This is a genomic window from Enterococcus sp. OL5 (assembly GCF_006491895.1).
Taxonomy (GTDB): Bacteria; Bacillota; Bacilli; order Lactobacillales; family Enterococcaceae; genus Enterococcus_D; species Enterococcus_D innesii.
In genome coordinates this window covers 1-57,516 of the sequence record NZ_VHIL01000010.1, presented here as the reverse complement: position 1 = coordinate 57,516, position 57,516 = coordinate 1, and the positions used below count along the sequence as shown (strand labels likewise).

The following is a 57,516-nucleotide window of genomic DNA, read 5'->3' as shown; positions in this document are numbered from 1 at the left end:
AGCCTTCTTTGCCGTTTTTATCGACTTTGCCATGGAAATATACACCTGGAGAGCGGACCAACTGAGAAACGATAACCCGTTCTGCCCCGTTGATGATAAAGGTTCCTTGTTCAGTCATTAATGGGAAATCACCAAAGAATACTTCTTGGGATTTGATTTCCCCGGTTTCACGGTTCGTCAAACGCAAAGTAACATGTAATGGTGCCGAATAGTTTGCATCATGGGCACGTGCTTCTTCTACTGTATACTTTGGTTCTTTCAATTCATAATCCACAAATTCTAGGGACAAGTTACCGTTGAATCCTTCGATTGGCAAAATATCTTCAAACATTTCTCTTAGGCCCTCATCTAGGAACCATTGGTAAGAGTCGGTTTGAATTTCAATCAAATTCGGTAATTCTAATACTTCACTGATCCGTGCGAAACTTCTACGTTCGCGATGCTTTCCGTATTTTACTACGTGTCCAGCCAAGCTCTTCACCTCTTCATAAAGTCTTTCAAAAAGGCTATCCGATTATTTACAAAACTGTAACAAATATTAAATATAGGTTACAGAAAGCATTTTTTGCGGCTTTTAGGCAAAAAAAAACCAAAAATAGAACGGATGCATTGGGCATTTTCTACTTTTGTTTCCTTATTCCTAAGCCGAAACGGACAATATTTCGTTTCTGCTTTTTTCGTTCAGATAGTTTTTGCAACTCCTTATTATACAGATGAAGCATTTTCCTGTCAAGCTTTCATTGGAAGTTACAATGCTTTTCTGATGCACCCATTTCCTAAGATTTTCTAAAGAAAAAAACAGGCTGGTGGGGGCTGTTTTTCGTAAGAAACTACTTTGCTTTTTGCCGATTTCTTGCTATGCTAACGAAAACGTTACACGTGAAACATTAGGAAGGATATCCTTATGACGACAAAAGAAAAAATATTGACCTTATTACAAAAAGAAGATACTGTACTGTCTGGAGAAAAACTAGCCCAAGCTTTGTCGATCTCTCGTACAGCAGTCTGGAAAGCCATTAAAGAACTCGAGAAAGAAGGCTATCATTTCGAACACTTGGCCAACGGCTATCGCTTTGTCTCGGATGATCGCTACGATCAAGCAGCACTTGCAGCCGCCTTGCCGATGATCCCCACGATTCAAATCAAGGATGCTGTTGAGTCTACTATGAAAGAAGCCAAGATCGCCGCTTTGGACAGTGGACTGGCAACCCCCGCCCTTTTTTTGACCGAAACACAAACAGGCGGTCACGGCCGCTTCGAACGTCCGTTTTTCTCACCGAAAAAACAAGGGATCTATATGAGCTTGCTTTTAAAACCAAACCAAGCGTTTCAAGAATTGCCACAATATACCGTTTTGGCAGCGGTGGCAGTCGCCGAAGCCATCGACGCCCTTCTAATGAAGGAAACGGCCATTAAGTGGGTCAACGATCTGTACTTAGATGGAAAAAAAATCTGCGGTATTTTGTCTGAAGCAACCAGTGACTTTGAAACAGGCCGCATTACTTCGGTTGTGATCGGTATCGGTATCAGTTTTTCAATTCCACAACAGCAGTTTCCAGCAGAGATTCGGGAAAAAGCGACTTCACTCTTTCCTGGTGAGGAGTATCCAACCTTTTCTCGAGCAGTATTGATTCAAGAAATTTGGCGTCGGTTCTTCCAATTATTGGCACAACTGCCTGACATGGATTATATGGCCCGCTATCGGCAAAAATCCTTCGTTTTGGGCCGCACCGTTCAATTTACGCAACAAGGTGTGACCTATGAAGGAATTGCCAAAGACATTACCAACACCGGTGAATTGGTGGTGGAAGCAGCGACGGAGCGCAAGGTGCTTTCTTCTGGAGAAATCAGTTTGGAACGGTATTGAGGCTGCTTTCGTAGGTAACCAGTCACAGCAAGCGTAGACACAAACACTCCATAAACAGACCTGCTTATTCCGAGGGGTTAAATAAAAAGCAACCTAGGCAGCTCCCAAACAAACTTTACTGCTACGATCAATTTCGCAGAAAAAGCGAGCCTCATCTTTTCATAATAAGTATCATGCTCGTTCTTTTATCATGTCTTTTCTACAGTTTTATGTGCTATTTTATTCCCCACATAAAAAAGATCGACCTGCTCTTTCAAGAGCGGGTCGATCTTTTTTTTAAAGCAATTGCCACAACAGACAGAAAAGCAAGCCTAAGGCGTAGCTGCTGTTGAATAAAATCATGTTCTTAATCGAGTAGCCGAAACTACGTGGGTGGGGCAGGCTGGCTTGATGCTCCTTCAAGTTTTGGCGGATTTTCGGCAGTGTTAGAAACACGAGCAAAATCGGCCATTGGAAGAGACCAAACAAGAGGCCCAACAAAATAGCGGCGTAGGAAGCTAGCATCATTCCTTGAAACAGACGGATACCTGCTTCGCGACCGATGTAGTACACCAGCGTGTAGCGGTGATTTTCGATATCGGCTTCCAGATCCCGTAAGTTATTGGCTAACATGATGTCAGCAATCGTGAAAATCAATGGCAAAGATGCCAACACGATGGCACACACGGCCCAGAGGTTCCCCACTAAGCCAAAGGTTCCGTTCGCAAAATCCAGTGCCAGATAAAACACTTTTTGATCAATAGTATTGATATAGATCGTGATGGCAAAAATCCCTAATCCCATCGTTACGCCACTGAACACCTCGCCTAAAGGCATCCGCGATAACGGAATGGGGCCAAAGGTATAAAAGACTCCGATAAAACAAACCACCAACCCCATCACTAGCAGCAGCCAGCCGGTAACAAAGGTCAAGTAAAGACCGATCAGTAAGGTTCCTGCCAACATCGCAAAAATCAGATTGCGAACAGTAGCTTCTGAGATGTTTTCGCGCCCGATCACATTGTGCTGGTATTTGTAGGTTTCTGATTTGGCTTTTTTGAAATCCATATAATTGTTGATGGATGTCGTCGTCAAATCAAACAGCAGCATCCCCAGAAAAAAGATTGCGGTATTCAAAGGATGAAATTCATGAAAATACACCAACGAGAACAACACACCCATAATGAAGGGGAAGACACTGGCCACTTTGGTACGGATCTCCACTACTTCTAAAAACACTGAAAGAGACATCTTTCACTCCTCCTATTCTAAATCCGCACGATCACCCATCGTGTAGCCTGATTCCTCTGAAAGTTCAAAGGTATCTTTGATACCGTCGGTTACATACACTTTGTCTTCTTTTGTGATAAAGATCGCATCGGTACCCTTTTCGGTATGCTGTTCGATATAGGCTAAACCTTCCTTGACCCCTTTATCAAATGCCACCGTAGTTAACCCATCGCCATCGATGGATTTGTCGGTGATGACAGTCACACTTGCCACATCGCTGTCGTAAGGATAGCCAGTTTCAGAATCGAAAATATGATGGTACGTTTTGCCGTCTACTTCTAAATAGCGTTCGTAGATCCCTGAAGTAACTACTGTCTTATTGGTTTCTTTGATACTGCCGATAATCGAGCCGCGAGATTTGTTCGGGTCTTGGATTCCGACATTCCATGGCTCATCTGTGCCGCGGTTACTATGACCTAACACATAGACATTCCCGCCCAAATCGACGATCGCGGAAGTCACACCATTGTCCTTCAACACTTTGACGACTTCGTCCGTGATATAGCCTTTAGCGATCGCCCCAAGGTCAAGGATCATGTCCTTGTCTTTTAAATAAACGGTTTGATCTTCATCGTTAAACTCGACTTGTTCATAATTGATATGCTTCAATGCTTCATCGATCTCAGATTGCTCTGGCTTGCGGGCATCATCAAAGCCGATCCGCCATAATTGAGTGATGGCACCGATGGCCATATTAAAGCCGCCTTCTGATTTCACACTGTAATCGTAAGCTTCTTTTAACAAATAATAGATGTCATCCGAAACCTTTACCGGCTTGATACCAGCTTGCGCATTGATCTCATCGATCTCTGACCCTGCTTGGTTGATGGTGATTTTATCGCCTAACTCTCTGATGCGGTCAAAGGCAGGCTTCATGGCGTCCTCTTTGCCTTCATCATAAATGCGAATCCGAGTATAAGTGCCTAATAAAAATTCTTCTTGAAAATATGGTTCTTCTCGCAGCGTCGTTGCTTCCTGATCACTGCCACAAGCTGCCAACATTGTGCCTAAAAAAACAAACATCAGAAAAAACGTTACTTTCTTTTTCATGATTTTCCTCTTTTCTATTGTCTTCAACCTTCATATAATAGCCTTTTTTTGGCAGAATGAAAAGGGGCATTCCGTGATTCCACAACGTATTTTAGGAATCCTTAATCGAACTTTTTCTTCTTTGTAAAAAACAGTTCTTTTAAAAAAACCTTCCCACCAGATTGCTTCCTTTTGCACGAACTTGCTTTTGTGACCTTGCTGCCCACGAAAAAAAGACAGCACTCAAAGCGAATGCTGTCCTCTTAATGGAAAGAAGTTGTGATTATTCAGTAACGAAGTTATCCACTTCGATTGTTGTTTGGTCGCCTTTTTCAGCGGCATTCAACAATTGTTGTGCATAGATAACAAAGCTGTGGAAGCTGTGGGTTGCACCAGAAACTACATCCATGTCTGCCACAGAACCATCTTCAGCATTGACTGCAGAAACAAAAGCTTCATTGAAGTTTGGAATAAATTCTTCTGGACTTGTACCAGATTTAGCTTCCATGTTTTCGTTGTATGATGCATCATCTTTTTTCGACTCGCCGGCTTCGTTTAGGTAGTCGTAGTTTGATTCAGAGATTTTGCCATCAGCCACAGTCATTGAGAAGACTACGCGGTAACCATTTGAGTAGTTCTTTTCTTCTAATGTATAGGTTCCGTCTTTCAAGTCTGCCCCATTGTCGATTTCAATGGTTTCCGTGTTTCCTGCTTGCGCCGCTTGAATTAATTGTTGTGCATAGTTTTGGAAGGAATCAAAGGAATGAGTCGCGCCAGAAACTACTTCGATTGAAGAAGGGCTTTGTGCGGCAACTAACTCTTCATTGAATTTAGGAATAAACTCTTCTGGGCTGATACCTGCTTTTTCTTTCATCGTTTCATTGTATTCAGTGTTTTCTGTTTTTGATTCGCCATCCGCATTGACGTTGTCATATTTTGATTCAACGATTTTGCCGTCTTTGACTGTGATCTCAAAGGTAACACGGTAGTCGTTTTTGTAGTTCTTTTCTTCTAAACGATATGTCCCATCTTGCATTGGCTCGCCTGCAACAACGGTTGCTTCCGTGCTTTCTGTTGATGCTGAATCGCTTGCAGAAGTTTGTGATGTACTTTCACTAGTTGACGAAGAAGCTGTATTGTTGTTGTCCGCTCCGCAACCCCCTAACAATAATGCTGCGAATGAAAATACCGCCATACCTACAATCAATTTCTTTGCTTTCATAATTATCCACCTTTTACTTGTTTATTTTCCCCACAAAAAAGTTTGTGATACATCTAACATTGTAAAGTAAATTTACGATATGTCAACCGCTTCCTTTCCGCTTTTTCTCGAAAAAATGACTTATTTTTTGATTTTCGCAAGTTTTCACGAATTTCAGGAAATATGCGTTTTTTTCATCAGAATCGTTAGACAAATGAACCATTTGTCTATATAATAGGAACGATTGTGTAATTATTATCATAGATTATTTTTATTAAGGAGAGATTTGCAATGGCAAAGAAAAACATTGTCGTTGTCGGTGCCGGTTATGCAGGCGTTTCTGCTACGAAGTACATGGCAAAGAAATTGAAAAAAGACAATGATGTTGAGATAACATTGATCGACCGTCACTCTTATCATACGATGATGACTGAACTGCATGAAGTCGCTGGAGGACGTGTAGAACCTACCGCAATTCAATATGACTTGCAGCGCTTGTTCTCACGCAAGAAAAATGTTCGTTTAGTAACCGATACAGTAACTGGGATCGATAAAGAAAATAAAACTGTCCAAACAAAATTAGGTAGCTATTCATTTGACTACTTGATCTTAGGGATGGGTGGCGAACCGAATGACTTCGGTACACCTGGCGTTAAAGAAAACGGCTTTACTTTATGGTCATTTGACGATGCTGTCCGCATTCGCGAACACATTGAAAAAACTGTCGCAAAAGCAGCGATCGAACCAGATGCAGCATTACGCAAAGCAATGTTGACCTTTGTCGTTTGTGGTTCTGGATTTACCGGGATCGAAATGATCGGTGAACTGATCGACTGGAAAGATCGTTTAGCTTCCGATTATAAATTGGACCCAAGTGAAATCAGCTTGAAAGTCGTTGAAGCAATGCCAACGATCTTAAACATGCTTGATCGTAACGATGCAGCCAAAGCAGAGCGTTACTTGAAGAAAAACAATGTTGATCTTGTCTTGAATGCACCAATCGTTGAAGTGGCACCTGACCACATCAAACTAAAAGATGGTTCAACGATCCCAACCCACACATTGATCTGGACTGCCGGTGTCAAAGGAACTAGCGATGCTGCTGATTTCGGTTTAGAAACTGCTCGTGGGTTCCGTCTAGTTGCCAATGAGTACATGGAAGCAAAAGGCTACGAAGACAAAAACATCTATATTATTGGTGACTTGGTTTACTTCGAAGAATTCCCGAACACACCAACACCACAAATCGTGCAAGCAGCTGAACAAACAGGTCACACTGCAGCAACGAATACCGTTTCAGCCATCAAAGGTGGCGAAAAACATAAATTCAAAGGAAACTACCAAGGATTTATGGTTTCCATCGGTGCCAAATGGGGCGTGGCGAACTTATTCAATAAGATTCACCTGAGCGGTTTCTTAGCGATCATTATGAAACACATCGTTAACTTGAAATACTTCTTTGATATTCGTTCTGGTTACTACATGTTCCAATACTTGATGCATGAAATCTTCCACATCAAAGATGACCGGACAGTCGCTCGTGGTCACACGTCTCGTTACGGTAACGTCTTGTGGAGTGTTCCGCTTCGTATTTTCTATGGTCTTGTCTGGTTCGTTGAAGCCTTCAAGAAAATTTTGGGTACGAATGGGGAAGTCTTCAAACCTGGTACTTGGTTCGGTGAAGGTTCTTGGTTCCAAGGCAACAGCGTATTCCCTTGGACTTGGGAATATCAAACAGTCGCTGATGCAGCCAGTGGTGCTAGTGAAGCAGCCGATGCAGCAAGTGCCGCTAGTGGTGCCGGTGAAGCAGCCGATGCAGCGACACAAGCCGCACACTTCGGTTTGAGCTATGCTTACGGTGAACAACCAATGATCGTGATTGAAAAATCACCTGACTGGTTCACAAAAGTTATGCAATTTATTATGCCAAACAACGACGTTGCCATGTTCTTCCAAAAATTCATGGTCTTCTTTGAAATTGCTTTAGCTCTTGCATTGATGGCTGGTCTCTTCACTTGGTTAGTAAACGCAACGACTATCGTTTTGGTGTTGACTTTCTGTATGTCTGGTATGTTCTACTGGGTAAACATCTGGTTCATTCCAGTTGCATTTGCCTTGATGAACGGTTCAGGACGCGCAGTCGGTTTAGACCGTTGGGTAATCCCATGGTTGCAACGTACCCTTGGAAAATGGTGGTACGGTACCCCTCGCTCCTTATATGGCAATAAATAAGCCAGCAAAATAGAATACCTGTACGACTTCATGAGACTAAGACATTCTGATTTTCAATCAGTGTCTTGGTCTCTTTCCAAGTACAGAACTTTTTCTTGATCGTCCTTGCACAGAAATCGGTGGATTATTGAGGGTTCAGCTAGTAGAATCTTGTCTTCTTATGCTAGAATGAGACACATCACATGAAAGAACAGGAGTCTTTTTTGATGAAACTAAAAGAATTTATCCGCGATGCCCATTTAAAACCATGGGATGGCGTCATCATACTTGTTTTGATCCTCAGCTCTTTTTTACCGCTTTTTATTTTTGGCCAGACGCAAACGGCTGACAAAGAAGCCGTCTTACGGGTCGATGGGACAGAAATCAAACGTTTTGACTTAGTTGAAGGTCAAAAAGCATACACCTATCTTTATGAAGATGAAGACGGAGATACCAATTTACTGGAGATCGAAGGCGATCGGATCCGAATCAAGGAAGCTGATTGCGGCGACCAGATTTGTGTCCGCCGTGGCTGGGCCAGTAAAAATGGGGAAACCATCGTCTGTCTACCTCATAAATTGGTGATCGAAATCCAAGCCGCAGATGGGAGTGAGACCGACGATCTAATCTATTGATCGTTTGCTTATGAGTCGATTACAACGAATAATTTTCATCTCACTGCTGGTCGCCCAAGGGGTCGTGATTGGTTTAGTTGAAAATATGATCCCTTATCCATTTGCCTTTGCGCCTGGTGCGAAACTAGGTTTGGCAAATTTAATTACCATTATTGCTTTGTTCACCATGCCGAAAAAAGACAGCTTTCTCTTGATTTGGCTAAGACTGATCTTAACGACGTTACTAGGAGGAACGGTTTCGACCTTCTTATATAGTATGAGTGGTTCCTTACTGAGCTACTTTGGGATGTCTTTGGTGAAACAGTTGGGGCCTAAGCGTGTCAGTATCATCGGCATTAGTGCGGCTGGCGGTTTCTTGCACAACGTCGGACAGTTGATCACCGCCTCATGGATCGCTCAATCCTGGAGCGTGATGCTCTACTTGCCGGTCCTGTCTTTCTTTGGGATCTTGTCCGGGATCGCTATCGGGATCGCCGCCAACTACTTGCTGCGCCGTGTCGAAACACTGCGCCGTTTTCAAATTGATTATGAACGCCAGACCAAAGTCAAATGGCGCTCGGATTCAGAATAAAGGAGTTAATTATGAAACTTCATTCCATGTGGCAAGAGTATCCAGCACTGCAAGCTGACTTATCTGCCTCCTTGCAATTGATGGAAAAATCATTAAAACTAAAAAACAAAGAGGTCGAACAAGCGATCCTGGCCATGATCCATTCAGGTGGAAAACTGCTGCGTCCTGCTTATCAGCTGCTCTTTTCTGCTTATGGCAGCGACAAAGATCGCGAAAAAGCCGTCGCATTGGCGGCCTCGATCGAGATGCTCCACACTGCTTCGCTGATCCACGACGATATCGTTGATCATGCGGACATCCGCCGCAAGCTGCCGACCATTCGTTCCGAATTTGGCAACGATGTCGCTGTCTATGCTGGTGATTACCTCTTTGTCTGCTGCTTTAAATTGATGGCGGATTATGCCAGCTCCATGAAAAGCTTGCAGATGAATTCCCGTAGTATGGAAAAAATCCTGGCCGGCGAATTAGGGCAAATGAGCAAACGATACGATTTGTCCGTCACTGTCGAGGATTACTTAGAAAACATTCGCGGCAAAACCGCTGAGTTGTTTGCTTTAAGCTGCTTCATCGGGGCTTATGAAAGCGGCACTTCCTTGCGCTTTGCCAATCAAGCCCGTGAGATCGGTGAAGCCATTGGCCTTGCCTTTCAAATCATGGATGACGTCTTGGATTACAGCCAAGACGCGACTGCCTTAGGAAAACCAGTATTGGAAGATGTTCAGCAAGGCGTCTATTCTTTGCCGCTGTTGATGGCATTGAAAAATGACCGCCAACAACTGTTGCCACTGCTGGAAAAACAAGCCGCAATGACTGAGGCGGATACCCATGAAGTCTATCGGATCGTCCAAGAAAGCGCCGGGATTGACGAAGCCAAGAAACTCGCAGCCGACTACACGAAAAAAGCTTTGCAGGCGATCCAGAAATTGCCTGAGACCAAAGATGAAACCAAAACATATCTTTATCAGATCACTGCTCAGATCCTTGGGCGTCAGAACTGATCAAGGATCTAGCAAAAGCCTAGCAGCTGGAATCATACTGAAATAAGTCCCCAAGGGTAGATTTTTGATCTACCTTTGGGGGCTTTTTAGTTGATAGCTAGAATTTTATACGCAAAAAAAGCCTCAACGGACAAATCATCTGTCCGTTGAGGCTTTTTTTCTTTTAACGCATCGTCACAAATTCTTCTGACCCCGTCGGATGAATGGCAACGGTTTGATCAAAGTCTGCTTTCGTAGCACCCATTTTGATGGCTACAGCGAAGCCTTGCAGCATTTCATCGACACCGATCCCGACGCCGTGCAGACCGATGATTTTTTCTTCTTCTCCTAAGCACACCAATTTCATCTCACATTTTTGGCGATACTCATTTAAAGCAAAGTACATCGGTGTAAAGCGCGAACGATACACCTTTATCTGCTCTTGGCCGTATTTTGCCAAGGCTGCTTCTTCGGATAAACCAATCGTGGCAATCGGTGGATGCGTAAAGATGACCGTCGGTACTAAATTATAATCCAAGTACGCATCGCTTTGACCGTTGAACAAGCGTTCAGACAAGCGACGACCGGCGGCGATCGCAACCGGGGTCAAATCCAATTTTCCAATGACATCGCCCACCGCAAAAATCGAGTCAGCTGTGGTATTTTGATATTTGTCCACAATGATAAACCCTTTTTCATCCAATTGGACATCGGTGTTTTCCAGACCTAACTTGTCCGTATTCGGCACACGACCACCAGCAAAAAGGACGCAATCGCCGGTCAAAGTTTCGCCATTTTCAAAGTGAACGATATACTCGTCACCTTCTTTAATGATACGAGAGGCCACGTAGCCTGCATAAGTTTCGATTCCTGATTCTTGGTACATCTCCACGAGATTATCCGCAAGCATCTTGTCAAAGGTTCGTAATGGCCGCTCTTTGCGGTACGCCCAAGCCACTTGGCTGCCCAGCTGTTGGCTGACCCCGCTGATTTCGGCTGCGATGTAGCCTGCCCCTAAGACGACCATACGCTTTGGTGCTTCTCGCAACGCAAAAAAACCATTCGAGTCAATGGCGTACTCACCGCCGGGAATATTCATCGCGCTAGGTTTTCCACCGGTGGCGATCAAAATGTTTGCTGCATGGTAGTTTTCCCCATTGACGGTAATCGTGTGGTTATCCACAAACTGTGCATAACCGTGGATAACTTCTACATTATTGCTGTCTAAGCCTTTTTGATAGGCTGTGTGTAAAAAATCAATGTATTTTTCACGGTTATCCACAAGTTCAGTAAAATTAAATTTATCCACATGCGGATAAATGCCGTAGCTAGTTGCGTCCCGTTTGATCATTTCTAACATCTCACTGGCTTGCCACATGACTTTTTTCGGTACACAGCCGACATTGACACAGGTGCCGCCTAATTCATTGCCTTCGATCAATAATACTTTGGCGCCGTGCATCCCTGCCCGATTGGCTGAGGCGATCCCGCCGCTGCCGCCACCAATTACTATGTAGTCGTATGTTTCCATATTTGTTGTTTCCTCCTTAAGATTGTCTATGTTCTCATCGATCCTTTTTGGCTGGATTGATTCAACAAAAAAAGCCGAGAGAAACTCTCGACCTTATTTTTTCTTCCGAATCATGTCTCCGACTTCCACCGGTTCTTTGACCGGCATCGTCAGCAGCATCATAGGATTTGGTGCACGATCGATGGATTCACCGTCTTCATTATACATGACTTCGACGGTTTGGTGAAAGTGATGGAATCCGGGACCGTAAAATTCGATTTCATCGCCGACGGAAAAGTGGTTCCGTTGCCGAATCGTAGCTGTTTTCGTTGCCGGATCATACGCCATGACTTCCCCAATAAATTTGTATTGCGGAATTTTCCGACGTGGACCAAACAACTGCTCATTTTCACTTGGGGTATCGTAGTAAAAGCCTGACGCAAGCTCGCGCTGCGCAACTTTCCACAATTCATCGATCCATTCTTGTTTGCAGACATAGTTCTCTGGATCGGCCATGTAACTGTCCACGGCTGCTTTATAAACGTTCGCCACAGTTGAAACATAGTGGATCGATTTCATGCGGCCTTCGATTTTGAAACTATCAACGCCGTTTTCAATCAGATCAGGGATATGTTCGATCATCGACATATCCACGGCACTCATGGAGAATTCTTCTTCCACTGTCCCATTCTTAGTCAAACTGTTTCGTTCCGTTGCAAAGGGCATGTCGAACAGATCATATTTCCAACGGCAAGATTGCGAACAGCCACCGCGATTGGCGTCTCGCATCGACATATGATTGGACAAAGTACAACGGCCAGAATACGAAATACACATGGCGCCATGAATAAAGGCTTCGATCTCCACGCTAGTATTTTTGCGGATCTCAGCGACTTCCTCCATCGACACTTCTCGGGCGAGGACGACCCGTTCTAGGCCTTCTTCCCGCCAAAATTCCAATGTTTCATAATTCGTGGCACTAGCTTGGGTGGACAAATGGATCGGTAGACCTGGCGCTTCTGTTGCGCAGATCTGGATCAATGCGGGATCAGAAACGATCACGGCCGAAATACCGACATCTCGCAATTCCCGAAAGAATTCCCCTGCACCTTCTTGATTGCCCTCATGGGTCACCATATTGGCTGCTACATAGACTTTTGCGTTGTGGGCTTTGGCAAAAGCCACCCCTTCCGCCATTTCTTCATAGGTAAAGTTACCCGCGCGACTCCGTAGACCATAGGCATTGCCGCCGATATAGACAGCGTCAGCGCCATAGTGGATCGCTGTTTTTAATTTTTCTAACGTACCAGCTGGTGCTAACACTTCTGGTCGTTTCAATGCTTGTTTAACGGTCATTTGTTCTTGCTCCTTACTTGATATCGTCAGGATCGATGGCATAAAATCCAGTGTCTAACCCACGTTCTGCCGGATGAAGTTGGGCAACTTGTTCACTGAGCACAGCTGCTTGCTCTGCTTGCCACTTCCCACTTTCCACAAGGCTCTTGGCTTGGGCAAACAGTTTAGCAATTGCCACAAAGGCAGCCCCTCGTGTATAGATTCCGTCCAGCTTCCAGATTTGAAAGCCTGTTGCGGCTAATTCCGCCAGCTGCAGCATCAGATTGATGTCGTTATTGGCAAAAATGTGCGTGCCGTGGCTATCTTCATAAATGGAATAGTGGGTTTCTTCTTTTTTCGGTTCGGATAAAAACAACCCACGGTCGTGGTTCTTTTCTTCCGATTGTTGGGTATAGTTATAATAATTTTGTAAAAGCGGACGCTTCGATTGGTGAATGCAGGTCGCACCATAAACCAATACTTCCACAGGAATATTTAGTTGCGGGGCCATGATTTTCATTTCCTCGAAAGGAACTTCTCGCGCTAAAACGGCTGCCTTTGCTCCTTTTTGTCCCCAAAAATTGATTTGACGAGCGCTCGTTACTAAGGTTTCCCCTGCATAGATAAATGGCAAGGCACATTCTGGATTTTGCTTCATGCGGTAAATAATCCCAGGATCTCCGAGAGCAATTTGATCGGCTTGATTGGTCTTCAGAAATGCTAGGTATTCTGGAATCAGCTTCATTTTTTCTGGATGCATGATGCCATTGACTGCGATCGTCACTTTCTTTCCAGCTTCGTGGGCCATGTCGATCAGTCTGATTTGCTCTTCACGAGAAAAAGAGGCCGGTAGGCGCAGCCCGAATGTCTCTTCTCCAAAAAACAATGTATCAACATAAGGGATGAGCTGCTGTGCTTGCTCGATCGATTCCACCGTGGCGATAATCTCAACCATAATACTCCTCCTTTTTTCAACTCATTCATAGTATCACACAGCAGGGTTCTTTCCAAGAGGTCTCGTTACTCTTTTTTTCACGAATAACGCTTTACTCATTAATCAACCGTTGTCATAAAGCTGTTTATAAGGATATTTTTTTGTGAATCACCAATCATAATCAATGGAGAGTTCTTGATCACTACAAGACATAGCAAGACAAAAAAAGCGGCGTTCCTATGGATGCCGATTGCTCGACCATAGAAACGCCGCTGCCGTTATTGGCTCGACTTAAACTTGTTGCAAGACCCGTGCTTGTCCCTCTTTGACATTGAGGGTGATCGATCCTTTGGAAGCACCGATCGTCACTTTGTCACCTAAATGAATTTGTCCTGATAGGAGTGCTTCACTTAAACGGTCTTCGACTTCTTTTTGCAAGGCCCGACGAATCGGCCGTGCCCCATATTCTGGATCAAAACCAGCTTTACCGATCACATCAATGGCAGATGGCGTGATCTTCAATTGGATGTCTTGGTTGCCTAATCGTTTGATAATCGCTTTGCTCATGATCTTCACGATCTCGTGGATCTCCCCTTCACCTAAGGATTGGAAGACTACTGTTTCATCCACACGGTTCAAGAACTCTGGACGGAAGGCTTTTTTCAGCTCTTCTAAGATCCGTTTTTGCATCGCTTGGTGATCTTTCGTTAAATCAGTGACATTAAAACCAACGCTTTTTTCTTCGCGGATTTGTTGGGCACCGATATTAGAGGTCATGATCAAAATCGTGTTACGGAAATCGACTTTCCGACCTTTGGCATCCGTCAAATGGCCATCATCCAGCACTTGCAAGAGGATATTGAAGACATCGGGATGGGCTTTTTCCACCTCGTCCAATAAGATGACGGAGTAAGGTTTTGAACGGATTTTTTCCGTCAATTGCCCACCTTCATCATAGCCGACATAGCCTGGCGGTGAACCGATCAAACGGCTCGTGCTGTATTTTTCCATAAATTCGGACATATCGACACGAACCAAGGCATCTTCACTACCAAACATCGCTTCTGCTAAGGCTTTGGCAAGCTCGGTTTTCCCGACACCAGTCGGACCTAAGAACATGAAGGAACCGATTGGGCGATTCGGATCTTTCAACCCACTGCGGGCGCGGCGGATCGAACGAGCGACTGCTTTGACCGCTTCTTCTTGGCCAACTACCCGTTGATGCAAGATCTTTTCAAGATCCAACAAGCGTTCGCTTTCTTTTTTCTCCATCTGTTGCAAAGGTACGCCGGTCCATTGGGAAACGACCGTGGCAACATCTTCTGCAGTAACACTATCGGCATAGCCTGAGGCTTCTTTGACTTCCATAAACGCTACTTCCGTCAGCTGTTGGGTCAATTTCTTTTCCTTGATCCGTAGACGAGCTGCTGCTTCAAAATCTTGCTGACGAATAGCGGCTTCTTTTTCTTCAATCAAGTTAGCGATCTCGTTTTGCAGATCTGCCAATTCTGAACTTTCATCGGTTTTGTCTAAACGCACTTTGGCAGCTGATTCATCCATCAAATCAATGGCTTTATCTGGTAATTGACGCGAATTGATGTAACGTACGGACAATTGCACAGCGGCGTGTAACGCATCATCAGAAATTTCCACCCCATGATGTTCTTCATAACGAGGACGCAACCCCCGTAAAATTTCTTCCGCTTCTTCTGGTGTTGGTTCGTCGACTTGCACCCGTGCAAAACGGCGTTCTAACGCAGAATCTTTTTCAATGTATTTTTGGTACTCATCTAGCGTTGTGGCACCGATGGTTTGCAATTCTCCACGGGCTAGGGCTGGTTTCAGAATATTCGAGGCATCAATCGCCCCTTCGGCTCCGCCGGCCCCAATCAGTGTATGCAATTCATCAATGAATAAGATGATTTGACCATCTTGATAGATCTCATCGATGATTTTTTTCATTCGGTCCTCAAACTCGCCCCGGTATTTCGTTCCGGCAACTAAAGCCCCCATGTCCAGCATCATCAAGCGTTTGTTTTGCATGTCTTCTGGGACTTCCCCATTGATGATTTTTTGGGCTAAGCCTTCGGCGATCGCGGTTTTCCCAACACCAGGTTCCCCCACGAGAACAGGGTTGTTTTTCGTCCGACGGCTAAGGATCTGGATCAGGCGTTTGACTTCTTTGGCACGCCCGACAACAGGATCTAGGCGTTTTTCACGGGCTAATTTGGTCAAATCACGGGCTAAGGAATCCAAGGTCGGTGTTCCTTGCTGCGCTTTGGCTTGGGCTGGACGACGACGACCAGCACTTCCGTTGGTTTTGCTTTCATTGAAGCCCATTTTTTTCTTCAAAAGCTGACGCATTTTCGCGAGACTCAAGCCGAGATTCAGCATGATTCGTGAAGCCAATATGTCTTCGTCTCTTAATAAGCCCAATAATAGATGTTCGGTACCGATTTGTGGTGCCCCTAAACGCTTGGCTTCATCCCCTGCATAAGCAAATGTATGTTTTGCTCGTGGTGAATATGCGAGATAGGCATTTTCTGGATATTGACGAACGGTGCCGTACCCTGTTAAATGTTCGATTTCTTCACGAATATCATTTTCTGTGATATTCATTTCCCGCAAGGTTTTGCCGGCAATCCCGTTTTGTTCAATGACCAATGCCAATAGAATGTGTTCAGAACCTACTGCTTGGTGCTTAAAGTATTTTGCTTCTTCTTGGGCGATAGCCAAAACGGCTTTCGCGCGTTGGGTGAATAATTCATCCATCTCTTTCACTTCCTGTCTTCGTAACTTAATCGTTCTAGAATTGCATGGAGCAAATCAGCTCGTGTTCTATTTTCATAAGGAGAACGTCCTAGAACTGCTTTCGCGATGACGGTCAACAATAAATTGCCTTCTCGCTTGGACAGGATTCCTTCCTCATAAAGTTTCTGGATTATTGCATATGCATCTTTTTCCGAGATGGTTTCATCGAATAATTGATTCATTTCTTTTAAGTAGTGGTGGCTGTCAGTAATTTTGACTTTCTCGATCCGAATATAGCCGCCCCCGCCGCGTTTGCTTTCAACCGCATAGCCTCTTTGAACGGTAAAGCGGGTATTGATCACGTAATTTATTTGTGAGGGCACGCAGTTGAACAAATTTGCCATTTCTGCGCGACGAATCTCAATGGTTTCACTGTCTTCAAGAATTTTCTTCAAATATGCTTCAATCAAATCGGAAGTATTGTGATGACTCAATTCATTCCCTCCCTTGACTAATTCTGACCTTCATTATACCCAATTTTTGAATCCTTGGAAAGATGTACGCTTGCACAAATGGCCGGACTAAAGGAAATTTTAAAGACACCGGCGCCTCACTATTAGGTTTAGAAACAAAAACAAGCAGCTGGACGGGGAACAAAAAGAGAATTCTTTGGTCCCCGAAGGCTGCTTGGTTAAAGTATTTGGTTTTAGCTAGTTTCTAATCACTTTCTGAGCTACTTTCACTCGTAGCGCTTGAATCAGAGGAATCATCTGAACTACTGCTTGGCGTCGATGAGGACGAATCATCTGGTTCAGGTCCTCTAGAGATCGTGACCGTTACAGTAGAGCCAACTTCGACGGAGGTTCCAGCACCTGGAGAGACACGGACAACATGTCCAGCTGGTACCGAGTCATTATAGCCGTCCTCTTCCTCAAAAGTTGAGTCCAATCCCGCTTCATTCAAGTCTGCTTCTGCATCGGCTTGGCTTTTCCCAACAATTCTTGGTACATTGACCATTTCCTGCCCACTGCTGACCGTCAAAGTGATGGTCGTTTGGGAAGTCACCACCGTTTCACCTGTTGCGGGTGCTTGGGCGATGATCGTGCCTGATGGTTGACTGCTAGATTGATAGATCACTTCGATCTGTGATCGGTCGACACCACGAGAAGTCAATGCTGCTCTTGCATCTGCCTCTGTCATGCCGTAATAATTATCCATTGCGAAGCTATCTGGTCCGGAGCTGACCTTAAAGGTGATTTCGTCTTCTGCTGGGGAAACTTCCCGCCCTGCTGCTGGTGATTGACTGATAATATCCCCTTCATCGACATCATCTGACGACTCTAGCTCTTCTTTGATTCTGTCTTCATCAAAGCCCAAATCGATCAACTCTTTTTTGACATCATCAAAGGAACGACCTTCATAGTCATCAAGGGTGATTTTCTTCGTTCCACTACTGATGTAGAGAGTCACGACGGAATTCTTTTTGACTTCATTGCCTTCTGGGGGATCGGTTTTGACGACATTGCCTGCTTCGACTTCATCATCTTCGATTTCTTCCACCTCGTCTGCGACTTTCAAACCGGCGGCTTCCAGTTCGGCCCGAGCGGCGGCTTCTGTCTGACCACTGACTTCAGGAATTGCCACATCTCCCCGACCACCGCCGAATAGGAAGTAACTGCCTATCCCTAGCAGTGCGATCACCATAATGATTGGCAGCAGTAGCCAGCGTTTGCGTTTTTTCTTTTTCGGCTGGGCCGCTTCTTCAGCTTGATCCGCTGCCGTTTCTGCCACGGGTTCTTCCACTGGCGGCGTTTCGACTTGGGCTGCTTCCACAGGGGTCAGCACTCTCGTTTCATCCATCAGGGCATGAGGTTCCCATCTCGGTTCATTGAGCCGTTCAGGAGACAACACGGTATCGAGATCTGCCCGCATTTCATCGGCGGTCTTGTAACGATCCGCCGGTTCTTTGGCGGTCGCCTTCAACACGACGTTTTCCAACGATTGCGGAACATTTTTGTCATAGATCCTAATCGACGGGATCTCATCTTGGAAGTGTTTCAAGGCGATCGTTACGGCTGATTCGCCATCAAAGGGTACTTTGCCGGTTAAAATTTCATAGAGAATGATCCCAATCGCATAAATATCTGATTGATTGGTGGCCATACTGCCTCGTGCTTGTTCTGGTGAAAGATAATGCACCGAGCCTAGCATCGAGTTGGTTTGGGTGATCGACGTTTCTGATAGAGCGATCGCGATCCCAAAATCGGTGATTTTCACCACGCCGTCTTCATTGATCAGCACATTCTGGGGCTTTAGGTCCCGGTGAATGATACGGTGCTGATGGGCCAATGCCACCGCTGATAAGATTTGTTGGATGATATCAACGATCTGCAAATAAGGTACGGGATAGTGCGTTTGGATATAGCGCTTGAGATCCATTCCTTTGACATATTCCATCACCAAAAACTGCATGCCGTCTTCTTCACCGACATCATAAACGGTTACGATGTTGGGATGAACCAGCTCAGTCGCCGCCAAGGCTTCTCGTTGAAAGCGCCGAATCGCACTTTGGTCGTTTTGGAAGTCAAAACGAAGCACTTTGATTGCCACTTCACGGTCTAAGATCAAGTCATGCGCCAAAAACACATTTGCCATTCCGCCGCTGCCGATATTGCCGATGATTTTGTATCGGCCGTTTATCTTCTTCCCAATTTCGATCATGGGCGCTCTCCTCCAACTTTAATCAATAATACCGTGATATTGTCGACACCGCCGCGTTCGTTGGCTTGATCGATCAATGATTGCACTGCTTCTTCCAGCTCAGGGGTTTCTTGGATCGTTGCTGTGATCTCTTCATCTGAGACCATGTTGGTCAATCCATCTGAACACAGCAGCAAATAATCCCCGTCTGCAATAAAGTGGATCGCCACATCGACTTCGACTTCGCTTGGCATACCGATCGAGCGGGTCAAAACGTTTTTGCGAGGATGATTCAAGGCCATTTCTGCCGTGATTTGTCCTGACTTCACCAATTCATTGACCAGTGAATGGTCCTCTGTGATTTGGGTCAGCACTTGATTGCGTAAAAGATAGGCACGGCTGTCCCCGACATTGGCGATCGTAAACTGGTCGCCTAATAAGGCCACAGCAATGATCGTGGTGCCCATGCCGCTAAGTTCTTCTTGTTCTTGTCCTTTTTGGAAAATCACTTGGCTTTCCGCTTGGATTTTTTGGATCAGCCATTGGGCAGTTTTTTCACTATCTGTCAGTTCTGTCTGTTCCCAAGCGGTGCCGATCTCACTGACTGCTTGACGGCTAGCGACATCTCCGGCCCGGTGGCCCCCCATGCCATCGGCAAGCAAGGCCAATGTCACATTGGCTTTATTTACATAGGTTGCTGCAAAATCTTGGTTTGTGTTGCGACGTTTGCCGACATCTGTTTGAAAACGAATCTCCAATTTCTTTCACCTCGTTACTTTTTGCGTAGACAACTGATAAAAAAGCCATCTGTCATAAAATCTTGCGGATAGATCGTCAACATATCCTCTTGAACAGCTTCAGCTGCCAGCGGTCCTACCGCAAGAGGCATTTGCTCAAATTCAGGATGGTCAGCGAGAAACGCTGCCACGACTTGTTGATTTTCTTCCGCTAGAATCGTACATGTGCTGTAGACCATTATACCCGATTTTTTCAAGGTTGGGGCGGCACTTTCCAAAATCTCTCGCTGAATCTGCGGCAAGCGTTGGAAATCGGCTTCCGTCTTGCTGTATTTGATGTCTGGCTTACGGCGCATCAATCCTAGTCCAGAACAAGGGGCATCCACTAAGATGCGATCAAATTGTTCGGGTGCAAAGGTTTGAGCCGTCTCCCGCGCATCCATCACGCGGGTTTCCACAACTGCTTCTACGCCTAAACGTTGGGCATTTTGCTGAATCAGCTTAACCTTATGGGCATGGATATCCAGTGCTGTCACTTTGCCGCCCTCTGCGGCAGACAAGAAGGCAGCGATATGGGTCGTTTTGCCTCCTGGTGCGGCGCAGGCATCCAATACTTGATGGTCCCGAGCTACTTGTAAAACGGGGGCAACCAGCATCGAACTTTCATCTTGGATCGTCAGTAAGCCTTCTTTGTAGAGGGAAGAGCCCGCCATAAAGCCTTTGTCAGCCACAACCCCATAGGGGGAAAGCTCACTTGGCCGTGCGTCAATGCCTTCTTCTTGCAGCCGCTCGATCGCTGCTGCTTGCGAGATGCGCTGCAGATCGATACGACCACTGGCATGATTGGGTTCAAATAGGGCATAGCCCAGCTCACTGGTTTCTTCGATCCCAATTTGTTTGACTAGTTTCTTCGTTAGCCACAGGGGCAAACTGATTTCCGTTGCTAAACGTTCCATTGGGTCTTTGATCAATGCCAAGTCTGGCACTCCTTGTCGTTGGATCGTGCGCAGCACGCCATTGACGAATTTACCGGTTCCCGGATTGCCTTTGGCTTTCGCGATATCCACGGCTTCATGAATGATAGCATGGGCGGGTACTTTATCGAGATACAGCATCTGATACAAGGAAAGCCGCAGCAGCGTTTTGACCCACGGGTCAACTTTGCGGGCATTTTTAATAAACCGATCCAAATAATAATCCAATAAAAGCTGACGACTGATGGTGCCGTACACCAATTCAGTCAGCAAGCGACCGTCTTTGTCATTTAAACGCCCTTGATTCATCAATTCCCGTAGCAATAGATTGGAATAAGCGCCGCCTTTTTCGATTCGTAACAACGCTTCTAGGGCCACAAAACGCACTGTATATTGTATATCTCCAAGATTACGCTTCATAGGTACCTACCTGATCCCCTTTTTGAATCTGTTGTCCACTGCCGTTTAAGAATGCGGCAATGTCTTGTCGGCCTTTTCCAGCTGGCTGCAATTCATCGATAGCCAATACCGTGCCTTCACCACAAGCGATCAGCAACGTTTTTTTCGTCCGTTCAATGATCGTTCCTGGCGGGGCTGTCGTCGTTTGCTCCAACGGTGTTACTTGCCAAAGCTTCCAGCGGTTGCCGTTTTGTGTCGTAAAAGCGATTGGCCATGGCCGCATGCCTCGGACTTGGGCGTCGATTTGCACCGCCGTTTTCTGCCAGTCGATGGCTTCTTGTTCACGGCTGATATTCGGCGAGAAGGTTACTTTCGCTTCTTCTTGCGGAACTGACTGCAGCTCTCCTGACAAGATTTTCGGCACAGTTTCCAGCAGCAAGTCTTTGCCTAATAGGCTCAACTTATCAAACATCGTCCCCACATCATCTTGCGCCGTGATCGGCAAACGAGCTTGAGCAAAAATACCGCCAGCATCCATTTTTTTGATCATTTCCATGATGGTTACACCCGTTTCTTGCTCCCCTTCCATGATGGCATAATGCACAGGTGCTCCGCCTCGGTATTTCGGCAGTAGGGACGCATGAACGTTGATAGCGCCATACTTCGGTACTTCTAGTAAAGCACTAGGTAAAAATTGGCCGAAAGCTGCCGTGATCAGCAGATCGGGTGCTAAAGCTTGAATCTGCTCCATTTCTGGTGACCCACTGATTTTTTCTGGTTGTAAAACCAACAAGCCATGCTTCAACGCCGCTTCTTTGACGGGGGTCGGAGTGATAGTTTTTTTGCGACCGACGGGACGATCCGGCTGGGTCACGACTGCTGCCACTTCATAGCCGGCTTCAAGCAAGCCTTCTAAAATTGGGACGGAAAACGCCGGGGTACCCATAAAGACGATTTTAGTCATTTTCATGTTCCTCCATATACTTTTCTAAGTCTTCTTCAGAAATGCGTTCGACGAGCTTGTCGACAAACAGCACGCCATTTAAATGATCGATCTCATGCTGCATCGCCCGCGCCAAGTAACCGAATGCTTCCACTTCCATTTCTTCTCCTTCTCGATCGAAATAGCGGACAGTGATCTCGTCTGCTCGTTTGACGGTCCCGAAGGTGTGAGGAATACTCAAGCAGCCTTCCACATCAAGGGATTCACCAGAAGAAGCGATGATCTCAGGGTTGATCATTTCAAAGCGATCGTCTTCTTCGACTTCCACGATCGCCACTTGCAGGTTTTTGCCGACTTGCGGTGCGGCAATACCGATCCCATCGTGGGCAACCATCGTTTCATAAAGGTCGTCTAGTAGCTGAACGAGCTCATCGGTAATTACTTTGACGGGTTTTGCTTGCCGACGAAGACGTTCATCGGGGGTAATAATAATAGGATAACGCATATTTTCTCCTCTAAATAAAATTCAACGGCTCTTGGTCAATCGACACGTACAATCCTTTGCGCTGATCGATTTGACTTTGATCCAACAGACGGGTCAACAAAGCAGGTAGCTGCGGTTCATTTTTGTATTTAATGATCAATTGGTAGTAATAACGGTTTTTCACCCGCAAAATCGCACTTGGTGCCGGCCCCAACAAAATACTTTGCGGTGACAGCTCCTGCTGCAGATCCCGCGCGATCGCAAACATCTTCTGAGCGGCGACTTGCTCTTCGGGATGGCTGCAGGTGATTTTGACGGTGAAATAGTACGGTGGATAACCGCTTTGGTGCCGCATCCACATCTCTTTTTGATAGAAATCTTCGTAGTCTTGCGACTGCGCCAACTGGATGGCATAGTGCTCAGGGTTAAATGTTTGGATCACCACTTCGCCGGTTTTTTCTGCCCGACCTGCCCGACCACTGACCTGAGTCAACAGCTGGAACGTCCGTTCACTCGAACGAAAATCTGGCAAATTCAAGGCGGTATCGGCATTCAAGACCCCTACCAGTGTGATATCAGGAAAATCCAAGCCTTTGGCGATCATTTGAGTCCCTAACAAAATATCCGCTTTTTTCTCCCCAAACAAGGTCAAGATTTTTTCATGGGCGCCTTTTTTGCGGGTGGTATCGACATCCATCCGTAAGACCCGCGCTTCAGGAAACAGTTCCTTCAACTCTTCTTCCACTTTTTGCGTGCCCGTTCCGTAATAACGAATCTTGTCTGCATTGCAGTTGGGGCAACGATGGGGGATGTGTTCTTCATGCCCGCAATAATGACAGCGCATCGTTTTGGTATCCATATGCAGCGTCAAGGAGATGTCACAATTTGGACAAGGCAAAACATACCCGCAATCGCGGCACATCACGAAGGAAGAGTAGCCGCGCCGATTCAGCAGCAAGACGATCTGTTCTTTGCGGGCCAAACGGTCTGTGATTTTTTCCTGTAACGGACGAGAAAAGGTTTGATACTTTTTATTGGCAAATTCGGTACGCATATCCACGACTTCGATCTGCGGTAATTGCGCATTGGTTTTTGCCCGCTGATTCAATTTCAATAAGCGGTAGACTTCTTTTTGGGCCCGAGCACGAGATTCTAATGACGGCGTCGCACTGCCTAACACCACTGGACAGTGATGGTACTGGCTGCGCCAAATCGCTAAATCTCTCGCATGATAACGAGGGGCTTCCTCTTGCTTGTAGGAAGCTTCGTGCTCCTCATCGACGATGATGACCCCAATGTTTTTCAACGGAGCAAAAATCGCCGAACGGGCGCCAACCACCACCTGCGCCTCCCCACGTTCGATCTTACGCCATTCATCGTATTTTTCACCTTGGGACAAGCCGCTGTGTAAAACAGCCACTGCGTCGCCGAGACGGCTTTTAAAGCGTTCGACCATTTGCGGGGTCAACGCGATCTCCGGTACGAGCATGATCGCGGTTTTGCCTTGTTTCAGCAATTGGGCGATCGCTTGTAGATAGACTTCTGTTTTTCCACTGCCGGTGATCCCTTCCAGTAAAAAAGTCTGCGCCTCTTGGTTATCCGCACAAGCAGTGATTTGCGCTACTGCAGCTGCCTGTTCTTCATTTAATTCAAGGGGGACCGTTTTTTGAAATTGACGGTCTTTGTAAGGATCACGGTAGGCTTCAACTTCCGTAAAGGTCAGCCAGCCAGCTTCTTGCGCTTGGTTCAAAGCCGCAGTGGAAATCCCTTGTTCGGTAAAAAAGGAAACCGGCAAGCGGGCTTCCTCTGTCAAAATCTGTAAGATTTCCAGCTTGCGTTTGGCCCCTTTGCGCAGCTGTTGCTGGACGGCGGGGATTTCTGCTGGCTCGATCTTGCGTTCAATGTAACGGGTCATTTTCGCTTTGTTTTTATTTTTCACGAGATACTGCAATTCAACTACTGCGGCTTCCCGCAAAGGCTTCAACTGCGGCAGCAGCCCTGCACTTTCGGCGTCTTGCCAACTGAGGATGCCGTCTTCGGGAAAATATTCTTTGATGGGATGATTTCCTTCCAGCAAAACGATCTGCTTTTGGTACTCGGCTTTCATCACACTAGGCAGCATCGTCTGCAAGCAAGTAATCTTAAAGGCAAAGGTCGTTTCCTTCATGTAGTCGGCTAATTGGAGAAGTTCTTCATTGACGACAGGCGACAAATCCAACAAACGAACGATTGGTTTTAAGGTCTGCTGCGGTTCGGCAACTTCTGAAAGGCCGACGACGAACCCTTGGATATGGCGGTCGCCTTTGCCAAATGGCACTTCGACCCGCATTCCTGTCTCAATGGCGGCTTGTAATTCTGATGGGATCAGATAAGTAAAAGGCTGATCGGTCTGCATCGTGGGAACATCCACGATCACTTCTGCTATGTACGCCATTTCTTCTCCTCCTTTTAGGTTCTATTTTACTAAATGGGCTGGGGTTTGTCTGTACCCCTTACAAAAATTTAACCATCACCATTCAAAAGAAAAAGCCAGAACACAGGCGTGCTCTAGCTTGCTTTTGTCTATAGCTTTTGTTCGTCGCGGATACGCGCTTCTAATTCTTTTTGTTCTTGGTCTTTTTGCGCTTTGCGCTCTTCTTGTTCCATTTTCAAGCGGGCGCGCTTGATTTCTGGATGCGGATCATTAACGACTAATTCCGCTTCGATTTCTTCAAGTGCTTGACCCACACTTTTCACTGAATCAAAGTTTTCTAGTGTTGCTTGCGCACCGGCATCAAGTTCATGCGCTCGTTTGCTTGCTAAGATCACTAATGAATATTTTGAATTGACACGATCCAACAAAGAATCGATTGAAGGTTTTAACATCATATTTCTTACAGCTCCTCTAACATTTTGATATAGGTTCCGATCACTCGGTCAACGCGAAAATGTTCACTCGAAATAATTTCGCGAATTCGTTGGACTGCCTTAGGTACTTCATCATTGACAACGGCATAATCATACAAAGCCATCATTTCGATTTCTTCACGGGCGACACGCATCCGTTCATCGATCACTTCGGCAGAGTCGGTTCCTCTTCCTGTAATACGAGAGCGTAATTCTGCCAGATCAGGTGGCGTCAGAAAAATAAACACACCATCGGGAACTTTGTCTTTTACTTGTTTTGCCCCTTGCACTTCGATCTCTAAAAACACATCTTTTCCTTGATCCAATGTTTGTTGGACATAAGATAATGGGGTGCCATAATAATTGCCGACATATTCGGCGTATTCCAGCATTTCACCGGCTTCGATCAAGGCTTCAAATTCTTCACGCGTGCGGAAATAGTAATCGACCCCTTCCACTTCCCCCTCGCGTTTTTGACGAGTGGTCATTGAAACGGAATATTGAAAATCGTTGTCGTCACTCTCAAAAATTGCTTTGCGCACGGTCCCTTTCCCTACTCCGGAAGGTCCTGATAAAACTATAAGTAATCCTCGCTCTGACATAATGACGTCCTTTCACTGACATTTGCTTAACGTCTATTTTGCACTTTTTTTCAGCAACTTTCAAGAACTACTTTATTATAATGGGAATTTCATGAAATTGCTAGTCTACACTTCGGCTGCTTTCTTAAAAGCCCATGTTGCTTAAGGTATTGATGACCCCTGCTAATTCGTCTTTGGCGGTGATCGCTTTTTCGGTAGGATCCGTCACTTCTTGGCAATCGATACGCACGATGTACCGACGATTTAAAGAAACCGCTACGCCATCAACTAATAGATGAAGAAAATCCGGCTCGATGGCTACGCAGGCATCTTCCCATGCAGAGAAATTCTCTTTGTCAGAGGGTATACTGCGTTTGATGACATTTTTTCCGCTCAGTTCGTGAAAGGTGATATCGTAATATTTCATTGGTTCATTCCTCCTACTCGATGTTTTGAACTTGTTCTCTGATTTTTTCAATGATCGTCTTCATTTGGACGACACTGTTTTTGATTTGGATCGGACTTGATTTTGAGCCAATCGTATTGACTTCCCGGTTCATCTCTTGGATCAAGAAATCCAGCTCTCGACCTATCGGCGTCTCAGCTGCCAGCAGCTCCGTCATCGTCGTTAAATGGATACTTAAACGATCCAGTTCTTCGTGGATATCGCCGCGTTCCAATAAAATCGCCAACTCTGTCAGTAAACGATCGCGCTCGACTTCTTCCCCTAAATAGGCAGTCAGTTTCTTTTCAAAGCGTTCTTGGTAGTCTGCCTCATAGAGGGCCACGAATTGTTTGAGTTCTGTCAGCTTTTCCTGCAGCTGTCGCTGGTTTTCTTGCAAGATCTGCAGAATGCCTTGCCCTTCCACCCAGCGGCTTTGATCGATCGCTGCCAACGCTTGGTCTAATGCTTCCATCACGCCATCGGCTAAGGTGCTTTCTTCTGGCTCTTGATCAGAGATCGTTAGAAAAGCTTCATGGAGCAGGAATTGTTCCAGCAATGCTGCTTTAGGCAGCTCTGCTAGGTCAAAACGGTCTTTGGCTTCGGTATCGATCTCCTGCATGAAACGTTCCAGCAGGTCCCATTGGATCTCGATCTGTTTCGTATTTGCGGTTTTTTCTTTTAAAGTCACATACAATTCGATCCGTCCTCGCTGGAGGGTCTGCTTGATCGACTGCCGTAAAGCACCTTCTAGAGGATTCAATTGTTTGGGCATTCGCAGCTGCAGGTCCAAAAAGCGCTGATTGACACTTTTGATCTCAATTTCGATCTGCGCATCTGGCGTTTCTGCACTGCCTTTGCCAAAACCAGTCATACTTTTCATTTGATCACTCCTCACCCTTTTGCTTTCTTACATGGAAAGCAGGGCTTTTTTAAGTTCTGCAAATTCTTCATTGGATAAGGTGACGCCTTTGCCCATCTTCTCGTGCTCTGGACCCCAATCTCTCAGATCAAATTTTGGTGGACGCCCATTCCAGCTCACCAAATTCAATTCTTTGCGCCAGCCTCTTTGATTTTCCGAAAGCACGGCGATCTCTTCAACGATTTCATACGAAAATTTATCCATTTTCTGCTCCTTTCAAAAGATAGTGACTATACGCTGCCATCAAAGCAGTCAGCGGGTAACGCCGACGAATCTGCTGAAGGGCGGGCAGATTCAATTGCTGCGTCCGATAAAAAAAGAAAAAGCGGTTTTGCTCGGACAAGACAAAAAAACGGTCGCGATAATAACTCAGCCACTCGGTGATCGACCAGGCATCGGCTTCTTCCACTGCCTTTAGCGCAATTTTTTCAGCTAAAGCCGTTAGGATCGTTTCCTGCTCATAAATCACCGTAGGCGCCAGATACAATACTTTCGCGGTACACTCTATCAGTATACGCCCCCACTGCTCAAATGGCACATCCTGTTGATAGAATTTACGCATTTTTTTCCAAAATTCTTTTTTCTTTAGTTCCTGATAAAGCAACGGGTCTGTCTGGCGTAGCTCTTTCAAAAAGCCCCGCCATAACGGCTGAAAATCAACCGTCTTTTCAAAGGTATACCAATGGCCTTGGTATTTGCCGAACACTTTCAAGGTTTCCAAATAGCCTAAGGTCATATTATCCAGCGAACGCTGGGCATCAAAAACCAAAAAGCTGCCTAAGGACCAAGGAGACCCTAACGAAAGTTGCGCAGTTTCTTCCGTCAAAACCGTCCTTTTATTGATGCCGGGTCCTTGGACATCCACGGTGATACATTCCGTTGCCCCTTGCTGGACAGCGACATCGATGGGCAGGTTGTTGCGATAGCCGCCATCGATGTAATAGGCGTCATTAATTTTTTGCGCCTGCATCGCTGGATAAAATGAGGCGGATGCCAACAACCAATGCAGATTTTCCTCAACTGCGGATGGATCAAAGGCATAGACCGTCTCCTTGAAGTCGGGCAGACGAGTCGTACAGATCAGCAAATGACAAGCAGTTTGGCTGAATTTTTCTTGATCAAAGGTCTTTTGCAAAAGCTTTGCCAAAGGTTCGGTACTGGCGCCGTTGCTTTTGACCGCTTCGCGGACCAGCGAGTTGGCTTGATTCATCAAATCCCGCAGTGTTTGGGCTCGTACCGAAGCAAGCGGATAGTGCAATACTTGCTCGCTGGAGATATTTGCCCATAAATCGACGGCCGCTTCCACATCGTTCATTAAAATCAAGGCGCCATTCAACGCACCAACGGAAGTTCCCGTAATCCATTCAAAGGTGATGCCCCGTTCTTGCAGCGCTTGCCAAACCCCGATTTGATACGCCCCATGAGCACCGCCACCGCCTAAAACCAGCGCCGTCTGATAAGCTAGCGCTCTTTGATACCCTTGAGGGACCACCTGATATCCTTGCTGGATAAACCACTCAGCCAAGGGGGTCCGATGAGGAAGCTGCCACAAGACGGCTGCTACAAAACGACTGCGGGCAAAGCTTTCTGTCACAGCTAGCAGTTGTTTCCAAGTAAACTCGGCGGCTGCTTCCACCAGCAGATTGGTGATAGTCAGTGTCTTTTGGTCAAAATCAAACTGCCCGGCAAGGTAAAAGCGGCCATAACGGCTGTCGATCTGCCAGCCCTGCTGCGCCATGTCGGCGAGAAATGCTCGTCGCGCTTTTGAGTGCGACTCAAAGAAGGAAAAGACCAGTCGGCTTTCTTGAAACCCTGCCCTTTGTGCAAGAAAATCGATCGAAGTCAGTTTTTTCACTTTCATCAAGACGCCTCCTTAAGCAAAAAAGAATAGACGAATGACACGCCGGCTGCCGTACCACTCGAGCTATTCTTTTGATTAAAATGTTCGTTGTGCCATGTTGAATGCTGCCAACATCTCATCCGTGGCTTCATCGACTGGCGTCACAGATTCCAAATCACCTTGGATCACACGACGGGTGACACCGCCCATTTCGCCACAGGTGATCAGCGTGATCATTTTGCGGCCTTCTACTTCGTCAAGCAAATAGACATCGGTCGGATCGACCCGCACAGAAGAAGTCGCGGTATACGTGTAAATATTTTCCAGATCGGTCACATAGATAGCCGCCCCGATGGCGACATCATCCAATGGTGTAAACAAAAGCTCTGGCGATTGGGCGCGATGGCTAGCTAACGCGTAATTGCCTTCCCCCATTTTTTGGGTGGGACTTAACGTACCAGCACCATACAGCAAGGCCTCGTTGGCCAAGCCTTTAAAAATCGGCAGATTGATCCCAACACTGGGGACCGCCACGCCGCCGATCACTGGCAAAGCTTTGTTGCTCAGCTGCGCCCGTAAGACTGCTTCTGAACTTGCCGGCTCCACGGCATCAAAATCAAAGGTCGCTTCCGCTTCCATGTTTTTTTCCACATCACTACGATCAATGGTTCCGACTGCGTATGCTTCACCTGTTTGTTTAATAAAATAATTTTTGATTTGATTATTAAAAATCAATGCTAAACCAATCAATAACAGCAAAAGCAAAAAGAGATTGCTCAGCCAATTGGAAAGTCTACTTTTCTTTTTTCTCATAGGTTCTCGTCTCCATTAGTTTCTTCTTTTATCATACCAAAATCCTCATAAAGACGCCAATTTTGGCCATTTTTTTTACGAAAAGACAAGATTTGCCTTTTTTTTGTCGAAAAAGGGAACTTAAAAATTGTTTTTTCTGTTATTTTGTAATATAACTTTAAACGAAAAGATACAAGCAATTTTCAGCGCTTTGTTGTAGAATGAACTTAGTAGATAGGAGGGATCGATCGGCATGTCTAACACGATTTACGTACATATTGATACAACCAGCAATGCCGTCTTGACCCGCGGGCTTGCCCCCCAAGATTTTAACAAGAGCATTGTCCATCAGCCCAAGAATCTGCTCTTGCTTGATCCTTCCAGTGATTTCGGCGAATTCGACGGTCATACGGGCTTAAAAGTGATACGCGGAATGGAAGATGTCCAACTGTTTTTTCAGCAGATCAACAAAGGTCGCATTGCCGAAGAAATGAAGTGGATCGATTTTAATGATTACGAGATGGTCAAAGAATTGACGCCTTTAGAGATCTCCGAATTGTTATATTTTGGCCACATGAAGACACACCTCCACTCCCCTTTCTTTTACAAACTGCAAAATAACTTTGTTTTCTTTGACTTAAAAGATACACGTTCCCGCGTTTATTATCGCTATTTAGATGAATATTACCGGATCTTGGCGGATCGGATCACCCGCATCGTCTTAGAAAAAATCAATGATCGCCTCTCCTTTTTTAAAAAAGCGACACCGGTGGAAAAGCTCGACTTTAATTTGCTGAAAGAATTACGGGGAATCATGCAAGAAGGCATCGTCTTCTGTCTGACACAAGAGCAACTGATCGATAAAACTTATACGATCCCGATCTATCTGTCAGAAGATGCTGGCTTAAAAAACACGCTGGTCAATCAAAAAGAGTTAGATCAAATTGCAGTTTTGCGCTACTCAGCCAGCAAAAAAAACTGGTCGTTGGAAATTGATCAAGAAGATCTGGCTTTTGGCTTTTTCGATAAAAAAATGTCTTGATGCTTCTCTTTTTCAAAGAGCATCAAGACATTTTTTATGATTTCATTTCTAAAACTAAACTTTAGGCACAAATAATTTTGGAGCGGCCTTGACTAAGAGACCTAATACGACCCCTACATAAACGATATTGATGATGACCGATGTTCCATTGAAGATCAAGGAATACAGATACGGGCTTTGTCCTTCTGGTGCGTACATTCCCCAGACAAAAACCCCTGCCCAATAATGCCAAAACCAACGGCTGATCACCGCCACGATGCCCCCTAAGACGACATACCACGTAACGGTTTTGCTGTTTTGACGGATCGCTTGCTGGATTTTATTAGCAAACAAGCCGCCCATCCCACCAAAAGCAAAGGCAAAGGGATATTCAAAGATGATCTGTGGAACGGTGATAAAGTTACGCATCGCACTACCAATCAAAATATTCAGCAAGCCCCACATAAATCCCGCCGTCATTCCCGGCAGCACCCCGCGACGATACGAATACAAGACCAAGGGCACGAGCCCTAGAGACAAGTCGATACTGGAATTGGCTGTCTGGATCGGGATATACGACAAGACGACCCCGATCGCAGCAATCATCGTTCCTTCCGTCCACACTTGCAGCGACATTTTTCGTTTCAAAAAAACTCCTCCTTTAGAATCATCACAATTCACAAAGGAGAAGTGTTAGACACTTCAACTCGTCACAATTCCTACGTTCGCATGATCGAAACAGGTACGAAGGGTTTAGAGTACTCTCATTCTCAGCCTTTGCAGACTCCCCTTTGTGATTAGATTCTATTTTATTTTTTGCTTGCGTTTCGCAAGTCACTTTCAAGAATACCATAAATTGGTGAAAAGAAACATGACTGCGATCGTTTTTTCTAAAAACATCCTGAAACTCCTCAGAAAAAAACAGCCAATGAGGGGCTAAAGACCGACCATTGGCTGTTGTTCTCATGCATATGAGACACGATTAAATTGATAATTTTGATTCAAACAGTGGACTTACTGGTTTGTTCTCATGGATTCGTTTGATCGCTTCGCCCATCAAGGCACCGACACTGATCTCATCGATTTTTTTCGACTTGCGGTCTTCTGGCAAGTGAATCGAATCTGTCACAACTAGATGCTCAATGGCCGAATCTTCGATCCGTTCCAAGGCAGGTCCTGACAAGACAGGGTGAGTACATGAGGCGTAAACACTTTTAGCTCCTGCTTGTTTCAACGCGTTCGCAGCCAATGTGATGGTACCCGCAGTATCGATCATATCGTCGATCAAGACACAAGTTTTGCCTTCAACATGACCAATGATATTCATGACTTCCGCTACGTTGGCTTTCGGACGACGTTTGTCGATGATCGCGATTGGTGACTTAAGAAACTCAGCTAATTTGCGGGCACGAGTCACGCCCCCGTGGTCTGGTGAAACAACGACGACATCATCGCCTTGAATGCCTCTTTCCAAGAAGTAGTTGGCGATCAATGGTGCACCCATCAAGTGGTCAACGGGGATATCAAAGAACCCTTGAATCTGTGAGGCATGCAAATCCAGTGTAACCATGCGGTTCGCACCGGCTTTTTCGATCATGTTTGCTACAAGTTTTGCGGTGATTGGTTCTCTTGATCGCGCTTTGCGGTCTTGTCTTGCATAACCATAATAAGGCATTACTACATTGATCGTCTTCGCACTGGCGCGCTTCAAAGCATCGATCATGATCAGCAATTCCATTAGGTTATCGTTTACAGGGCTGCTGGTTGATTGAATCACGTAGACGTGGGCACCACGAATACTTTCTTCAATATTCACTTGGATTTCACCATCGCTAAATTGTTTGACTGAACACTTACCTAATTCAACACCTACTGCAGCTGCGATTTTTTCCGCCAAAGGACGATTTGAGTTCAGAGAAAAAATCTTCAATCTTGGATCAAAATAATGATTTGACATGAGAACCTCCACTTTCTTTGCGTTCATCTAGAAAAAAATGACTCCTTTTTACTAGAATCTTCTTCCTAATAAATAGTAGTCATTTTTCCTTAAGAAATCAAGTCATTTCGCTATTTCTAATTTAGATAAGGCAACTTTTTCGCGTAATCCGCTTTATTTTCCTGACGGGCGCGGGCAATCGCCATACTGTGTTTAGGAACATCTTTGGTGATCGTTGAGCCAGCAGCGATCATCGTTTCCTCTTCGATGGTTAATGGCGCAACTAGATTGGAGCCAGAGCCGATAAAGCAATTGTCGCCGACAGTCGTTTTGAATTTGCTCTTGCCGTCATAATTAACAAAGACTACGCCGCAGCCGACATTGATGTTTTTGCCTAAGGTCGCATCGCCAACATAAGACAAGTGTCCGACTTTGGTGCCTTCACCAATCGTAGCATTTTTGACCTCCACAAAGTTACCGATATGGGCATGGGCCAAAATTTCCGCATGGGGACGAAGATGGGCATTAGGACCGACATCGGCGCCATCATGGATGATGCTCTCCTCGATCGTCGATGCCTTGATCGTCACTTGGTTGCCGATCTTGCTGTCTTCAATTTCAGAAGCTGCCGTAATGACACAATCTTCTCCGATCGTCGTCTGCCCTTTGATGATCACACCGGCTTCGATCAAGGTATCTGAACCAATCACAACGCCTTCGTCGATATAAGTCGTCGCCGGGTCGATCAAGGTCACGCCGTTTTGCATGTGCTGACGGTTGATCCGCTGGCGCATCAAGCGATTGGCTTCGGCTAAGGCGATGCGGTCGTTGACCCCTAAAGATTCATGGAAATCTTCGGTTTGATAAGCAGCGATGATTTTGCCGTCTTCCTTTAAGATCTCGATAATGTCAGTCAAATAGTACTCCCCTTGGGCATTGTCCGTATCTAATTTTGCCAAGGCGTCAAATAGCAATTCATTGTCGAAGCAATACGTTCCAGTATTGATTTCTTGGATCAACGCTTCTTCGGTCGACGCATCTTTTTGCTCAACGATTTTCTCCACGATACCGACATGATCCCGTACGATCCGGCCATAGCCCGTTGGATCTGCCGCTTGTGCCGTCAAGATCGTCGCCGATGCATTTTTCCCTTGATGGTAATCGAACAAGTTATTCAAGGTTTCCGTCGTCAATAACGGCGTATCCCCACTAATTACTAAGGTCGTGCCTTTTTTGCCCTTTAAAAATGATTCGGCTTGAACGACAGCGTGACCGGTACCTAATTGTTCGGCTTGTAAGGCGTAATTGGTGCGATCCCCCAGTTGCTCCTTGACCATTTCCGCCCCGTGACCAACGATCGTCACGATCTCTTCAGGATTTGTTTCCACCACTCGGTTCATGATGTGCTCCACCATTGGCTTACCGCAAACCGGATGTAACACTTTATATAACTTCGATTTCATGCGCGTGCCTTTTCCAGCCGCTAAAATTATTGCAAAACGTGCGTCCACGTATTCCACTCCTATCAATCTGAAGGATTTTTATTCATTGAATTTCCTATAAACAGTTTAGCCCAAGTACTTGTAAATTTCAACGATTTAAGGAATCGCCACCTAGACCAATCAAAAAAAGACTGGCGGCCGCCGTTTAAAAAACAGCTGCTTGCGCCAGTCTAAGAGCCACAAAAAATCAGGCTTTTTTCTCAAAGTAATTTCCCGGTACTACCGAGATCGTTTTGGTCTGGGTATCGACATCTTCAACATACAGCAGAGAACTGTAATCGCTGATGGCCCGCTTGCCTTTGAATTTCGTTTCGGCAAAAACCGTAATACCGACTAATTCGGCTTCAAATTCTTCAATCAAGCTCTTCATCCCATTGACCGTGCCGCCGCCTTTCATAAAGTCATCGACCACCAATACTCTAGAGCCGCGCTTTAAGCTGCGTTTGGATAATTCCATTTTTTCGATGCGCTCTGAAGAACCAGAGACATAATTGACACTCACGGTCGAGCCTTCAGTGATCTTGGAATCACGACGCACGATCACGAAGGGAACATTCAAGTAGTAAGAGACTGCTTGAGCGATCGGCACTCCTTTAGTAGCAACGGTCATCACCGCATCGATTTGTTCGCCTAAATATTTGGAAGCGATGATGCGGCCGACTTGGCGCAGCAATTCCGGTTCGCCTAATAAGTCAGATAGATAAACATAGCCGCCAGGCAACAAACGGTCTTGCTCAGACAAGCGTTCTGCCAGCCCTTCGACGTACGCATACGCTTCTTCTTCAGAAATTTCAGGCACAAAAAAAACACCGCCAGCAGCGCCTGGCACGGTATCAAGAATGCCTGTTCCTCGTTCTTTAAAGGTCTTTTTGATAATAGATAAATCTTCGCTAATCGATGATTTTGCAGAGGCATATCGTTTAGAAAAGAAGGACAATGAAATCAATTCATGGGGATGATTCAACAAGTAATGTGTCATATCGATCAGTCGTTCACTTCGACGTATTTTCACACCGGACAACTCCTTTAGTTTATTCGCCTTATTATAAGGCTTTTTCGGGATAAATGCGAGCATTATCTGAAATATTGCTTATATTGTTCGGTTTTGATTAGAGTTTAAAAAAAAGAAACGAAAATTCTTCGTTTCTTTTTCATAAAGCCCTTTATTTGAGGCGCTGTTTTCGTTGCACGAGGATCACGATGCGTTTGATCAAATTGATCACTAAGAAAAGAGCGATAAAAACCAGCGTGATCGTCGCTCCCGGTGGTGTGTCCAAATAAAAGGAACTGGTCAAACCAGACATCATCCCAATCATGCCGATCACGACACTGATCAAAATCACAGCGTTGAAGCTTTTGCCTAAACGCATACTGATGGCAGCTGGTAAAACCATGATCGCAGAGATCAGCAATGCGCCCGCAATCGGGATCATCATAGCGATTGCCACCCCCGTCAAGACATTAAAGAGCATCGACATCACTCGCACAGGCAAGCCATCGACATGGGCGGTATCTTCATCAAAGGTCAAAATGTACATGGGCCGTTTGAATAAGAAAAATAAAGCAAAAACGACTAAAAACAAAAAGCCTAAGATCCAGACTTGTTCTTGTGTGATCGTAACGATCGACCCAAACAAATACGATTGGATACTCGTTGCGGAGTTCCCACCGCTAAGGTTCATCAAGACGAGGGCTAACGCTAAGCCACCGGACATCAAAATGGCGATCGAGATCTCTGAATAACTGCGGTACAGCGTTCGCAAATATTCCAAAATGATTGCGGCAATGACTACGATCAATAGCGTCGTCAAACTGGGATTTAGATTTAGAAAGAAGCCTAGTGCCACCCCTGCTAAAGAGACATGGGACAGCGTATCAGCCATCAATGACTGTCGTCGAATCACCAGAAAGACCCCCAGCATCGGTGCGATACCGGCAATAAAAATCGCCGCAAGAAAAGCTCTTCTCATGAATTCATATGAAAGCAGCGCCATGGTGAATCCTCCTTCCGCACTAAACGGATCTGACGGTCCGCATATTCTTTGATATCTTCGTGATCATGGGTGATCATCAAAATCGACTTGCCATGGTCATGAGCATTGTGTCGCAGCAGTTCATAAAACAGATTGCGGGATTGTTCATCCATCCCCGTGGTTGGTTCATCTAAAATAAATAAATCAGGATCCGTGGCAAAGACCCGTGCCAAGCTGATCCGTTGTTTTTGGCCACCGGACAACTCACCGATCCGTTTATGACGCACGTCCCACATCCCGACGGCATCTAATGCACGGCGGACATGTTCATGGTCTCGTTTCGTCAGTCGCTTGAACCAGCGGTCTCTTGGGTAGCGGCCTGATTGGACCAATTCCAAAACGGTGCTGGGGAACCCGACATTAAAGGAAGCAATCTGCTGAGGAATGTAGCCGATGCTTAATTTTTCACCAGCGGCATTCTTGGTCGCCAAGGTGACTGCTCCTTTAGAAGGTTTCAACAAACCAAGGGTTGCTTTGATCAAAGTAGATTTTGCCGCCCCATTTTCGCCGGTCAAAATCACGAATTCGCCGTCTTCAACAAAGTAAGAAATGTCTTCCAAGACGGGCTCATCGTCATAATAAAAGGTCAAATCTTTTACATCGATATAACGCACGCAGGCGCCTCCTTAGTGAATACTTTTTTGTAATGCTGCCAAATTGTCTTCCATTACAGACAGGTATGTTTCGCCGTTATCCATCTGCGCTTGCGTCAAGCTTTCTAATGGATTCAAGACCGCCAGCTCCACTCCTGTTTCAGAGGCTAAGGTCTCAGCCACCTTCGATGACGCGTTTTCTTCAAAATAGATAACTTTGACTTGCTTTTCTTCTACATATTCTTTCAGCTCAGCCAAACGACTTGGCGTTGGTTCTTGATCGGGTGAAATGCCCGAAATCGATTCTTCGACTAAATTATACTGCCGTGCCAAATAGCCAAAGGCTGCGTGCTGCGTAACGAAGGTCCGCTGAGTCGCATCCTTTAACGCCGCTTGGTAGGCTTCATCTAAAGCAGAAAGTTTTTCGATATAGGCAGCCGCATTTTCCGTGAAGGTTGCCTTTTGCTCAGGAAACTTCGCAATCAGGTCATCGCGAATCGTTTCTACTTCTTGGATCGCTAAGACTGGGTCAGTCCAAACATGAGGGTCATACGTATGATCATGGCCTTCATGGCTGTCTTCGCTTTCGTGATCATGCGCGTCATGATCCTCTTCCTCTGTGCCTTCCACCAACTGAATGTTTTTGGCCGCTTCAATCACTGCTGTTTGCTCAGGATCGACGGAATCCGTCAAACTAGCAACCCAAGTTTCTAGCTCAGGACTATTGCAGACAAAGGCATCTGCATCCATGATTTTTGTCATATCTTTGGCACTTGGCTCATAGTCATGAGGCTCGGTTCCTGCAGGGATCAACAAGGAGACCTCTGCTGCATCGCCTACAACTTCTTTCGTAAATTCGTACATTGTATAAAACGTCGTGACGATCGACAGCTTCTCGGTGTCACTCGATTGACTTGTTGCTTCTTGCTGCCCGCAAGCGCCAAGAAGCACACCCCCTAAAAGGAGTGCTGTAGTAAGTAAGATTTTTTTCATCGGGATTTCCCCTTCCATTTGCTGGCTCTTCTTTTTATTTTAAAACGGAACAACTCCGTTTTGTTAGCAAAAGTTACTCTATCAAATGATTTCTGGTTCGTCAAGACAAATCGTACGTTTTACGATTTAAAACTTTTATTTCGAGATAAATCGGAAAACATAGGAGAAAACGTTCATTTGAAGCGGATTCTTCTCTCAGAAACTTAGTTATATTTTACACCATTCGCCATGCGCCCCTACTGTGTCAGCTTGAAAAATTAGAGAGTATGTAGGATAATAAGCTAAAAGCACTTGGAGGAAACGAAGATGAATGAATTTGTGACTGTGCCGCCAACTGTAAACAACAGTGAACTGCTGAATCGAGTTGATTTACCAGAAGATCCTGCATCGCAGCAAACCGAAGAAATCCGCAAAACGATCGACAAACCATTGTATGAAGAAGACAAAAAGAAAAAATCCGCAAAGAAGCAGCACCAAAAAGAATAGCCTTTGCTTTAGGTAAAGAATCAGACCCCGACGCCTTTTTTTCGTCGGGGACTTTTGTGTAGGGCAGCTTCTAGATGCTTCCTCCCTACCTCAGCTGCCTTTTTCTTCGCTATATGACTGATTTTTATCGAAGGAACGCAAAAACACAGGCACTTCCTGCCTGTGTCCTTGACTCCTTCATTTCAATGTACGTACAAGATAAACCTCGTCACAGAACCCTTTTAAGGCATTGTAGACCCGCTGTGCCCGTGAATATTTTTGACAAAGAGCAAAAACAGTCGGTCCGCTGCCGGTCATCAAGGCAACATCGGCACCATATTTCATCATGCGATCTTTGATCTGTTGGACGATCGGATATTTTGGGATCGTGATGGCTTCTAGGCTATTGCCCATGGCAGCGATCATAGCCGAGTAGTCTTCGGCTAAGACGGCGGCAGACAATGCTGCGATATCTGGATGGTGCAGTTGGTCTAGCTCGACTTCTTGAAAGATTTTCCCCGTTGAAACACTCAGACGAGGTTTGACTAAGATGACCCAACATTGCGGCATCGGCCGCAGCGGCGTCACTAGCTCCCCCTTTCCTGCAATATGAGCAGTGGTCCCATACAGACAATAGGGAACATCAGTACCAACTTCCATACCAATATCGATCAGCTCTGCCATGGAAAGATCCAAGTCCCAAAGACGAACCATCCCCCGCAGCGCTGCCGCACAATCCGTACTGCCACCACCTAACCCAGCTGCCACCGGGATATTCTTGGTGATGCGAATGCGGATGCCTTTTTTGATACCATAGCGTTTTTTTAAAATACTGGCGGCCTGATAGACATTATTGCGTTTATCGATTGGTAAAAAAGCTTTGTTGGTTTCTACAATGATCTTATCTTCTGCTATCTCTTCCATTATCAGACGGTCGGCTAGATCAACACTAGACATCACCATTTCCAACTCATGGTAACCGTCTGTTCTTTTCTCTAACACATCGAGACCGAGGTTGATCTTAGCTGGCGCTTTTTCAATAATCTCCATCTTCATTCATCCAATCATCTGATAGTTATTTAGTTCTATCATAGCAGATTCTTATAAGATAGTTGAGTGATTTCTCTTGTTTTTGTGATTGTTGCCATTTTGGTTGCCCTTTGGCTTGGTTCCTCGTAAAATAGAGGTACCAACTCAATAGATAAAAGAAAGCGGGGGAACCACATGGCAAATTTGATTCCAAGAGATTTAGCAGGCGGCGAAGAACTATTAGGCAAATTAATGAACAGTTTTTGGCAAGAACGGCAAATGAACACGGACATTAAAGAGTACGAAGACAAGTATCTCGTTCAAGCAGATTTACCCGGCATCAAGAAAGAAAACATCCGCGTCAGTTACGTCAACAATACCTTGACGATTTCAGCGGCTCAAACAGAGACCACTGAAACCGAGGATGATTTCGGACATTATTTGCGCAAAGAACGCTCCAGCAGTGCCTATCAACGGACCTTCACCATCACAGACATTGATGAAGAGTCCATTAAAGCAGTGTTTGAAGACGGCGTTTTGACCCTGACCTTACCGAAAGCTAGCTACAAAGACGCACCCGCAAAAAATATTCCGATCGAATAACCGAGATACCAAAAAGGCAGTCCCTTCAGAGAACGCTCTAGGGGAACTGCCTTTTCTTATTTGCGTGCTTGTCGTCGATATGCCTGTCTTGAGGTCTGTGGTTCTTCTTCGGAGACCTCTTTTTTGACGTACAATTTCAAACTGTAGGGTTCATGGTATTTGACATCGTTTTTGACAAAATCACCGCCAGTGATAAATAAGCCCACTGGCTCTAGAGGTTGCTTGCCGGTCCATTGAATCGTGCCGACTTTCGTCATCTCCGTGTAGCTGGTCCCGATCTGCAATACGTACTCGTTTTTCCCTTGCTGTTTGACAAAATAGTAAGGGTACAAGGTATTTTTCGGAATCGTAAAGCCGTTGGATGACGGTTTAATCGCCAAATCTTCTTGAGCGATCAAAGTCTGCAAATGATTCGCCAATACTAGCTGATAGTCTTCTTCAAAATCGATCACTGCTTTTTCAGTCGTCAAACGATCAATGTCGGTGGTGCTGATAGTTTCCCCTTCAATATTGAAGACTTCATCCGGCAAGACTTTGACAAAGGTCTGAGTGACATCGAACTTCAGGTTTTTATTCAAGAAATAATAGAAGATATTCAGTACCCAGAAATAGACTAAGACCAAAAAGCCGATCGTATAAAGGATCGCTTGAAAATAGTTTTGGTTCGCAAACATTCCATAGACGATCCGCAAAATATACGCCGTTGGAATGATACTGAGGATGGTATAGGCGCGATTCAAGTATTTGGGACTGATGTCAAGATAGCCCAAAAATTTGTGGATGCCGTTGATTAAATCTAAAATAAGCGTCATTTTCTCACCTACTCATTTCCTTGATTCTCATCCATGATCACTTGCTGATCTGGCGTGGTTTCTTCACTTGAAGAAGGCGTTTCTTGATTGTTTTCCGGTGTCGTCGGTGAAACACTCTCATCGCTTGATGGTGTCGTTTCTGTCGGCACCGAAGAAGACGGGGTCGTTTCTGGTGTTACTACTTCACTGCTGGATGACGGTGTTGTCTGCTGGTCATCGTTCGTCGGTTGTGAGTCCGTACTAGCAGGTGTTTGATTTTGACTGTCTTCCGTTATCGAAGACGGTGTGCTTTCACTTGGTGCTTGTTCGGTCGTTTCTGTCGTTTCCGTCGCACGACTTGGTTGGCGGTAACTGCCTGAATTCACCACGCCGGTAGCAGTGGCAATGATCGTTGATATCGTTAAAAGTGCAATTGGTTTTAAAATAGGCGGGACTTTTCGCATGATTCTCATCCTTTTCTTACCCGATGTTGCCCATCGGCAGCCTCGGTTCCTTCAGCCTCTTCTTACCTTTATAATCGTTTCTGACAAAAGGGTCAAGATTCCCGAGGCTTCTGTTGCAGGATTTAAAAAAAACTAAACATGTAACTGTTTTCACAAAAAATAACGACGACAGTTGCCGCCGCTACACAAGGTATTCATAAAACTTTTCAAAGGTCAGGTGCAACGTGCCATGGTAATCCCGTAAAAGGGCGGGCAATGCGATCACTTCTTCATGTTGGATCGGGGCATCGATTTGGATCACCGCTTCTTCTTCATCCAGATAATAAGAACTAAACAGTTCATCATCAGCGACTTCTTCTAGCTGATTGGTCAGCTCCTCATAAAACTTTTCTACGATCGGTTCTGCCAACTCATCAAAGACTGGCTGCAAGGCTGCCTCTACAGCTGGAAAAGGCTGTGCGAGTAATTGCTGTCCGCTGAGGGAACGACGGGTATTCTCATAGGTCAAATAAAGCAGGTCGAAATAATCCTCTTCTTCCCCGATCGCTTCTAGCGTCAAAAGGGCTTTTTCTACCAATGAAACCAAGGCCGAGGATACCTCTTGATGCATCACCGCATCGACTTTTTCAAATAGTTGCTGTTTCTCGATGACAAATGTTTCTTCCATAAAAGTGAATTCCGCTTTTTCAAAGCAAAGGGGGGTATCAGAGATAAATAGTTGGATCGTTGCCATAGCGTTGCCTTCTTTCTTTTTCAAGCTGCGGACAAACAGATGATTTGTCAACAGCGAAAATCTTCGTTAGCATAAATAATAGCAGGTGAACAAATTGTTCATCAAGTAATAAGGAGGAGACCGAATGAGTAAAGTTGCTGTTATTGTCACTGATCTAGTTGAAGATGTTGAATTGACGTCACCCAAAGAAGCACTGGAAGCGGCCGGACATGAAGTAGTCGTTATTAGTAATGAAGGCACCGAGACCGTAAAAGGCAAACAAGGTGGAACGTTTCCCGTCGATGCGGCCATCGATACGATCGATCCCGCCAGTTTTGATGCTTTGTTGATCCCAGGCGGTTTCTCCCCTGACCAATTACGAACCGATGAGCGCTATGTGTCATTGACGAAAGACTTTTTGACATCTGATCGTCCCGTCTTTGCCATTTGCCACGGTCCACAACTGTTTATCCAAACAGGACTGACGAAAGATTTGACCTTGACGGCTTATGATTCTGTGCGACCAGATTTAGCCTACGCAGGTGCCACCGTCAAAGATGAGCCCGTCGTGATCGACGAAACCTATCGGTTGATCACCAGTCGGAACCCAGATGACTTAGATGCCTTCAATCAAGCCATTACTGAGGCATTGAACTAACCGCGAATAAGACGTGGTTTCTTTGATAGAAAAAAAGCCGCCAGTTGCAGCGTTCGATCCTTCGTATCGATCGAGCTGCAACTGAGCGGTTTTTTCTTGCGTAGCTTTTCGGTTTTCAGTGAATGGCTTTTTTCCTGTTACTCGTCAGAAGGCAACTCAAAACCATCGAAGGTCTCGCCATCATAGTAGCGCAATAATTCTTCCGTCGATAATAAGGAAGACGTCATTTCTTCCTGTGCCTCATTGACCTCTCGAAGTTGTGCAAGGTAAGCCGCGTAGGCTTCTGCCAACTGCCGATAAACAGCTTGCCGCGAAGTTCCTTCCCCTTGGATCGTCGGTAATTCACGGATAAAGGCCCGATAGACGGGACGGTTTTCCTGCCATTCGATCGGCAACTCAATTACTTGAAGCTGGGCTTCTTCAAACCATCGTTCCATTGCTCTCCCTCATTTCTTTTCTTATTATCGTCAAGTTGGCAGCAAAGGTCAATCGGTGAGCAAAAAAACACAGAACAAGCGCTGAAAGAAATTGACCTATCCGCAAAAGTTCGCTTATTGGGCTAACTTTTACGGATGCGGCAATTTATCTGCTTGTTCTGTGTGTTACTCGTTTTTATGCGGCAACATACGCATATTTTTCAATGTTTTGTCGGATCGTTTCAATCATGTCTTCATCTTGTAAGCCAGTGATTTCTGCAATAACTTCCGGTAGTGATTTTTCATCCAAAAGTGCTTGTAACTGTTGGCTTTGCTCATCTTCAGGGTCTTTGTAGTTGAAGATCATGCCGATCGTTTCATAGAGATGATCTGGCTGCATGTTGCGTTTTTCTAACTCAAGGACTGGTCGAATAAAGCGTTCTTCGGTTCCTAATTTGCGGACAGGTGTCCGTGCCACCCGTGTGATGGCATCGGAAATGTGTTTGTTTTTAAAGCGTTGGATGATTTTTTCGATATACCGTTCATGTTCTTCAGGATCAAAAGCCCATTTCTCAATTAAAAGCCGCCCAGTTTCTTCGAGAACGGATTTTAATTGGATCACCACTAAATGGTCCTGCATCGCTTCATCGATCGTCTGATAGCCTTGGAGGGCGCCTGTGTACGCTACCGTAGCATGACCCGTATTGACACTGAATAATTTCCGTTCAATGTACGGTTCCAGGTCCGCCACATAATGGACCCCTTGCAGATGGATCGAGGATTTCATCCCTGACTCTTGGATCACCCATTCGCAAAAAGGTTCTACTTGAACGAATAAGGGATCTTCATGATGTTGCAGCGGTACGATGCGGTCCACCGCTGCATCTGGAAAACCAACCGTCGCTTCTAACGCGGACCAATCCGCAACGTATTTTTGCACTTCGCTTTTTAAAAAGGTCGATCCGCCGATCATGTTCTCACAGGCGATCACATCAATGGCTGGCTTGTCTGGGTGTTGCTGACGTGCCTCTAAGCCTTTGGCGATCAGCTCAGCGATATGCGGCAAAATGTTGGGACCAATGGCGGTCGTAAGGATGTCTGCCTCGGCGATCGCTTGGATCACCGCTTCTGGTTCTTTAGCATTGTTCAATCCTGTCACATGCTCGATGTGGATCTGTTCTTGGGTCTCATCGGCTAATTCGATGGTATACCCTTGTCTTGCTTTTAAGGCGTCAATGATCGTTTCATTGACATCAATAAATGTGATTTCAAAGTTGTTGGCAGCCAATATCTCGCCGATAAAGCCGCGACCAATATTACCTGCACCAAAGTGAACTGCCTTCATGTCTTGTCTCCTCCTTAAATCCTTATGCCACGGTCAAACTTTGGGCGATTTCTTCTTTATCTAAGGCATCCGCCAATTCGACAACGTTATCGATATCGCTGCAAAAGAGGGCGATTTGTTGGACCAATTGCAGATGATCTTCTCCTTTGCCCGCGATGCCGAAAAGGACGGTGACGATTTTTTCTTCGTCCGCGGTACCGAAATTCACGCCATCCGGCACTTGTACGATACAGATACCTGATTTTTTGACGTATTTTTTGGCTTCATCCGTACCGTGAGGAATCGCAATAAAGTTCCCCATATAGACTGAGAGCATCTCGTCACGCTCAAGCATGGCTTCGACGTATTCTTTTTCCACACAGCCTGCCGCCAGCAGTTTTTCGCCGCAGTAACGAATGGCTTCTTCTTTGGTCGCAAATTGTTTGTTCAATTCAATCATGTCTTTTTCTAATACTTGCATTCGGCTCATCCTTTCTTAATTCGCTGCTTTGATCGATGCCACGATCCGTTGATAGTTCGTCGTTCCCATCAAATTATTGACGGATAGATGGATCGCTTCTGGCGCTGAGGTTTGCGCTTGTGGCGTTAAGGCTTCTTTCGTGATCACCAATGAAGAGGCGTTGGCATGGAGATCATTGATATGGCTTTTTCTGATCGGCATCGTCAGAGCTTCTTTGGCTAAAAGATCTTGGAAGACTTTCTGAGCCATCGTTGCCGAACCTTTGCGATCATCGTGGGCCAAAATGATTTCACTGACTTGCTTAAGGTCATTGGCGGAAGGAACATCTGCCTGGTTGCCTGCTTCAGACTTTTTTGCTGACTCCCCCGCTGTCTTAGTCCCTGACAATGTGGCTACGATTTCATCGTACCGTGGAGAGTTCAGGAAATTCTCAACCGCGACGAAGGTCGCATTTGGCGCTTTTTGTTTGGCACGCTCTTGCAATTCTTCTTGAGTGACGATCAATGTATTGGCATCGTCCGTCAAATTGTTGATGGCGGAATTCGAGACATTTTGTGGAAGACCGGCTTCTTTGACTTTTTTACGTAAGATCGATGCCCCCATAGCACTGGAGCCCATGCCTGCATCACATGCGAAGATGATACGATTGATGCCAGTCATTGGTTGAGCCGCCAAGCCTTTAGCGCTGAGTTTTGCTGCTTGCGTTTGTTGTACTTTTTCTTCAAAATTATCCACCGTATCCTTCGCATCCGCTTTCAAGATCGCGGCAGCGACGATAAAGGATACGCCTGCTCCTACGGCAATTCCGGCTAAGACAGAAACGACACTCATCACCGAGTTGAATGGCGTCATTGCTAAGATCGCAATGATCGAGCCTGGGGAAGCAGGTGCCCGTAAGCCTGCACCTAACAATTGGAAGGCAAAGCTTCCTGATACACCGCCGGCAATCACTGCTAAGAACATCAATGGTTTCATCATGACGTATGGGAAATAGATCTCATGGATCCCACCGATAAAGTGAATGATGATCGCTCCAGGTGCCGAAGATTTCGCTGCTCCTTTTCCGAAGAAAGTGAAGGCTAGCAAGACTCCTAAACCAGGTCCAGGATTGGCTTCTAATAAGTAAAGAATCGATTTCCCAAATTCGCTGACTTGCTCAGTACCTAGTGGTGTCAAAATTCCATGGTTGATGGCGTTGTTTAAGAATAAGATTTTTGCTGGTTCAATAAAGATATTGGCTAATGGAATCAAGTGGGCATTGACGATTACTTCTACCCCTGCTGCCATTGCTTCTGTCAAGGTGTTAACAACTGGCCCGATTGCTACAAAGCCCAGTAATGCTAAGGCAAAACCGATCAAACCTGATGAAAAGTTGTTGACCAACATTTCAAAGCCAGCGCGAACTTTGTCTTGGAAGATCTCGTCAAATTTCTTGATGACCCAACCGCCTAAAGGACCCATGATCATCGCACCCAATAGCATTGGGATATCCGTTCCGACGATGACCCCCATCGTTGCGATCGCCCCAACCACGGCTCCGCGGTCACCAGCAATCACTTTCCCGCCAGTATACCCAATCAAGATTGGGATCAAATACGTTAGCATTGGACCGACCATCGTTGCAAAGGCTTCATTTGGTAAATACCCATCTGGAATAAATAATGCCGTTAATACACCCCATGCAATCAATGCGCCGATATTTGGCATCACCATACTCGACAACGTACTGCCTAATTTTTGAACTTTTGCTTTTACTGATGATTTGGCTGCTTTTTGTGTCTGTTCCATTTTTTCTCTCCTCTCGTCTGCTTACACCCTTATTGTAGGCGCTTCCCAAAACGGTCGAAAGTCGTACTTTGGCACAAAAAACTGTGCCAAAACTTGTAGCCAAACGGATAGAACAAAAAAAGGCGAGCAGCCCCTGCACTCGCTTATTTTTGTTATGTTTCACGTGGAGCATTTCTATTTTTTTTTGCCAAAACAAAAAAAAAAACGTGTACCCGCTCCTTCTACACAAGGTAGAAAGAGCGAGCACACGGAGGCAGCTCATTCACTCATTTCGTTCGCTGCTCTTGTTACAAGCCAGTCTGCTGCTGATCGCTTATTCTTCTGCCAGCAAAATCTGTTGGATCTCTTCAACCGATTCGGCATCACTCAGCGCCCGAACATTTTGCATATCAGAACAAAAAAAAGGCGATTTCTTGCAAAACAGCTAATTGCTGCTTTTTTAGGACGACTACGAAAAGGATCGTAGCGATTTTGGGTTGCTCCTTCGTGCCGAAGTCGACGCCATCCGGCACTTGGATCAAAAAGAGCCCTTCTTCCTTGATCCATTGCTGGGCTTCTTCTTCCCCATGGGGCAATGCAACAAAGTTACCGATGTAAACACCTGTTTTTTGATGGCGCCGCAAAAGGCTTTTGACATAAGGTAAAGAGACGATCTCCTGGTTGACTAAGTACTCGCCAATTTTTGTCAGGGCCTCTGTGGCATCGGTAAAGTGTTGATCCAACAAAATCCGCTCCTGTGGAATATACATCGCTGATCCCTCCTATTGTTTTACTTCTTCAATCAAGAGCGAAGAGAGTAACTGATAAATAATCGAATCATTGCCGGAATTAAAAATCTCCGTATTTAGATCATTCATAATGATCGAACCACTGATCTTTCCTAACATCTGAGAGCTTGTTTCATTGATAGGATACGGCGCCAGCATGACTAATAAACGGGTAACAGCGATTTCTTTTTTATCCATCGCTAAAAGCGGCAAAGGCTGGTTCAAGTCGAAAATACGAAAAACTGGTTGCAGGATCGCCGAACTCGCCGCGTGAAACAAGGCAAAGTGAGTGTCAGGAATACCCACTGGCGCTTGGAAGTAGCGCCTTAAGAGACGATCAACAACTTTCTCACGATCCAAAACAACATGTGCATCAAAAGACGTCAGCACCAGCTGCAACGTTTCTTCCAAGTCCGCTGGGTTATCAATCGCCTGCACTTGAAACAGCGCCAATAGCTGGTTAATAGCTTCGATAAAAGCCAAGACCGCTTCATAGGATTCCTCTTTGCCCAAAGCAGAGGGCGCTTTTTTGGCGGAACGTTTTTTCTGACTAATGGTTTGGAAGGCCTTCTTCAACTCTTGAATGTCTTCTTCTAGCAGGATCGGTGAAACGAGTTTGTATTCTCCTTGATACCCTGGCAGCAATGAAGTCGAGATCACCAAGTCATAGGTCTCCTCGATATTTTCCCGTTTGACATCCCCCACTCGAAAGAAAGTGATTTGATTGATAAAGGGAAAATGTTTCCGCAGCTGCATCTCTAACAAACTGATGGAGGCTAATCCGCTAGGAGAGATCCCTGCAATATTGACTTCTAACACTTTCGGATTTTTTTCCAACGAATTGGCAAAATGCAGGACCATATAGGCGATTTCTTCTTCCGAGAACTGCTGCTGCGGAAAGACTTGCGGCAGATGATTGCGAATCCCGCTGGCGATCTCGACATACTGGTTCATGATTTTTTCTAGGATAGGGTTGTTCAAATGATCTTCTTCTAAAATCGCCCGCGTCATCACTCCTGAGATATGGGTCAGCAGCATTTTATACAAGTTCGTGTCTTCATAAAACGCCACTTCCGTTTGCTCACTGACCAATTCGATCAAGCGTTTTACACGATAAGCCAAGTCGGTATCAAAATTGTCATCAAAAAAATCACGATCAAAGGAATTAGCAAAATCACCTAGTAACACAGCAAAAAAGACGATTTCGTTGATGGAATAAAGCAGTTTGGTCTTTTCGGCGATCTGAGCAAAAATCTTTTTCGCCACCTTCAGCAAGTCTTTGTTGATCTGACTCGGGTACGTCTCTTCTTCCACCGTGTAGCCCAAAGCTACCCGATCCATGGCTAGCGCCAGCATCAAGACGATAAACGCCAATTTGCGGTCACTAAGTTCTTTAAACTGCGGCTCGATGGTTTCTCGAATCAGCCGCTGGGCTAGTAATAGATGGTCACGGGACAGAAATTGAAAAATAAACGGGGCTTCATCATCGGTTTCCAGTAAATGGAAAAATTGGTACTCATTGATCTCCATCACTAGTGTATTGGCTGTGATCAACCGCCGGTACTTTTCGGAGCCTTCGATCTCATACCCTTGATTGCGCACGATCCTTAACGGCAGCCGTGCGAGACTTTCTTCTAGTTGTTTGATATCTGAAAAAAACGTCGTATTGCTGATTTGGTAACGCTCCAAGAAAAAATGACTGGATACAGGCTTCGTGGCGGTAGTCAGTTGCAACAAAATACGGTGTTGCCGCTCACTAGCCGCGAATTCTTGATCGGTATCTGCCATAATGGCTTCTTGTAATTGGCGAATGCTCGTTTCTGATGCAAAAATTTGGAAATGACCACGACCGACCTTCTCTAAGGTAGCATCTACTGTTTCTAAGGATTTTTCTAGATTAGCCAGTTCACGGTACACCGTTCGTTTACTGACTTTTAAGACTTGCATCATGCGATCTAAAGAAACCGGACCGGTACTATTCATCAATTCCGTTAATAAAAGTGTTTCACGATTGGTCAAAAACATAGTCGACTCCTTCTGTCAGTAACTGACGATACGCATCTGTCGTCAATAAATCATCCACCACCAGTAAAGGAACATCTGGGATCGGGCACTTTTCTGCAAGTTCTTTCGGGAGAATATAGACTGCCGTAGGATCAAGAGCTTGTCCTTCATATGCCATTTTTTTGATGGTCAAAGGAAGCGCTTGTTGGCGGGCCATTTTTCTTAGTATCTCCACTGCCATCGTTTGTGAACCGCGTTTTTTTCCAGTATACAAAAAGATGATCGTTGAAAATCCTAGCGAACTTGCTGCCTCGGTTTGCAGCGATTGTTGCGGATCCTGTTCTCTTCTTTGTAATTCTTGGATCAGCGGGGTATACTCATCTGCCGCCAAAAAATTATCTAACACATAATGCTGTGCGTGAGGTGTCTGCTTTTGGGCAATAGCTGCTAATTCCCGTTGGGTGATCACCAAAAGCGCGGGATCATCCGTCACACGATAAATCGACTGATAGCGGACAGGAAACGTTAGCTGGGCTTCTTCTAACTCTTTCTTTAGTATGCTGGCGCCGATTGCACTGGACCCCATCCCTGCGTCACAGGCCACGACGATCTCCGTGACTTTCTTCATTTTCGGCATCTTACGCTCCTCATTTTCTGTATTGGTCTTCCGTTTTAACAGCACACTAGCGATCGCAAACGATACGACCGTACTGACGACAATCCCAGCTAAGACACCTAGGATCATAGAAGCCGGTGTATTGAGCAAAATCGCCAAAATCGAGCCCGGGGACGCCGGTGCTCTTAAGCCTACCCCTAAAAATTGGAAGATCAGCGTGCCACTGAAACCACCAACGATCGGACCGAGCAACACCCAAGGATCGAGCAGAACAAACGGGAAATACACTTCATGAATCCCACCAATGGCCTGCACAAAAATGGATGCTGCGGCATTCGTTCGGTTTCGCTTTGAACCAAAGAAAAGATACGCCGCTAAGACCCCTAATCCCGGACCGGGGTTGGCCTCGATCAAAAATAAAACCGACTGGCCATTGAGTGCCGCGGCTTCGATTCCTAGCGGCGTAAATAGTCCATGGTTGACAATATTATTAAAAAACAAAACTTTCAATGGTTCTACAATGATATGAATAAAGGGCAAGACATTTTGCCGAACGAAATAATCAACGAGCTGATAGCTGCCGAGACTGAACCAATTAAAAAGAGGCGCCAATAGGAAATAACTACCTAAAAAAAGGAGTCCGCCAAGCGCACCTGCAATAAAATTGCGCACCAGCATCTCATAGCCACTTTTGACCTTACTAACGAACGAATCACTGCGATACAACAGCCAGCCTGCCAGTGGTCCCAGTAGCATCGCCCCAAAGACTTGGGGAATATCCGTTGCGAGAATAGCCCCTAAGACCGCCACTGCTCCTACGACCCCACCTCGCTCAGGTGCCAACATTTGCCCACCTGTATAAGCAATCATGAGGGGCAGCAACACAGTCAAGACCCCTTGTTCCATTTGCTGAATCACTTGTTGATCGACTGAAAAAAAAGGCAGCAGGAATGAAATCAGCATCCACGCAATAAAAATACTTAAATTCGGCATCATCATGCGAGAAAGATAATTCGTATAAAACTTAACCGTTATCATTTTTTCTCTGGAAGACGAGGTCTTGTTCATTTTATCCGCTTCCTTTCTCTTTTCTATTATAAGATGTTCTGGCAAGACTGAAAACAAAAAAAGCTGACGTAAAACGCCAGCTTTTGAAATAGCTTCAATTGATTTAGTTTACGCGTACCGCGAAATCTGGTGAGTAATAAGAGTAACTGCTGACAGAAACACTTTGACCAGGTGTTGGTGCATGAATGTATTGTCCGTTACCCATAGCGATCGCCACGTGATGCGTGCTTCCACGGCTACCCCAGAATAACAGGTCGCCAGCTTTTGCTTCGTTGATCGAAATCACCGTACCGGAAAATTCTTGTGCGTAAGTTACCCGTGGTAATGAGATGCCAACTTTAGCAAATACATATTGTGTAAAGCCAGAACAGTCAAAGCCATCTGGTGTCGTACCACCCCAAACATAAGGGGTACCAATGTATTTCATTGCTTCTGCTACGATTGCTGAACCGTTGACCGTTTGTGCGGGTGCAGGAGTATTGCTTGCACCATTGCCGCTATTGTTCGATCCTTGGTTGTTATTGCTATTGTTATTGTTGGCAGGCGTCGATGGTGTCGTATTTGTTGAACCGCCACCTTGTGATGAACTGCCTTGCGTAGTATCAGTCGTCGTACTAGAATTTGTTGTTGAGTTTGATGTCGTTGAATTCGACGTTGAAGACTCGCTTGATGCTGCTTCCTGAGTAGCTGCTTCAGCTGCTGCCGCTTCTTGAGCCGCTGCTTCTTGTGCTGCTTGTTCACGAGCTGCTGCCGCCGCCGCTTCTTCTGCAGCGATGCGTGCTTGTTCTGCTTCGTATTCTTCTTTTTGTTTTTCTAAATCAGCTTTTTCATCTTCTTTCGATGCTTGTTGAACAGCCAATTCCGCTTGCAAAACATTTAAATCAGCTTGTTTGGCTTGTAGATCCCCTAATTGTGTTTCTAATTCAAATTGGTTCGCTGCGATCTCCGCCAATTTATCGTCGTTTTCCGCTTTTTTCGCTTCAACTGCTTCTTGGTCTGCTTTTTGTTGATCCACAAGATCTTTGTTAGCATTGACGATCGTTGTCATTGCTTGCACACGACCAATGGCATCGGTTAAAGAGTCAGCTTCTAATACTGCATCAATAAAGTTTGTGCTTTGACCGTTGACTTGAACGTCACGGGCTTGTTTTTGGATCGCTTCTTCACGCTTTTCGATTCTGACTTTCAAATCGGCAATTTCTTGCTTCAACTTTTCAGAATCCGCACGCAAATCCCCTTGTTGTTGCAACAAAGCTTGGGCTTTTTCATTGATTGCAGCCACGTCGCTTTCAAGTGCTGCTACTTGTGACTGGATGCTTGCTTGCTGGTTTTGCAAGTCAGAGATTTCTTGATTTTTTTCTTCAATTTTATTGTCAAAATCTGATGCAAAGACAAGTGTCGGTGCTGCTGCAGAAGTAAGAACAATTGAACTTACTAACAATAAAGATAAAATTCGCTTTTTCACTCTTCATTCCTCCGGCTGTTGCTTCCCCTAATATGGTTTTTTTATGTATAAATGCTTAAGAATACCTAAAGTCCTTCACGATAGTGTGATTGTAACACAGCCGTATGTCAGAGAGATAAAAGGAATATTACAAAAACATTTCAATCGCTGTTATTTTTATACCGTCAAAGGCAAAAAAAATGAAGCTATTCGTCTTTGAATAGCTTCATGAATGGAACAACTAAAAGGATAAACAAAATGATGTTCAATAAAAGCGTTGGTGCTAAAAAGCGGGAAACAAAGAATGACGTGCTAACTGATGCGATCTTAAATAGCAACTGGACGCCCAACGTCACAACTTCTAAGCTGGTAACAAAGATGATCATTCCGAAAAACATGGTAAATACATTTTGATAAAGCGTATTTTTCAAAATGTACATGATCCACACGATCAGAGGAAAAGCCACCGTGTAGATGCCGATCACACCGACATAATACACGTCATAGAGGCAGCCGATCACCAGCGCCGTGGTAATCAAAAAGTTTTTCGGCAAATACTTTGCGCCACACAAAAGGGCGATCAGCAAAAGATGGGCACTGGCGATATAATTGTCTTGGGTCCATTTTTCCAAAAAACGCGTCAGTTGTCCATCTGCCAACATCATCAAAAAGAAGACGCCCGCTGCCAGGTATTTGATGTAGTCATGCTTTTTCATGGCTATTCCTCACCTGCCAAGCGTTTGATAATCGTTACTGCTTGAATATCATACATTTGGGCATACGGTTTTACAAATACTTGGGTATCAAGACCAAACTCATCTTTAGTGGTACGGATCACTGTTCCGATCGCTAAGTCGGCGGGCGAGTTTCCTCCTAATCCAGAGGTCTGCACGACATCGCCTTCCTTCAGCTCATTGTCCCCCGTCAATTGGGTAATGACTAAGGAACGTTCTTTTTGATCGTAACTACTTAGGATCCCAAAGTTTGACCCATCTTCGCCACTGATTCGAACCGGATAGTGGTTGGAATTCTGGTTTTCAGAAGTCAAAAGTTCAATTTTAGAAGAAGCTGCATTGACCTCAATGACACGACCAATCAAGCCTTTTTGTGACATGACTGCCATGTTGACCTCAACGCCATCTCTTGAGCCTCGGTCCACGATCAGCATATCTTGCCAAGTATCCGGTGACCGATTGATGACATTGGCGGAGATCCGTTCATAATTCGTCAAGGTTGCATTCAGCTCTAGCTCTTCTTTCAAGGCATCGATTTCTCTTTGCGCATTGTCCTTCGCTTGTTCCAGTTCCTCAAAACTGTCCAACTTCTCTTTTAAACGTTCATTTTCTTCATAGGTCACAAATAAATTTTTGACTGAATTGGCACCATTTTCGATCCAACGAAAAGGAGCGGTAAACACTTTATCGATAAAGCCAACGGAGTCATTGACCGTAGATTGCACGGCATTGGTGGAGTTTCCCGCTGCTCGGCGGGCGATCGTCACGCTTAATACCGTGACAACTAAAATCACAATAATCAATGTGATGATAATATTTTTATTAGGATTAAACTTTTTCACAAAGACACCTCAAATAATTCCAAACTGTAGTTCCAATTTTACCATTAATACCCTGCAAACAAAAGCTAAGTTGACCGTCTTAATGTTTTTTTTGTAATTAAGTTTCTGAAATTTTCAACAAAAAAAAAGAGACGTTCCGTCTCTTAATCACAACTTTGAATGACTGCTATCATCCCGCTGCTAAAGGAAAAACCTGCTGTCTGTGTCAGAAATTCATTGCTGGCATATGAAGTTGGGTACGGTACTTGGACGTTTTCTAATAAATACTTGCTACCTGTCAACGTCAAATCTGTTACCGGCGTCAAACAGCAATACGCCAAATACTGCATTCCGGGTTCTTTTTCCAGTTGATAGGTGCCTGGTAAAAAGAACTGAACAACATTTTGACGATCTAAAAAACGCAGATTTGGGGCAAATGGACGAAACCGATCTTCTAAGGGCAGCCATAGATTGGCTAAAAGATGGTCGAGACGTCCCCCTGTTGCACCAATCAAGTCGATTTGCGCTTCTGGATAGCGGCGCAACGTCTCCACCAATGCCAATTGGGTATCTGTATCATCTTTTTCAGCAGGGGCTTGGATCACTGTCTTAACTTGTTGTTTGACCGCTTGCAGTTCTGCTGCGTTCAGGGAGTCGAAATCACCGATTGCCAGATCGACTGGCCGTTGGTGCTGAAGCAAAAACAGGGCCCCGCGATCAATTCCAATGTATTTATCATACGCCATCAACTGTGGCCAATTTTCAGGGCGCCCCCCTGCTGCTAACAAAATCTTCATTTATTGCAAAGCTTCTTTCAAGGCTCTGATTTGTGCTGCAGGTTCATCGGCATCGTAAATATAGCTTCCTGCTACGAAAACATTTGCACCTGCTTCCAGGCAACGTTTGGCTGTCTCAGGAACGATCCCGCCATCTACCTCGATATCATAATGATAGCCTTTTTCTTCTTTTAACGCAGCCAGCGCCGCAATTTTTTCCAGTGATTCTTCAATAAAGGATTGCCCACCAAACCCTGGATTGACCGTCATAACTAACACTTGATCACACATGGATAAAACATGTTCAATGGCTGAAACTGGTGTGCCTGGGTTGATGACGATTTCTGCTTTGACATTTTCTGCCACAATCATTTGGATCGCACGATGGATATGAGGTGTTGCTTCTGCGTGGATACCAATGATATCTGCTCCAGCTTCTGCGAAGGCATGGATATACTTTTCTGGCTCGGTGATCATTAGGTGAACATCCAACGGCAGTTTGGTAACTGGGCGAATCGCTTTAACGATGTTTGGGCCTAAGGTAATATTAGGGACGAAATGACCGTCCATCACGTCTACGTGAATGTAATCTGCGCCATGGCGCTCTACCAGCTCAATGTCTCTTTGAAGATTTGCAAAATCGGCACTTAAAATAGATGGTGCTAGTTTCATCATGCTTTTCCCTCACTTTTTCTTCTTTTTATAAACCGGACGTCGGTTTTCAATCTCTTCTAAAAATTGTACGTAATTCTTATAACGAGTCTCGGCGATCTCATTTGCTGCAACTCCCTGCTTGACTGCACAATCAGGTTCATTGAGGTGCATACATTCCCTAAAACGGCAGTTGGAAGCTACTGCTAAAAAATCAGGGAAGAGCTTTGGTAACTCTACTGCTTCGATTTCCAGAAAATCGATTGAACTAAAACCAGGCGTATCGGCAACCAATCCATCACAAATCGGCAAGAGCTCCACATGACGGGTCGTATGTTTCCCCCGTCCGAGAGATTCTGAGATCACTCCTGTTTCCAATGCCAATTCCGGGACGATTCGATTCAATAGCGTAGACTTTCCAGCACCGGATTGCCCCATAAAGACGGTAATCCGCTCAGGGAAGTACCGTTGAAGTTCCAATAGATCTTCGCCTTCTGCTTTTGACGTGATCACGTGGTAGCCAATTGCTTGATAGGTCTCCTCAATTGCTTTCATTGCGGCAAGATCTTTCACAAGATCCGCTTTTGTCAAAAAGATGATCGGTTCGATCCCCTCATACTCTAAGGTCACTAAAAAGCGATCCAATAGGTTATAGGAGAAGTTCGGCTCAACTAGACTTGTCACGACCACTCCTTGATCCACATTTGCGACTGGCGGTCGAACCAGCTCATTTTTTCGCGGCAAGATCTCTAAAAGATAGCCGTCTGTTTGATTGCTGCTTTCAAAAATCACTTCATCCCCAACCAAAGGAGTGATTTTTCGATTTCGAAAATTTCCTCGAGCGCGGGTTTGAAAGATTTCATCTTCTGATGCCACATAATAAAATCCGCTTAGCGCTTTGATGATTTGTCCCTTCAAACAATTTCCTCCTCGTTTTTTACTATTGTATCATATTTTCAGGTCTTCTCACTGGCTGAAAACACAAAAAAGCCTGAAGCGAATGCTTCAGGCATCAAAAAATCGGGAAGACAGGATTCGAACCTGCGACCCCTTGGTCCCAAACCAAGTGCTCTACCAAGCTGAGCTACTTCCCGATAATAAAAATGAAACAAATAAAAAGACTACGCGCCCAAGAGGAGTCGAACCCCTAACCTTTTGATCCGTAGTCAAACACTCTATCCAATTGAGCTATGGGCGCATATTAAGAAATGCCGAGGACCGGAATCGAACCGGTACGGTGATCACTCACCGCAGGATTTTAAGTCCTGTGCGTCTGCCAGTTCCGCCACCCCGGCTGAAAATTGCTAAGGCAAAGCGGAAAACGGGGTTCGAACCCGCGACCCCCACCTTGGCAAGGTGGTGCTCTACCACTGAGCTATTTCCGCATATTCCTGATGCCGGCTAAAGGACTTGAACCCTCGACCCTCTGATTACAAATCAGATGCTCTACCAACTGAGCTAAGCCGGCAATGAAGTGCGGGTGAAGGGACTTGAACCCCCACGCCCGAAGGCGCTAGATCCTAAATCTAGTGCGTCTGCCAATTCCGCCACACCCGCATAGGTTATTACTATGAGTCGTACAGGGCTCGAACCTGTGACCCTCTGATTAAAAGTCAGATGCTCTACCAACTGAGCTAACGACTCATATGGGGGTTAACGGGATCGAACCGCTGACCCTCTGCTTGTAAGGCAGATGCTCTCCCAGCTGAGCTAAACCCCCATAAGGTAAAAAAAAACGCGTGGCGACGTCCTACTCTCACAAAGGGAAACCCTTCACTACAATCGGCGCTAAGAAGCTTAACTTCTGTGTTCGGCATGGTTACAGGTGTATCCTTC

The 57,516-nt window shown here is 45.4% G+C and carries 54 protein-coding genes, 8 tRNA genes, 1 rRNA gene, 1 pseudogene and 1 riboswitch (1 of these 65 only partly in view); of the genes and pseudogenes, 9 read left to right on the top strand and 55 right to left on the bottom strand.

All coding sequences use genetic code 11. The annotated features are described in order from the left end of the window. Nucleotides 1–472, bottom strand: the beginning of a protein-coding gene (gene rpoB, locus FJU10_RS12175; RefSeq protein ID WP_008381746.1) for a DNA-directed RNA polymerase subunit beta. It extends 3,146 nt beyond the left edge of the window; 472 of the gene's 3,618 nt are visible here — the first part of the coding sequence; its start codon is at nucleotides 470–472; its stop codon lies off the left edge, out of view. A 432-nt stretch (nucleotides 473–904) separates the two neighbouring features. Here rpoB and FJU10_RS12165 point away from each other — a divergent pair, with 432 nt between their 5' ends. Then, a complete protein-coding gene (locus FJU10_RS12165) occupies nucleotides 905–1,867 on the top strand; it encodes a biotin--[acetyl-CoA-carboxylase] ligase (RefSeq protein ID WP_140966045.1) in 963 nt (320 codons plus the stop codon). Nucleotides 1,868–2,143: 276 nt separating this feature from the next. On the opposite strand, the gene menA is transcribed toward FJU10_RS12165, so the two are convergent. The 3 genes from menA to pplA all read right to left on the bottom strand — a co-directional run bounded on the left by menA (nucleotide 2,144) and on the right by pplA (nucleotide 5,387). After that, nucleotides 2,144–3,097: a 1,4-dihydroxy-2-naphthoate polyprenyltransferase gene (gene menA / locus FJU10_RS12160; RefSeq protein ID WP_096741968.1), complete on the bottom strand. Its 954-nt coding sequence runs from the start codon at nucleotides 3,095–3,097 to the stop codon at nucleotides 2,144–2,146. A 12-nt stretch (nucleotides 3,098–3,109) separates the two neighbouring features. Beyond that, nucleotides 3,110–4,186 (bottom strand): FAD:protein FMN transferase, encoded by a 1,077-nt coding sequence (locus FJU10_RS12155; protein ID WP_074536301.1) that lies wholly within the window; start codon nucleotides 4,184–4,186, stop codon nucleotides 3,110–3,112. Nucleotides 4,187–4,448: 262 nt separating this feature from the next. Then, a complete protein-coding gene (pplA, locus tag FJU10_RS12150) occupies nucleotides 4,449–5,387 on the bottom strand; it encodes an extracellular electron transfer flavoprotein PplA (protein WP_077454144.1) in 939 nt (312 codons plus the stop codon). A gap of 270 nt (nucleotides 5,388–5,657) precedes the next feature. Here pplA and FJU10_RS12145 point away from each other — a divergent pair, with 270 nt between their 5' ends. From FJU10_RS12145 to FJU10_RS12130, 4 genes are all read left to right on the top strand, one after another. Beyond that, complete coding sequence (locus tag FJU10_RS12145) at nucleotides 5,658–7,598, top strand: NAD(P)/FAD-dependent oxidoreductase (protein WP_140966044.1); 1,941 nt, start codon at nucleotides 5,658–5,660, stop codon at nucleotides 7,596–7,598. Between the two features lie 206 nt (nucleotides 7,599–7,804). Then, complete coding sequence (locus FJU10_RS12140; RefSeq protein WP_005230326.1) at nucleotides 7,805–8,212, top strand: NusG domain II-containing protein; 408 nt, start codon at nucleotides 7,805–7,807, stop codon at nucleotides 8,210–8,212. A 10-nt stretch (nucleotides 8,213–8,222) separates the two neighbouring features. Next, entirely contained in the window at nucleotides 8,223–8,783 is a 561-nt protein-coding gene (locus FJU10_RS12135) for a Gx transporter family protein (protein ID WP_005232987.1), read from the top strand. 11 nt (nucleotides 8,784–8,794) lie between these two features. Next, a complete protein-coding gene (locus FJU10_RS12130; protein ID WP_140966043.1) occupies nucleotides 8,795–9,781 on the top strand; it encodes a polyprenyl synthetase family protein in 987 nt (328 codons plus the stop codon). A 163-nt stretch (nucleotides 9,782–9,944) separates the two neighbouring features. On the opposite strand, the gene gor is transcribed toward FJU10_RS12130, so the two are convergent. From gor to FJU10_RS12040, 18 genes are all read right to left on the bottom strand, one after another. Next, nucleotides 9,945–11,291, bottom strand: a complete 1,347-nt coding sequence (gene gor, locus FJU10_RS12125; RefSeq protein WP_140966042.1) for a glutathione-disulfide reductase — start codon at nucleotides 11,289–11,291, stop codon at nucleotides 9,945–9,947. A gap of 93 nt (nucleotides 11,292–11,384) precedes the next feature. Next, entirely contained in the window at nucleotides 11,385–12,626 is a 1,242-nt protein-coding gene (locus tag FJU10_RS12120; RefSeq protein WP_008381725.1) for a peptidase U32 family protein, read from the bottom strand. A gap of 13 nt (nucleotides 12,627–12,639) precedes the next feature. Beyond that, entirely contained in the window at nucleotides 12,640–13,560 is a 921-nt protein-coding gene (locus tag FJU10_RS12115; RefSeq protein ID WP_140966041.1) for a peptidase U32 family protein, read from the bottom strand. Between the two features lie 270 nt (nucleotides 13,561–13,830). Next, on the bottom strand, nucleotides 13,831–16,311 hold the full coding sequence (locus FJU10_RS12110) for an ATP-dependent Clp protease ATP-binding subunit (RefSeq protein ID WP_008381720.1): 2,481 nt from the start codon (nucleotides 16,309–16,311) through the stop codon (nucleotides 13,831–13,833). Nucleotides 16,312–16,316: 5 nt separating this feature from the next. Beyond that, nucleotides 16,317–16,784, bottom strand: a complete 468-nt coding sequence (locus FJU10_RS12105) for a CtsR family transcriptional regulator (protein ID WP_005230319.1) — start codon at nucleotides 16,782–16,784, stop codon at nucleotides 16,317–16,319. Between the two features lie 223 nt (nucleotides 16,785–17,007). Then, complete coding sequence (pknB, locus tag FJU10_RS12100) at nucleotides 17,008–19,011, bottom strand: Stk1 family PASTA domain-containing Ser/Thr kinase (protein WP_140966040.1); 2,004 nt, start codon at nucleotides 19,009–19,011, stop codon at nucleotides 17,008–17,010. Then, on the bottom strand, nucleotides 19,008–19,748 hold the full coding sequence (locus tag FJU10_RS12095) for a Stp1/IreP family PP2C-type Ser/Thr phosphatase (RefSeq protein WP_077454136.1): 741 nt from the start codon (nucleotides 19,746–19,748) through the stop codon (nucleotides 19,008–19,010). Before FJU10_RS12095 ends, pknB begins: the two co-directional genes overlap by 4 nt. 14 nt (nucleotides 19,749–19,762) lie before the next feature. Beyond that, a complete protein-coding gene (gene rsmB, locus FJU10_RS12090) occupies nucleotides 19,763–21,121 on the bottom strand; it encodes a 16S rRNA (cytosine(967)-C(5))-methyltransferase RsmB (RefSeq protein WP_015510616.1) in 1,359 nt (452 codons plus the stop codon). Beyond that, entirely contained in the window at nucleotides 21,111–22,064 is a 954-nt protein-coding gene (gene fmt, locus FJU10_RS12085; protein WP_140966039.1) for a methionyl-tRNA formyltransferase, read from the bottom strand. Before fmt ends, rsmB begins: the two co-directional genes overlap by 11 nt. Continuing rightward, nucleotides 22,057–22,548, bottom strand: a complete 492-nt coding sequence (gene def / locus FJU10_RS12080; RefSeq protein WP_140966038.1) for a peptide deformylase — start codon at nucleotides 22,546–22,548, stop codon at nucleotides 22,057–22,059. Before def ends, fmt begins: the two co-directional genes overlap by 8 nt. Before the next feature lie 10 nt (nucleotides 22,549–22,558). Next, entirely contained in the window at nucleotides 22,559–24,961 is a 2,403-nt protein-coding gene (gene priA, locus FJU10_RS12075) for a primosomal protein N' (RefSeq protein WP_140966037.1), read from the bottom strand. 128 nt (nucleotides 24,962–25,089) lie between these two features. Beyond that, a complete protein-coding gene (gene rpoZ / locus FJU10_RS12070; RefSeq protein WP_005232977.1) occupies nucleotides 25,090–25,395 on the bottom strand; it encodes a DNA-directed RNA polymerase subunit omega in 306 nt (101 codons plus the stop codon). A 5-nt stretch (nucleotides 25,396–25,400) separates the two neighbouring features. Further along, entirely contained in the window at nucleotides 25,401–26,015 is a 615-nt protein-coding gene (gene gmk / locus FJU10_RS12065) for a guanylate kinase (RefSeq protein WP_005230308.1), read from the bottom strand. A 124-nt stretch (nucleotides 26,016–26,139) separates the two neighbouring features. After that, the gene (locus tag FJU10_RS12060; protein ID WP_005230307.1) at nucleotides 26,140–26,421 is read right to left on the bottom strand and encodes a hypothetical protein; all 282 of its coding nucleotides are present in this window, start codon (nucleotides 26,419–26,421) and stop codon (nucleotides 26,140–26,142) included. Nucleotides 26,422–26,434: 13 nt separating this feature from the next. Beyond that, nucleotides 26,435–27,319 carry a YicC/YloC family endoribonuclease gene (locus tag FJU10_RS12055; protein ID WP_140966036.1) on the bottom strand — a complete coding sequence of 295 codons (885 nt, stop codon included), beginning with the start codon at nucleotides 27,317–27,319 and terminating at the stop codon, nucleotides 26,435–26,437. Between the two features lie 27 nt (nucleotides 27,320–27,346). Next, the gene (locus FJU10_RS12050) at nucleotides 27,347–27,562 is read right to left on the bottom strand and encodes a YdbC family protein (protein ID WP_005230288.1); all 216 of its coding nucleotides are present in this window, start codon (nucleotides 27,560–27,562) and stop codon (nucleotides 27,347–27,349) included. Further along, nucleotides 27,555–29,219 carry a patatin-like phospholipase family protein gene (locus tag FJU10_RS12045; RefSeq protein ID WP_140966035.1) on the bottom strand — a complete coding sequence of 555 codons (1,665 nt, stop codon included), beginning with the start codon at nucleotides 29,217–29,219 and terminating at the stop codon, nucleotides 27,555–27,557. Before FJU10_RS12045 ends, FJU10_RS12050 begins: the two co-directional genes overlap by 8 nt. Before the next feature lie 75 nt (nucleotides 29,220–29,294). Then, nucleotides 29,295–30,011, bottom strand: coding sequence for a class A sortase (locus tag FJU10_RS12040; RefSeq protein ID WP_140966034.1), 717 nt, complete (start codon nucleotides 30,009–30,011; stop codon nucleotides 29,295–29,297). Between the two features lie 232 nt (nucleotides 30,012–30,243). Between FJU10_RS12040 and FJU10_RS12035 the strand changes: the two genes are divergently transcribed. Then, nucleotides 30,244–31,032: a hypothetical protein gene (locus tag FJU10_RS12035; protein WP_140966033.1), complete on the top strand. Its 789-nt coding sequence runs from the start codon at nucleotides 30,244–30,246 to the stop codon at nucleotides 31,030–31,032. Nucleotides 31,033–31,086: 54 nt separating this feature from the next. Here the strand turns inward: FJU10_RS12035 and thiT are convergent, their stop codons facing one another. From thiT to FJU10_RS12000, 7 genes are all read right to left on the bottom strand, one after another. Further along, nucleotides 31,087–31,659: an energy-coupled thiamine transporter ThiT gene (thiT, locus tag FJU10_RS12030; RefSeq protein ID WP_140966032.1), complete on the bottom strand. Its 573-nt coding sequence runs from the start codon at nucleotides 31,657–31,659 to the stop codon at nucleotides 31,087–31,089. A 51-nt stretch (nucleotides 31,660–31,710) separates the two neighbouring features. Then, nucleotides 31,711–31,812, bottom strand: a riboswitch (TPP riboswitch). 181 nt (nucleotides 31,813–31,993) lie between these two features. Continuing rightward, nucleotides 31,994–32,968 (bottom strand): ribose-phosphate diphosphokinase, encoded by a 975-nt coding sequence (locus tag FJU10_RS12025; RefSeq protein ID WP_005230276.1) that lies wholly within the window; start codon nucleotides 32,966–32,968, stop codon nucleotides 31,994–31,996. Between the two features lie 116 nt (nucleotides 32,969–33,084). Further along, entirely contained in the window at nucleotides 33,085–34,458 is a 1,374-nt protein-coding gene (glmU, locus tag FJU10_RS12020; RefSeq protein ID WP_140966031.1) for a bifunctional UDP-N-acetylglucosamine diphosphorylase/glucosamine-1-phosphate N-acetyltransferase GlmU, read from the bottom strand. A 178-nt stretch (nucleotides 34,459–34,636) separates the two neighbouring features. Next, nucleotides 34,637–35,461, bottom strand: coding sequence for a pur operon repressor (gene purR / locus FJU10_RS12015; protein WP_005230273.1), 825 nt, complete (start codon nucleotides 35,459–35,461; stop codon nucleotides 34,637–34,639). 151 nt (nucleotides 35,462–35,612) lie between these two features. Further along, entirely contained in the window at nucleotides 35,613–36,443 is an 831-nt protein-coding gene (locus tag FJU10_RS12010) for a metal ABC transporter permease (protein ID WP_005230272.1), read from the bottom strand. After that, entirely contained in the window at nucleotides 36,416–37,096 is a 681-nt protein-coding gene (locus FJU10_RS12005) for a metal ABC transporter ATP-binding protein (protein ID WP_005232967.1), read from the bottom strand. Before FJU10_RS12005 ends, FJU10_RS12010 begins: the two co-directional genes overlap by 28 nt. 12 nt (nucleotides 37,097–37,108) lie before the next feature. Further along, nucleotides 37,109–38,068, bottom strand: coding sequence for a metal ABC transporter substrate-binding protein (locus FJU10_RS12000; protein WP_140966030.1), 960 nt, complete (start codon nucleotides 38,066–38,068; stop codon nucleotides 37,109–37,111). A gap of 306 nt (nucleotides 38,069–38,374) precedes the next feature. Between FJU10_RS12000 and FJU10_RS11995 the strand changes: the two genes are divergently transcribed. Continuing rightward, entirely contained in the window at nucleotides 38,375–38,554 is a 180-nt protein-coding gene (locus FJU10_RS11995; protein ID WP_077454128.1) for a hypothetical protein, read from the top strand. A gap of 177 nt (nucleotides 38,555–38,731) precedes the next feature. On the opposite strand, the gene ispE is transcribed toward FJU10_RS11995, so the two are convergent. Continuing rightward, entirely contained in the window at nucleotides 38,732–39,583 is an 852-nt protein-coding gene (gene ispE / locus FJU10_RS11990; RefSeq protein ID WP_034878197.1) for a 4-(cytidine 5'-diphospho)-2-C-methyl-D-erythritol kinase, read from the bottom strand. A gap of 174 nt (nucleotides 39,584–39,757) precedes the next feature. On the opposite strand from ispE, the gene FJU10_RS11985 reads away from it, so the two are divergent. Continuing rightward, nucleotides 39,758–40,165 (top strand): Hsp20/alpha crystallin family protein, encoded by a 408-nt coding sequence (locus FJU10_RS11985; RefSeq protein ID WP_077454126.1) that lies wholly within the window; start codon nucleotides 39,758–39,760, stop codon nucleotides 40,163–40,165. Between the two features lie 56 nt (nucleotides 40,166–40,221). Here the strand turns inward: FJU10_RS11985 and FJU10_RS11980 are convergent, their stop codons facing one another. The 3 genes from FJU10_RS11980 to FJU10_RS11965 all read right to left on the bottom strand — a co-directional run bounded on the left by FJU10_RS11980 (nucleotide 40,222) and on the right by FJU10_RS11965 (nucleotide 42,153). Further along, a complete protein-coding gene (locus FJU10_RS11980) occupies nucleotides 40,222–40,977 on the bottom strand; it encodes a DUF6681 family protein (RefSeq protein ID WP_140966029.1) in 756 nt (251 codons plus the stop codon). Between the two features lie 8 nt (nucleotides 40,978–40,985). Next, nucleotides 40,986–41,420 carry a hypothetical protein gene (locus FJU10_RS11975; protein ID WP_077454124.1) on the bottom strand — a complete coding sequence of 145 codons (435 nt, stop codon included), beginning with the start codon at nucleotides 41,418–41,420 and terminating at the stop codon, nucleotides 40,986–40,988. A 181-nt stretch (nucleotides 41,421–41,601) separates the two neighbouring features. Next, nucleotides 41,602–42,153 carry a hypothetical protein gene (locus FJU10_RS11965; protein WP_140966027.1) on the bottom strand — a complete coding sequence of 184 codons (552 nt, stop codon included), beginning with the start codon at nucleotides 42,151–42,153 and terminating at the stop codon, nucleotides 41,602–41,604. Nucleotides 42,154–42,277: 124 nt separating this feature from the next. Between FJU10_RS11965 and FJU10_RS11960 the strand changes: the two genes are divergently transcribed. Next, on the top strand, nucleotides 42,278–42,790 hold the full coding sequence (locus FJU10_RS11960) for a type 1 glutamine amidotransferase domain-containing protein (RefSeq protein ID WP_005232958.1): 513 nt from the start codon (nucleotides 42,278–42,280) through the stop codon (nucleotides 42,788–42,790). A gap of 137 nt (nucleotides 42,791–42,927) precedes the next feature. Here the strand turns inward: FJU10_RS11960 and FJU10_RS11955 are convergent, their stop codons facing one another. From FJU10_RS11955 to rrf, 22 genes and pseudogenes are all read right to left on the bottom strand, one after another. Next, nucleotides 42,928–43,227: a hypothetical protein gene (locus FJU10_RS11955; RefSeq protein ID WP_005232957.1), complete on the bottom strand. Its 300-nt coding sequence runs from the start codon at nucleotides 43,225–43,227 to the stop codon at nucleotides 42,928–42,930. Between the two features lie 175 nt (nucleotides 43,228–43,402). Further along, entirely contained in the window at nucleotides 43,403–44,551 is a 1,149-nt protein-coding gene (locus tag FJU10_RS11950; protein WP_010748851.1) for a mannitol-1-phosphate 5-dehydrogenase, read from the bottom strand. Between the two features lie 22 nt (nucleotides 44,552–44,573). Further along, nucleotides 44,574–45,011 (bottom strand): PTS sugar transporter subunit IIA, encoded by a 438-nt coding sequence (locus FJU10_RS11945; protein ID WP_005230254.1) that lies wholly within the window; start codon nucleotides 45,009–45,011, stop codon nucleotides 44,574–44,576. A 15-nt stretch (nucleotides 45,012–45,026) separates the two neighbouring features. Continuing rightward, entirely contained in the window at nucleotides 45,027–46,799 is a 1,773-nt protein-coding gene (locus tag FJU10_RS11940; RefSeq protein WP_140966026.1) for a PTS mannitol transporter subunit IICBA, read from the bottom strand. 313 nt (nucleotides 46,800–47,112) lie between these two features. Continuing rightward, nucleotides 47,113–47,548: pseudogene (locus FJU10_RS11935) on the bottom strand (PTS sugar transporter subunit IIA). Nucleotides 47,549–47,560: 12 nt separating this feature from the next. Continuing rightward, nucleotides 47,561–49,591 carry a BglG family transcription antiterminator gene (locus tag FJU10_RS11930; RefSeq protein WP_140966025.1) on the bottom strand — a complete coding sequence of 677 codons (2,031 nt, stop codon included), beginning with the start codon at nucleotides 49,589–49,591 and terminating at the stop codon, nucleotides 47,561–47,563. After that, the gene (locus FJU10_RS11925) at nucleotides 49,572–51,254 is read right to left on the bottom strand and encodes a PTS sugar transporter (RefSeq protein ID WP_140966024.1); all 1,683 of its coding nucleotides are present in this window, start codon (nucleotides 51,252–51,254) and stop codon (nucleotides 49,572–49,574) included. Before FJU10_RS11925 ends, FJU10_RS11930 begins: the two co-directional genes overlap by 20 nt. A 103-nt stretch (nucleotides 51,255–51,357) precedes the next feature. After that, nucleotides 51,358–52,719 (bottom strand): NlpC/P60 family protein, encoded by a 1,362-nt coding sequence (locus FJU10_RS11920; RefSeq protein ID WP_140966023.1) that lies wholly within the window; start codon nucleotides 52,717–52,719, stop codon nucleotides 51,358–51,360. Between the two features lie 185 nt (nucleotides 52,720–52,904). Continuing rightward, the gene (mreD, locus tag FJU10_RS11915) at nucleotides 52,905–53,414 is read right to left on the bottom strand and encodes a rod shape-determining protein MreD (RefSeq protein WP_005230239.1); all 510 of its coding nucleotides are present in this window, start codon (nucleotides 53,412–53,414) and stop codon (nucleotides 52,905–52,907) included. A 2-nt stretch (nucleotides 53,415–53,416) separates the two neighbouring features. After that, nucleotides 53,417–54,274: a rod shape-determining protein MreC gene (mreC, locus tag FJU10_RS11910; protein WP_140966022.1), complete on the bottom strand. Its 858-nt coding sequence runs from the start codon at nucleotides 54,272–54,274 to the stop codon at nucleotides 53,417–53,419. A gap of 143 nt (nucleotides 54,275–54,417) precedes the next feature. After that, on the bottom strand, nucleotides 54,418–55,050 hold the full coding sequence (locus FJU10_RS11905; protein ID WP_140966021.1) for a thiamine diphosphokinase: 633 nt from the start codon (nucleotides 55,048–55,050) through the stop codon (nucleotides 54,418–54,420). Further along, nucleotides 55,051–55,704: a ribulose-phosphate 3-epimerase gene (gene rpe, locus FJU10_RS11900; RefSeq protein WP_005232947.1), complete on the bottom strand. Its 654-nt coding sequence runs from the start codon at nucleotides 55,702–55,704 to the stop codon at nucleotides 55,051–55,053. A 9-nt stretch (nucleotides 55,705–55,713) separates the two neighbouring features. Next, complete coding sequence (rsgA, locus tag FJU10_RS11895; RefSeq protein ID WP_005232946.1) at nucleotides 55,714–56,598, bottom strand: ribosome small subunit-dependent GTPase A; 885 nt, start codon at nucleotides 56,596–56,598, stop codon at nucleotides 55,714–55,716. Between the two features lie 102 nt (nucleotides 56,599–56,700). Continuing rightward, a tRNA-Pro gene (locus tag FJU10_RS11890) sits at nucleotides 56,701–56,774 on the bottom strand. 30 nt (nucleotides 56,775–56,804) lie between these two features. Beyond that, a tRNA-Arg gene (locus FJU10_RS11885) sits at nucleotides 56,805–56,878 on the bottom strand. 11 nt (nucleotides 56,879–56,889) lie between these two features. Next, nucleotides 56,890–56,975 (bottom strand) — tRNA-Leu (locus FJU10_RS11880). Between the two features lie 18 nt (nucleotides 56,976–56,993). Further along, a tRNA-Gly gene (locus tag FJU10_RS11875) sits at nucleotides 56,994–57,065 on the bottom strand. A 10-nt stretch (nucleotides 57,066–57,075) separates the two neighbouring features. Further along, nucleotides 57,076–57,148, bottom strand: a tRNA-Thr gene (locus FJU10_RS11870). Between the two features lie 7 nt (nucleotides 57,149–57,155). Beyond that, nucleotides 57,156–57,237: transfer RNA gene (locus FJU10_RS11865), tRNA-Leu, on the bottom strand. Between the two features lie 14 nt (nucleotides 57,238–57,251). Then, a tRNA-Lys gene (locus FJU10_RS11860) sits at nucleotides 57,252–57,324 on the bottom strand. Between the two features lie 3 nt (nucleotides 57,325–57,327). Beyond that, nucleotides 57,328–57,400, bottom strand: a tRNA-Val gene (locus FJU10_RS11855). Between the two features lie 17 nt (nucleotides 57,401–57,417). Next, nucleotides 57,418–57,516: ribosomal RNA gene (gene rrf / locus FJU10_RS11850) — 5S ribosomal RNA — on the bottom strand; the annotation flags it as partial.

What these genes read in the sequence shown, in the direction of transcription:
- FJU10_RS12165 (WP_140966045.1), top strand. Translation starts at nt 905, where the DNA reads ATGACGACAAAAGAAAAAATATTGACCTTATTACAAAAAGAAGATACT.
- menA (WP_096741968.1), bottom strand. Translation starts at nt 3,097, where the DNA reads ATGTCTCTTTCAGTGTTTTTAGAAGTAGTGGAGATCCGTACCAAAGTG.
- FJU10_RS12155 (WP_074536301.1), bottom strand. Translation starts at nt 4,186, where the DNA reads ATGAAAAAGAAAGTAACGTTTTTTCTGATGTTTGTTTTTTTAGGCACA.
- pplA (WP_077454144.1), bottom strand. Translation starts at nt 5,387, where the DNA reads ATGAAAGCAAAGAAATTGATTGTAGGTATGGCGGTATTTTCATTCGCA.
- FJU10_RS12145 (WP_140966044.1), top strand. Translation starts at nt 5,658, where the DNA reads ATGGCAAAGAAAAACATTGTCGTTGTCGGTGCCGGTTATGCAGGCGTT.
- FJU10_RS12140 (WP_005230326.1), top strand. Translation starts at nt 7,805, where the DNA reads ATGAAACTAAAAGAATTTATCCGCGATGCCCATTTAAAACCATGGGAT.
- FJU10_RS12135 (WP_005232987.1), top strand. Translation starts at nt 8,223, where the DNA reads ATGAGTCGATTACAACGAATAATTTTCATCTCACTGCTGGTCGCCCAA.
- FJU10_RS12130 (WP_140966043.1), top strand. Translation starts at nt 8,795, where the DNA reads ATGAAACTTCATTCCATGTGGCAAGAGTATCCAGCACTGCAAGCTGAC.
- gor (WP_140966042.1), bottom strand. Translation starts at nt 11,291, where the DNA reads ATGGAAACATACGACTACATAGTAATTGGTGGCGGCAGCGGCGGGATC.
- FJU10_RS12120 (WP_008381725.1), bottom strand. Translation starts at nt 12,626, where the DNA reads ATGACCGTTAAACAAGCATTGAAACGACCAGAAGTGTTAGCACCAGCT.
- FJU10_RS12115 (WP_140966041.1), bottom strand. Translation starts at nt 13,560, where the DNA reads ATGGTTGAGATTATCGCCACGGTGGAATCGATCGAGCAAGCACAGCAG.
- FJU10_RS12110 (WP_008381720.1), bottom strand. Translation starts at nt 16,311, where the DNA reads ATGGATGAATTATTCACCCAACGCGCGAAAGCCGTTTTGGCTATCGCC.
- pknB (WP_140966040.1), bottom strand. Translation starts at nt 19,011, where the DNA reads ATGATCGAAATTGGGAAGAAGATAAACGGCCGATACAAAATCATCGGC.
- rsmB (WP_015510616.1), bottom strand. Translation starts at nt 21,121, where the DNA reads ATGAAGCGTAATCTTGGAGATATACAATATACAGTGCGTTTTGTGGCC.
- fmt (WP_140966039.1), bottom strand. Translation starts at nt 22,064, where the DNA reads ATGACTAAAATCGTCTTTATGGGTACCCCGGCGTTTTCCGTCCCAATT.
- def (WP_140966038.1), bottom strand. Translation starts at nt 22,548, where the DNA reads ATGCGTTATCCTATTATTATTACCCCCGATGAACGTCTTCGTCGGCAA.
- priA (WP_140966037.1), bottom strand. Translation starts at nt 24,961, where the DNA reads ATGGCGTACATAGCAGAAGTGATCGTGGATGTTCCCACGATGCAGACC.
- rpoZ (WP_005232977.1), bottom strand. Translation starts at nt 25,395, where the DNA reads ATGATGTTAAAACCTTCAATCGATTCTTTGTTGGATCGTGTCAATTCA.
- gmk (WP_005230308.1), bottom strand. Translation starts at nt 26,015, where the DNA reads ATGTCAGAGCGAGGATTACTTATAGTTTTATCAGGACCTTCCGGAGTA.
- FJU10_RS12060 (WP_005230307.1), bottom strand. Translation starts at nt 26,421, where the DNA reads ATGAAATATTACGATATCACCTTTCACGAACTGAGCGGAAAAAATGTC.
- FJU10_RS12055 (WP_140966036.1), bottom strand. Translation starts at nt 27,319, where the DNA reads ATGAAAAGTATGACTGGTTTTGGCAAAGGCAGTGCAGAAACGCCAGAT.
- FJU10_RS12050 (WP_005230288.1), bottom strand. Translation starts at nt 27,562, where the DNA reads ATGGATAAATTTTCGTATGAAATCGTTGAAGAGATCGCCGTGCTTTCG.
- FJU10_RS12045 (WP_140966035.1), bottom strand. Translation starts at nt 29,219, where the DNA reads ATGAAAGTGAAAAAACTGACTTCGATCGATTTTCTTGCACAAAGGGCA.
- FJU10_RS12040 (WP_140966034.1), bottom strand. Translation starts at nt 30,011, where the DNA reads ATGAGAAAAAAGAAAAGTAGACTTTCCAATTGGCTGAGCAATCTCTTT.
- FJU10_RS12035 (WP_140966033.1), top strand. Translation starts at nt 30,244, where the DNA reads ATGTCTAACACGATTTACGTACATATTGATACAACCAGCAATGCCGTC.
- FJU10_RS12025 (WP_005230276.1), bottom strand. Translation starts at nt 32,968, where the DNA reads ATGTCAAATCATTATTTTGATCCAAGATTGAAGATTTTTTCTCTGAAC.
- FJU10_RS12010 (WP_005230272.1), bottom strand. Translation starts at nt 36,443, where the DNA reads ATGGCGCTGCTTTCATATGAATTCATGAGAAGAGCTTTTCTTGCGGCG.
- FJU10_RS12000 (WP_140966030.1), bottom strand. Translation starts at nt 38,068, where the DNA reads ATGAAAAAAATCTTACTTACTACAGCACTCCTTTTAGGGGGTGTGCTT.
- FJU10_RS11995 (WP_077454128.1), top strand. Translation starts at nt 38,375, where the DNA reads ATGAATGAATTTGTGACTGTGCCGCCAACTGTAAACAACAGTGAACTG.
- ispE (WP_034878197.1), bottom strand. Translation starts at nt 39,583, where the DNA reads ATGGAGATTATTGAAAAAGCGCCAGCTAAGATCAACCTCGGTCTCGAT.
- FJU10_RS11985 (WP_077454126.1), top strand. Translation starts at nt 39,758, where the DNA reads ATGGCAAATTTGATTCCAAGAGATTTAGCAGGCGGCGAAGAACTATTA.
- FJU10_RS11980 (WP_140966029.1), bottom strand. Translation starts at nt 40,977, where the DNA reads ATGACGCTTATTTTAGATTTAATCAACGGCATCCACAAATTTTTGGGC.
- FJU10_RS11975 (WP_077454124.1), bottom strand. Translation starts at nt 41,420, where the DNA reads ATGCGAAAAGTCCCGCCTATTTTAAAACCAATTGCACTTTTAACGATA.
- FJU10_RS11965 (WP_140966027.1), bottom strand. Translation starts at nt 42,153, where the DNA reads ATGGCAACGATCCAACTATTTATCTCTGATACCCCCCTTTGCTTTGAA.
- FJU10_RS11960 (WP_005232958.1), top strand. Translation starts at nt 42,278, where the DNA reads ATGAGTAAAGTTGCTGTTATTGTCACTGATCTAGTTGAAGATGTTGAA.
- FJU10_RS11955 (WP_005232957.1), bottom strand. Translation starts at nt 43,227, where the DNA reads ATGGAACGATGGTTTGAAGAAGCCCAGCTTCAAGTAATTGAGTTGCCG.
- FJU10_RS11950 (WP_010748851.1), bottom strand. Translation starts at nt 44,551, where the DNA reads ATGAAGGCAGTTCACTTTGGTGCAGGTAATATTGGTCGCGGCTTTATC.
- FJU10_RS11945 (WP_005230254.1), bottom strand. Translation starts at nt 45,011, where the DNA reads ATGCAAGTATTAGAAAAAGACATGATTGAATTGAACAAACAATTTGCG.
- FJU10_RS11940 (WP_140966026.1), bottom strand. Translation starts at nt 46,799, where the DNA reads ATGGAACAGACACAAAAAGCAGCCAAATCATCAGTAAAAGCAAAAGTT.
- FJU10_RS11930 (WP_140966025.1), bottom strand. Translation starts at nt 49,591, where the DNA reads ATGTTTTTGACCAATCGTGAAACACTTTTATTAACGGAATTGATGAAT.
- FJU10_RS11925 (WP_140966024.1), bottom strand. Translation starts at nt 51,254, where the DNA reads ATGAACAAGACCTCGTCTTCCAGAGAAAAAATGATAACGGTTAAGTTT.
- mreD (WP_005230239.1), bottom strand. Translation starts at nt 53,414, where the DNA reads ATGAAAAAGCATGACTACATCAAATACCTGGCAGCGGGCGTCTTCTTT.
- FJU10_RS11905 (WP_140966021.1), bottom strand. Translation starts at nt 55,050, where the DNA reads ATGAAGATTTTGTTAGCAGCAGGGGGGCGCCCTGAAAATTGGCCACAG.
- rpe (WP_005232947.1), bottom strand. Translation starts at nt 55,704, where the DNA reads ATGATGAAACTAGCACCATCTATTTTAAGTGCCGATTTTGCAAATCTT.